Origin of the sequence: Paenibacillus sp. V4I7 (assembly GCF_030817275.1) — a bacterium.
Lineage (GTDB): Bacteria > Bacillota > Bacilli > Paenibacillales > NBRC-103111 > Paenibacillus_E.
The window spans coordinates 57,672-115,342 of the sequence record NZ_JAUSZD010000002.1 but is presented as its reverse complement, the minus strand read 5'-3'; the positions used below and the strand labels follow the sequence as shown (position 1 = coordinate 115,342).

Sequence of the window (57,671 nt, the reverse complement as noted above, 5' to 3'; positions counted from 1 at the left end):
GTGATAGCCGAATAAGTAGCAATATACATTGGACGTTCGCTCTTCGGTGTATCGCCTATCGTAAACGTGAACACCATCTGATTAAACCCACCCAGTCCAACGCCAAGAACGATATGAACGGCATACAGAACAACAACGGCTGGAATGAAAGCAATCGCTCCCCATAATAAACAAGCTAGTGCAATGATCGGTAAGGACCATAGCAGCAAGGTTTGAGCCGAGTATCGCACATTCAGATTGCCCCATACATAGTAACTAGCCATCATGACCACCGTATGTACGACCGTAATTAACGAGACTGTTTCATAATTAATTTTCATCAGCTTGAGCATAACATAAGAGAAGAGCGGCACGGTTACCCCTTGCACGAATAAAAATACAGCCAAAAAGAGAATCGCTTTAAGAAAAGCGCGATCCTTCAACGGCTTCCCAATCATCCCTACCGGATTCGATGCCGTAGATGGCTCGAAGGGTGGATTCGGATATAAACCGAAGGCCAGTATATTTAAGACCACACAAACGCTGCATATGATAAATAAATAGGAAAAGCCTTGCCCGCCTGGATAGCGATCTAATATTTGTCCGCCTATGAAAAGCGCAAGTGAACTTACCCCGCCTAATATCGTGTTGCGAAGTCCAAAATATCGTCCTCGAACCGGACCCGGCACCGCATCACTTATCAGTGAGGTCCAAACGATTCCACCCGCGGCATTTCCCAAATGAGCAGCCGTATAAAGCACAATATACATGATAACCCACAGATCTTCGGGAAATAAAAAAGGAATCAAGCCCACAGAAGTCCAAAGCAATCGGTGTGACGAAGCAAATATAAGCAGCATCCGTTTGCGGTTTCTAAATTTTTGCATGATTACAGCCATCCCAATCTGAATGATATTGACGACAGTTGTAATGGCCAACACTAAACCAATTTCGGTTGAAGTCGCTCCTAAATAAAGCAAATAACCCGTTAGAAACGGACCGCCAAGGAGCTGAAAAATAATAACCGCTGGGAACCCCTCCAACGTTGCGATGAGCAGGCTTCTTCGGTAGGGGGATACTTTTTTTCTGGGTTTTCGTAAATTACCCGCAATCTTCATTACCATGTTCGCCTCCTGATGTGATTCTTATGATGGATGACTGATCTTAAAGTTTACAAACTATAGGGCGCTTATGGTAAAATAGGACTGATTACTTAATCTATCATGTCAGGCGGGATCACCCAAATACTATGAAACCAAACTATTTTGGTCTTATCACAAGCTTATTACTCTTTTTGACTTTCATTGTACTCTCTCTCATGTTTCAGTCAACCATTTATTTGTATATCGCCAGTGTATGTCCGCTTCTCATTGTTCCTTTTCTTCCCGATATTCGATCCAATCAGTTCATTAAGCCGAATCAAGCTAAAGGTACTGTAAGATTGATTACAATGGAGAACAAGGACAAGACTGATTCTGATTTTCTTGTTATCTTGTTTGAACCAGGGTATGTAAGATGGGAGCGCGGGAAGCTCTTTTTCAATATGGAAGATATCATGAAAGATGTCTATATCAAGCCAGATCCCCTCGCCGCCACAATGACGGTGTTAAAATATGATCTATTCCTACATCGACGCAAGAAAAATTGGATCGGCATTTCCTTAACGCAGCTTGAACAGCGCACCGAGCATCTCTCATTTACAACAAATGAAATCAACCGTCTGGTCATTCGGATGTCCGACGTAAATGAGTTGCTTCAAAGGCCTGTCAATCAGCCGGCTGCAGCTGGACAAAGTATTGGCGCCTAGGAAGATTAAAAAATCACCCTGCCTTGAGTTATTACGCCATTCAACCATCGTACTTCATGGTTGAATGGCGATAACTCGATGACGGGTGATTTTTTTGTGTTCATGTTGGATAAACCTAGGTTAAGCTCATGATTGGTGGAGCTTGTGCAAGTGATGCCTCTCAATAGGAGTCTCTAGAGGCTGTTATTTAGAGAAAATCGCGTAAAAACTGCTAAATAAGAGGCTTTTGAGACTTCTATTTCTCGCGGATGATACCAATTTCAGCATTACTTCTGTATATTAGAGCCTTTAGGGACTTCTATTTGCTGCTTTAAGGGTTAGTTTAGTGAAATAGAAGCTCCTAAAGACTGCTATTTCATCAGACGGTTCTTCTAAACTAAGCCATCCTACCTTGATCGAGCACTTTTACCACTTTTCCTGCTTTAATCAAACTATAGTGGAGAAGAAAAACTAGTTAAGTTCTTCGCCACACAGATAGGCCGCTAAAGTACGAACCATGACACCTGTTGCACCTTTAGGCTCGATGCCTTTGGCCGACCATAACCAAGCCGTGCCGCCGGTATCCAGATGGATCCAAGGCGTTTCTTCGGCGAAGTAGCCGATGAATAGACCTGCTGTAATGGCTCCTGCCCAGCGATCAGATGAAGTCGCATTCTTAATATCGGCGACATCACTCTTCAGCATGGCGCGATACTCCGGATAGTTTGGCAGCTGCCATACTTTTTCACCAGCTGCCGAAGCTGCATGGAGCAGCGGTTTCAGGAACTCGTCATCGTTCGTAACCGCGCCTGTCGCAACATCGGCGAAGCAGATTAAAATGGCCCCTGTTAATGTTGCAACATCAATCAGGCGGTTCGCTCCCAGCTGCTTGGCATAGGTCAAGCCCTCAGCCAATATAATGCGGCCTTCCGCGTCTGTATTCAAAACCTCCACGGAATGTCCGCTTAGCATCGTCACGATATCGCCGGGACGATAAGCTGAACCAGACGTCATGTTCTCCGCCGCAGGGATAACCACGACCAGGTTCACCTTCGGCTTCAGTTGACCAACGACGTGCAGGGCACCGAGCAGTGTAGCGGCTCCGCCCATATCGCTGATCATTTCTTCCATGCCGTCGGGCTTCTTCATCGAGATCCCGCCGGTATCGAAGGTCACGCCCTTGCCGACGAGGCCCAGCACGTCGGCGGAATCTGGATCACCCTTATACTGCAGGGTGATCATGCGTGGCGGGTTGACACTGCCCGCGCCAACCGCGGTAAGGCCGCCCATCCCGCGGGCGGCAATCTCGTGCTCGTCCAGCACTTCGCAGGCGAAGCCGTAGTGCTGGGCGAGCCGAACGGCTTCCTCTGCGATGGAAGCCGGAACGAGCTTATTGCCCGGGAGGTTCGTGAGATCCCGGGCGTAGTTCGTGCCCTCCGCAACCGCCTCAGCGGCTGCGATCGCCCCCTCCAGAAGCGCTGCATCCGCAGCCGCTTCTGTGAGCAGCACCGCCTGGGGCAGCTCCGCGCGCGCAGGCTCGTTCTTGCGGTACGCCGCGATGCGGTACGTACCGAGGAGCAGCCCTTCGGTCAGCGCCGAGGCGGCCGACCGGCTGTCGAACCCGCTTGGCAGCTTAAGCGCCAAGCGTTCGAACTGCAGCGCGAGTGCCTTGCGCGCTGCGAACACCGCGGCTGCGCGCAGCGTATCGCGTGACGCTGCGGGGCCGAGCCCCGCAACGAACACGTACGCGTACGGCAGCAGCCCGTGGGTCGGCAGCGCCTCGAGCTCGCCTGAGGCGCCAGTGAATAGGCCCTTTGCGCGCATGCGCTCAAGGGCCTGATCGAGCTGCGGTAGTCCGAGGACAGCGTCCTGGCGCAGCTCAGCTTCACTTAGACAGACGAGGATGGCGTCTGCCCCTGTTTCATTAACCATCAATGACGTAAATACGCCCGTCGTTATATCCGTAATTTTAGCAAACATAGGTAATTCTCCTTACCTTCAAATAGTTTCTGTAGTTTCTATAGTCTCTCCAATTAATAAAAAGAGGCGGCTTTCTGCACGACTGACTGCATCGGCAGCTGGTAAGGACACTTCTCTTCGCAAAGCGGTTTCTCTTTGCATGGATCATGGTCTGCACAGCCTACTATTCTATCCTTTTGTCTTTGGAAAAATCCGTCTCCCTTGGGGAGCAAACCAAACTTCTCTCTAAATCTACTAGCAATCATCACATCAGGGATGGAGATTTCAAGCGGGCAAGAACAATAGTTACAGCGTCTGCAATCGTGTTGACCTAACTCTATCGCTAATTGCTCCAGCTCCTGGCGCTCCTCGGCTCCTACTTCCTGCTCCTGCGCAGCCAAGTTTTCTTGCACTTCCTTGATGCTCACCATCCCGGAAATCGTCACATGCACGTCTTGACTGTATGGATAGCGGATGGCCTGATCAACTGGTTGAATGAACCCGCCGGATAAAGGCTTCATGGCTACTTTCATTAAATCCATCTCTGTCGCTTTTGGGATCAACTCATCAAGTGCAAACGGCTGTGCCAAATTGAGATGAAACAAAATCTGCGAAAATTGCCCCTTGGCGATCCATTTCGCAAGTAAATCTGGACGGTGTCCGGAAATGCCGATAAATCGCACTTTCCCTTCCCGCTGAGCCTCAAGAGCAGCTTCATAAGCGCCCCCAATATCCATCGCTTTCTTAAACTCGCTTACATAGTTCACGTAGTGAATTTGCAGTAAATCTACATGGTCTGTTTTCATCCGAACCAAGCTTCGTTCAATCTCCGCTTTCGCTGTCTCGTAATCACGTGCCCCTGTCTTCGTTGCTAAGAAATATTCCTGTCTGCGATGAGAGATGCACTCGCCGATAATTTCCTCGCTGTTCCGGTATGCAGCTGCAGTATCGATATAATTAATCCCATGATCCAAGGCGTAATTCAATGCTTCTCTTGCCTGTTCTAATGGTACACCTGGAAGATTCATAGCACCAAATCCAAGTGATGAAACGTTGTAGCCGGATTTACCGAAAGTCGAATATCTCAAGCCAAAATCTCCCTTCCAACTAAGAAAATCAATCATAATTGCGCTTACAACTATTGTAATACAACTCGGTCCTAGTTTCCATGATCCATGTTCCTCCAATAAGCTCTGCCGAATAAAACATACATAAACACCCCAGGCATAACTTCACATAATAGTGAAGTAAGCCTAGGGTGTTTATCTAGGGTGCTTATGTACATATTCTATTCTATTAACTCTTACTAATCCCTTTTATCATCGTTGTTTTTTGAATCGTTGTTCCGATCGCTCCAGCTCCAAGGGAAAACGGTGCTTCTATCATTTTCCGATTTCGGTTTCTGCGTTAGCTTAGCAGATGCAGATGGCTTAACCGTCGGTTTGCTTGAGCTTGTTGGCTTACTGGAAGGTTTTACAGTAGGCTTAGGCGTTGATGTCGCTCTAGGCTTTGAGGATGATTCTTTTTTGGAATCATCCTCATTGTCATCATCCGAGCGGTTCGGCTTTGGCGTTGATTTGTTGTCATTATTACGATCATTGCCATTCCTATCGTTCTTGACATTCTTGTCATTCTTATTATCGTCGTTCTTATTATTATTGTCGTTCTTGTCATTCTTCGAAGACGGTGTCGGTGTTGGTTTCACCGTAGCCTTGCCATTATTCCCGTTCTTGCTATTGTTATTTTTATCATTCTTCTCGTTTTTATCGTTGTTCTTGTCTTTGGCCGATTTCTCGTTTTCAATTTGCTGAATTTTCTCGCTTAGCTTTCCGGATTTTTCATCTGCGATTAGCCTTTGCAGAGACGATTTATCGATCGGTTTATCCGGCTTTACCAGTTTATCAATCCCGCCGTTATCCTTTGCGAGTTGATGAATTGACACCGATTTGATGTCGTCGAGAGATACTTTCGCACCATTGTCTACCGCATTTAAATATATCGCGTACTTCCCGGCCGATACACCGCTTGCCTTCGCCTCTTGTCTTACTTCTTGCGGGGCGGCGAACGCAGTCACTTCATAATTTTTAACCTGATCGGGATGGGTTTGCTCTATATGCTTACTCACCTGAGCTTTCAGCTTTGTAGCAATGGCCTGATCATTCACATCCGTTTTTTGTTCTACAATCGTTGAGCTGATAATGATATCTGCTTCACCTCTAGCAAGTGCTCCTTGCTCGGCTTTGTCTAAAATATCGGATGTAACAGCTTCTAACGACTTGCCCTTATAGACTAACGATTGAATTAAGTCATTGCCATCTGAATTTAACCCAATTAAATCCTGAACGACTTCATCATTATCAATTCCTATTTCTACACTAGGATTGATATCAATGGTTACGTAAGCAACCACTTGGCCACCTGGAACCGTTCCAGTCAACGTTGATACTAAAACAAAGCATAGTACAATTGCCGCCGCTAGTCCCGATGCAATTGCCATTTGCGGCACACGCATACGCCGCTTCACAGGTGCGTATAGTATCTCTTCCCCAACTTCACAATTCCGCGTTCCCCTCGGAAGCTTATCGAACCGACCCTCTGGATTCATGACAATAATGGAGCTGTCGCTTATTTCCATTACGATTCCCTTGTTCATGCGCTGTTCTTCCTTTCTTTATGCTTTCCTCATTCTCGAATATGTAAATAATCTCGCAAGTAAGGGTAGGGTCCGTTAAAGATGAGAGCTATCGCAATCAAATACTTACGGTTTCGCTCCAATGTTTTTCTGGAAACCTGAACTTGCTCCAACAGCTCTTTAATCGGCAGCTGCCGTTTCGTCAGAAGAGTACGCATAAGCCCTGCATCCTGTGCTAGCGTGCGGCCGATACCGAACAGCATTTGCCTGGAATCGTCGTGTTTAGGGGATGCTTCTGTCAATTCAGAGAAATCGATATCAAAATCACTTAAACATCGGCTAAAATCAATAATTTCACTTCGCCGTTCTTCAAGTCCCTTTTGCTTTTCATAAGCTTCAATAGCTTGATGAACCTCAATTGGATTGAGTAGGTTATCTTCATCATCTTCTTGATCGAACGAGCTGTAAGGAATCTGACCTTTGAAACGCTGTTCTTTTCGTAAAAAATCAATTAATCTTCTCCGCATGACTGTTTCAGCAAAGCCTAGGAAAGACCTTCCCATTACGGAAGAATATTGATTAATTGCTTCATTAAACGCTGCTAAAGCGATACTGAATTCGTCATCTCGTGCGGGGTCGATATATCGCTTGCAGAACCTACTTGTAACTTTAGCCACATAGGGCTGGTAGTCAGCAATAAATTGATTCCTAAGTCGTAGGTCTCCTGCTTGAATTTGATGTATGGTAACCTCAAGGGAAGAGGCATGCGGTTCACTTTGTCCCTGGGATTCCTTCTTTCCAAGAAACTTTTTGAATAGTACCAGTAGCACCGTTCCACCTCACAGTATAGTAGTTTCGTCCCTATGTATAACAATTCGGGGGGTACAATTATATGTAATCAGAAATAAAAAGTAAATTTATTATACCATAGATGTTCAAATGGGCACCTAATGGCAAATAAAACCTAAAGTACGGTTTCAATTTAACATTGAATCCTTTACAATTAAGGCATGGGAGGTGTTTCATTTGGAACCCGGCAATCACTTTGGCAAGTTTCTCGAGACCTTACGAGGTAAATTGTCCTTGCGTAAAGTTGCAAGTAAAAGCGGCTTGTCTCATGCCTATATTAGGGATTTAGAGCTCGGACGTAATCGTACCACGAATGATGTCATCAAGCCATCCCCTGACACCTTGAGAAAGCTATCGCAAGCCTATCAATATCCTTACACAGATTTACTAATAAAAGCTGGATATTTAGAAAAGGACGCCTCGTCTTCGCCAACTTCCTTTCAAATCCGTTTAGATAACGTCTGGTATGTTGAGTTTGGTATTAAATCGATCCAATATGTTTCGCCTGATGGCATCTTGGAAGAGAACGTAGAATCTCTTGTGGCGTTCACGAGTTTCATAGAAGCATTAACGGATCATCATTTTGTGAAATTGGACATGCATCTTTTCGTTAATCTGAACAAAATAAAAAAGTATGCCCCCTCAGAAGGCAAACTTTATTTTCATGCTTATGAAGAAGGTCCTAGTGTCACCATCGCTGCTATGCCGCAAAAGAAATATCACCAGACTCTTCTCGAGTATGAAGCTCGCAATACAGGGTTTGTTGTGGAAGCTGAATCTAACCCCCGGCACTCATCTTTGAAAGCCAAGTTCCTTACCTAACATGACATAGATGAAGAGAACTGTTGCCATACTTAGCAATTGGATCGGCATCAGCGCGCTTAGCACGCTATCCGGATAGGAATAACGGTATGTGATTCCAATAATAACAACAACAATGAAGAGATAGAAGCCAGCATTTTCCCTAGTCAGCGGTATTCTCGTATAATTCGAGAGAAAAGTAAATCCGAGCCGAAGCTTATGAATGGCAAGAAGAACGCCGCATTTCGTCATAATGGTCAAAAGCAATATCAAATTAGTCGTTAATGAGTCATCCTTGATATCTGTGTAAGCAGCAAGATCGGTTAAATCACAACAAAAGAGGACAGTCGTAGATACGATGACCGATAGAATATACCCGGATAATGCTATGATTAAAGTCGGTACAAGGCTAAATTTCCAAACCATTATAAGCAGCGAACAAATAATACAAACGTATAATAAAGGCCAATTGTCGAAATAAGCGACTATCGTTCCTGCGAGTGCAGCGAGCGTTATTTGTATCCAATATGGTTTCACTCTTTGTCTGAAAAGTAATAATGCGAATAAAATCATTGGTACAAAATCAATACAGGTTAGGATAAATTTCACCCATGTAAACAAATACACGTTCCCTCATTTCTAAGCCACTCTTAAGCAGTCTACCTAATTTGAATCCACAACTAGAACTATACAAGATAACCGTTCTTTTGCCTTCAAAGTGGACTAAGTTGGCTGTTTCTGAGTATAAGTTGACAGGATGCATGCGGTCCATGGGTGAGAGGATGGGAGTGCGATGAACGTATGGGACACCGTTTCACAGTGGCCATCGTAGAAGATAACTATTGGGCAGGCAAACTACTTGAAAGTTATAGCCAACAATGCGGGCTAAGAGTCATATCAATCGTTTCTGAAGGCGAACAATTCATACAATTATACGATCAGCTTCAGCCTGACATATTGCTAGTGGACATTGGATTGGAAGGAAATTTAGATGGCATCACGATGGTTCAATCCTTGCGAAGCGCTGGATATCAGCAGAAAGTCATTATGGTTAGCGGAACGACGAACATTGACCATGTTTTGACGAGCTTTCATGATCTAGGATCCCTCTACTTTCTGTCCAAGCCAGTGATGCTGCCAAAGTTTCAAGCGGCTATTCGGAAGGCCATTACGGAGATTCAACTAGAACGCAGTCAACAGCTACAAGCACCGAAGCCTAGAACTACAACATGGATTACTGTCAAAAATCAAAAATCAGAGCTCCCTATATCTGAAGATTCCATCCTCTTCATTGAGAAAGAAGATAAGCGTTTGTCCAGAATCCATCTCATGAATGGAGCACATATGGAGTCCAGCACGAATTTAACGGATATACTGGCTCAGAGCTCCCCTCATATGTTCAGTCCGTTCAAAGGTTTTCTGGTCAATTTGCGCCATGTGGTATCGTATGTGAAAGAAAGTGGCTTCCCCACATCGAGAAGATTTCTTATTCATTTAAATCATACGCCTGTTAAGGTTCCCCTGAGCAGGAATCTTCAGAAGGATTTTGCGAAGCTTTTGCAAGAACTTCAATAAATGAGAAAAATAAAAAATAGCCACCCCTTTCCGCTAGGAAAAGAGAGTGGCTTTATCAAGGAAACCTCTAGGTGTGCTTGGAGGTTTTTTTGTTTTTCAGTTTATCTCGGCGTACACTCAGCATTTTCAATCGTTTCTTAAGCTGATCTTCCCATTCACTATCGCCAATAGATTTCGCGACCCCAAGCAGATCAAGGGCCATATCAATTTGACAGCGTACTATATCTAAAGGCTCTTCGCCTTCATGGTTGACACAATTATCATGCAATAGATGATCCTTACCATCTACATATTCCGTAAAATCCACCTCAGGAGCACCATCACCGTGAGCATACTCCGCTAGTATCTCGTATTCGTTCTCCACCAGATAGTGAACTTCAATGCGATGACATACCGGGCAAAAAAGAATGGGCACATTGTGAATTTGTGTACGAATGTGCTTCAAGGTACCTTTCGTTCCAATCATACTGGCTCCACAACAAAAACTCATGAAAAACCCTCCCTTAGAGCTTTCCGTTAGGAAAGCTTGCATCGTAAGCATAAACTTCTTAACCCGGATTAGTCCAATATATTCGCCAGAAAAGTTTGAAATTCCTTTTTTTTAGGACAGCTAGATTTTAGCAATCTACGCATATTTTTCTTTGGAAAAGCGAATGCTTTTACAGTGAAAAGGTAGTAATTAGCATTAGAAAAGAGGAATTCACCTTGAAGGCATTACCTACCGCAGGGTTCGAGGTTCCCGATCGGTATAACAAGGACATACTCCATCTTATGATCGTGGATGCACATTCGCTCTATGTTTATTGGGAAATTAGCGATAGGCTGAGATGGCTTGTTTCTCAGCATTTTGAATGCGACTATGCGTTAATGCCCAAAGTGATACGTTTGTACGATGTGACTAGCCTATATTTCAATGGCAGTAATGCACATGGATACTGGGATGTAACAACGACGTCTGAAGCTAATAATTGGTATCTTCACCATCTAAGTGCAGGACGTACCTACCTTGTGGATATTGGCACTTACACTTGGGAGCACGAGTTCATTCCTCTTCTTCGTTCCAATTGCGTCGTCACACCTAACGATACCGAAACCAAATGGGGAGAACCGATGCAAACGGTTATACCAGAAGCCCATGCCGAACGTGTCTACAATCGAATCAAGCCATATTTTTTTGAAAATATACAAGCCTACTCTCCTTATGTGAGGTGACGTTATCTCTTGATCAATCGCATCAAACCGAAGCCAGAGCTCAAGGGATATTTGGTTCTCATGCTGCATGCTCACCTTCCCTATATTCGTCATCAGGATCAGAGCGATATTTTGGAAGAACAGTGGTTCTACGATGCCATGACGGAAACGTATTTACCCCTAATTGAAGTCATGAATCGTCTAACAAGTGATAAGATAGATTTCCGCTTGACCTTCTCCATAACTCCGACTATCTTGTCCTTGTTCAGCAATCCAAACTTGCAGGACAACTATCACGCTTACCTTAGTAAGCTTATTGGGCTCGCAGAAAAGGAACAGGTTCGGTTACAAAAAAAACCTTCTCTTCTTCCTCTGGCCAGACGTTATGCAGAACGATTCCGTGAGCTTCTTACGCTATATGAAAGCTGCAAAGGAAATGTCATTGCCACATTCAAACACTATCAAGATATAGGTCGTATTGAAATTGTTACCTCGGCCGCTACGCATGGATTTCTTCCTCTAATGAAAACAGAAGAGGCAATACATGCACAGATTATGACGGCAGTTCGGGATTATGAACGTTATTTCGATCAAAAGCCTCGCGGCATCTGGTTACCTGAATGTGGCTATACGCCTGGTATTGACCGCATTTTGAAGCAGGCTGGGATCCAATATTTCTTCACCGATTCCACAGCTATCGCTTTCGCTTCACCGCAGCCGACTCGAGAATTAGCTGCCCCGCTCATGACCCCCTATGGGGTAACTGCCTTTCCTCTGGATCCGGAATCCACCAGTCAAGTCAGGAGTTCCGAAAACGGCTACCCAGGGGACTTCAACTATCGTGAATACTATAATGACATCGACCCGGCAACAAGGTTTAAATATTACCGCAACACAAGCAAAGGCAGCCACAAGGAACCTTATCAACCAGAGCGAGCCCTAGAGAAAGCGTCTGAACATGCCGGCCATTTCCTGGCAAATCGCCAGAAGCAGGCCGCTCATTGGGAACGCTGGCTGGATCGCAAACCCCTCATCGTATCCCCCTATGATGCGGAGCTATTTGGGCATTGGTGGTATGAAGGACCTCACTTTCTTGAGCTGTTCTGCCGCAAAATGTTTCTCGATCAGCAAACGATTAAGATGATTACACCTAGTGAATATCTAGAGGAATATCCAATAGCTGCTGTCGGAAATTTGAACGAATCTAGTTGGGGCCGTAACCACTCCGCCGAAATATGGCTGCAGGGACATAACGACTGGATTTATCGTCATCTGCATCAAGCCGAAGAGCGGATGATCGAGCTCACAACGAAACATGAGCATCTCTCTCGCCATGGTAAATTAAGCGCCAGCGTTCTGGAACGGACTTTGAATCAAGCTGCAAGAGAATTCATGCTAGCTCAAAGCAGCGATTGGGCGTTCATGATGGACGCACAGAGTGACGTCGACCATGCCATTCGCCGAACGAAGGAACATCTAGGATGCTTCCACCATCTCTGCGATCAGGTAGATCGGGAACAGGTTGACGAGGTACTTCTTACCGTTTTGGAGGAGAAAGACAACTGCTTTCCAAATATCCAATTTCGAGATTACGTAAGCATACAGCAGCTTTCCCCTATCCCTATTATTCCAAACTTGAAGGAATGGGAAACATTACTGGAGGAAACTAAACACCGTCCGAACGTATTCATGCTTGCTTGGGAATACCCGCCCAAACATGTCGGTGGCTTATCAAGAGCAGTCCATGAGCTATCGGAAGCTCTTGTCGCTCGCGAAGAAATCGTACATATCATCACAACCTCCTATGATGGTGCGCCTAGTTTTGAGAAGATGAATGGCGTTTACGTACATAGGCTCCCTATTAACCATTCCGGTGATACTCACTTTTACCACTGGACGTTCGAAATGAATCTTGCCATGACCGACCATCTTGTCAGATGGAAAGAAAACGGCGGGCGAATCGACCTTTTGCATGCGCATGATTGGATGGTTGCTCATACGGCAAGAGAAATAAAGACCAGCTATGGCATCCCTTTAGTAGCCACGATTCACGCAACAGAATGGGGACGAAATCAAGGAAATCTATACTCCGACCTGCAGCGCAAGATTCATCATTTGGAGTGGCAGCTGACTTATGAGGCTAATCGTGTTTTTGTATGCAGCTCCTATATGAAAGAGGAAGTAGGACGTATATTTAATCTTCCTTCCGATAAAGTGAGCGTACATCCGAATGGAATTCGAACTCAAAAACCAAACGTAGAGACAATGAACCGACCTCATATAGTAGCAAAGCAAGACAAAGTCATTTTCTTCATCGGAAGGCTTGTTTATGAAAAAGGCATTCAAAACCTGCTGGAAGCTCTGCCGAAAATCATTTCACAAGTCCCGCAAGCTAAGCTCATTATCGCTGGCTCTGGACCTATGGAAGGTGAGCTGCGCTCCCAGGCTGCCTTTTTAGGAGATCGCGTCTTATTTACCGGTTTTGTTGATGATGCTTATCGCACACAGCTTTATCAATCTACGGATGTTTGTGTGATTCCGAGTTTGTACGAACCTTTCGGTATCGTAGCGCTGGAAGCCATGGCCCACCGGAAACCTCTGGTACTCTCCGACACAGGCGGTTTAGCTGAAATTATTCGGCATGGTGTGGACGGCTATAAGGCTCTCCCAGGTCATGTCGATTCATTAGCTTGGCACATTACGGATATGCTGATGCAGCCAAAGCAAGCCGCCAAGATGGCTGATAGCGCCTACCAACTGCTGCAACAGCACTACCAATGGAGCCATATCGCTCAAAATATCCAGAATGAGTACCAGAAGCTTACCCACTACCAACCTGTCATTCAGGTCAAAGCAACAATTTAGCCTTAGCCACTCATTAAAGGGTGGGAACTAGAGGACGCTATTTCTTTCAAAAGTGCAAAGTGCAGCATTGGGGGTAAATCATAGAAATAGCTGATTGACGTTCCCTTTGCCTACAACAATTACGGGAAAACCGCTCTTACGATGCAAGTTTTGCTAAAGAAAAATTCTAAGGAGGTACCACAAATGAAGGCTGTTATTATGGCCGGAGGCAAAGGAACGCGACTTCGTCCCCTTACCTGTCATCTCCCCAAGCCCATGGTGCCTCTTCTCGGTAGGCCCTGCATGGCCTATATCATTGAACTGCTCCAAAATCACGGCATTCAGGATATAGCAGTCACCATGCAATACAAACCTGAAGTAATACGCGACTATTTTGGCAGCGGACAAGCTTTTGGCGTCAATCTTCATTATTTCGAAGAAACAAGTCCTCTAGGTACAGCTGGGAGTGTGAAGCATGCGCACGAGTTTCTCGACGATACCTTTATTGTAATAAGCGGGGATGCATTAACTGATTTCGATTTGAAACAAGCACTCGCTTTTCATAAAGAAAAGCAAGCCAAAGCTACGTTAATCCTGACTCGTGTCAGCCATCCTTTGGAATATGGTGTTGTTATCACAAATAAAGAGGGGCAAATTACTCGTTTTCTGGAAAAACCAAGCTGGGGGGAAGTGTTCAGTGACACAGTAAATACAGGTATTTATATTTTGGAGCCTGAGATGCTGGAACGCATACCGCTGGGGCAAGAATTTGATTTCAGCCAGCAGTTTTTCCCTGCCTTGCTTGAAGAAAACAATGGGCTCTATGGATATATCAGCTCTGGATATTGGACGGATATCGGCAACCTGCAGCAATATCGTCAAACTCAGTTTGACATGCTAGACGGGAAAGTGAAGCTCGACATACACGGAACACAGATCCGCCCTGGCGTCTACATCGCAGATGATGTAGAAACAAGTGCTACCGCTCGTGTGATAGGTCCTGCTTTCATTGGGAAAGGGAGTAGGCTGGAAGACGAAGTAGAAATCGGTGAGTACTGCATCATCGGGCAAAATAATCAACTCTCCAAAGGGAGCAAATTAACGCGAAGTGTGCTGTGGGATCATAACCATATTGCTGAGCACAACGAATTGGCCGGTTCCACACTGACTAGTCGGATTATTTGTAAAGAGGCCTCCTATTTGGGGGACGGCTCGGTTGTCGGCAACCATGTGGTCATCGGTGCGAAAAGCCGCATTGAACCCAACGTAAAAATTTGGCCCCATAAACAAATTCGTGATAAGACCCGTCTTCATACCTCCTATATCTGGGGAGATAACGCAACCAAAACATTATTCAAGACAAGCGGCGTAAGTGGTATTCCAAATCTAGATTTAACACCGGAATTAGTCGCTAAATTCGCCACAGCCTATGGAGCAACCTTAGCTCCCGGCAAAACGCTCATGGTAAGCTGTGCTCCCCATACGTTCACTCGTTTATTAAAGCGTACACTGACAGCGAGCCTACAATCTGTAGGGACGCATGTTATTGATTTAGGGGATTGCTTTGCACCTGCATCTACCTTTGCTATTCGTCACTTGGGTGCTGCTGGAGGAATTCATCTCGAGTGGTCTGGCAAAGAGAACGATGCCTGCAGTCTTCTCTGTATGGACGCTGAAGGACTGCCTATTCCGAAATCAGCAGAGCGTAAAGTGGAGAACAGCTTTTGGCAAGAAGATTATGGACGGGCCACTATGAAGCAGATTGGCAGCTACAAAGAAGAAGTGCACTGGTTACAAACTTATATAGATGCTTTGGCCCAAGAAATCTCATATGAACGTGCTCATCAGTCTTCTCTTCGCATCGTCATTGAATCGAGTTCTTGGCTGCAGCCTTTCATTGTTCCATTTTTCGAAAAGCTGGGGCTTGAAGCTATCCATGTGACATCTACAAGTAGGCAGGAACCGCTTCACGTCTTTATCCCACTATCTGCTGCGAGTTTCGGTTTACGTGTTCACGATGATGGACAAACCATGCAGTTAATAACGGAAAAAGGCGAGCTCGTAGACAGCGATTTACAAACCGTCTTCCTCTATCTTTGTTACCTGCACAGCCGTCCAGGAGCAACCATTGGTGCTCCCGGCAGTGCACCCCAGCTTCTAGAAAGCATGGCCGAGGGGCTTGGCGGGAAGATCGTTCGTACGAAGGAATGGTCTCGAGCCATTATGGAAGCTACACAAGAAGCGAGGATACATCCCTTGTTCGATTCTCTCTTTGCCATTGGATTGGTGATTCTCCATTTGGAAAGAACCGGCGTTCCGCTCTCGGATCTGCTCTCCTTGTTTCCTAGCTTTCATCTTCTTCGTGAACGTGTTGATTGTCCTTGGGATTCCAAAGGAGAGGTCATGCGGAGCATGATGGAACGGACGAAAGATGTACCCGTTGATCTAATCGATGGCATTAAGTTTTATCATGAGAATGGGTGGGTCCTGCTGCTGCCTGATGCCGATGATCCTGTCTTTCAGCTTGTAGCTCAATCGACGGATCCTGAACTTGCTCAGCAGCTTGTCCATTCCTATCGTGGACACATTCTAAACGCACTTGGGTAAGCATAATTATAGTATAGATGTATCCGATACGTGGTTTCCGAAGTCTACGATGAAGGGGAGAGCGGCGTGAATATGATTCCAAGCGTTTCTAGACAGATCGCTTTTGTACAGTATGACGATCAATCCTCCAGCATGACCGTGCAATATCATACCGGTTTCAAAGCATCTTATACCAATGTCAAACAGGATGAATACCTTTTGATATTTTCTTCGGTGAATCGGTACGATTCCTTAATGAGACTTACGGAAAACCGGTACATGGAAGGGCAAAATCCAACCAAGTAAGGGATATACAAGTGATCTCCCCCTTTTAGATAAGGTGGAGATTTTTCGTTTGTATGGCGCATATGCTACAATGTTGCTCAAGATCCTTGCAGCTTATTTTCCATAACTACCCTGAGAAAAGGTGAGACCGATACCTATCCAAGCTCTCTCTGTTGATCCTATGGATCGGGATACACTTCATTTGCTTATCCAGTCCCCGACCGTTCTGTTTACTTACTGGCAGCTCTCTAGCAGAAAAAAGAACATGGTACAGGAACATTTCGATACAGACTGGCAGTCACTTCAACCTACATTGCGATTTTATCATGTAACCGATCTACCTATAGATAGCCACCAAGCTGACAGTGTCTCAGAACTTCTACTTCCCCAAGGAGAATCATGCTTTGTGAGCGGGTTTCACCCAGGCCAAAGTTACTTCGCGGATCTTGGTATTCTGAATGAACAGGGGCAGTTTCTCCCGCTTCTGCGTTCCAATACGATTCAGACTCCCCCAATAGATACGAATCAAGATTATCCTTCTCACCAAATAACGAATGATCAACTAGTTACATACCGGCCTATTGCCGTTTCCTTTCAGCTAATGACGCCTGAACCTAATGAGCATTTCTCTGCCTATTCGGTGTATTCACCGAAGACCGCATACTCAGCAGATACAGAATCTGGAGGCGATACTGATTGAGCACAAACACAAACGCCAACGTGAGCACCAGCACTAATGTACAAGGCTTCGTTGCCTTGCTTTTACATGCCCATATCCCCTATGTTCGACATGAGGAAGAGAACATCACCCTAGAAGAACGATGGTTCTTCGAAGCCGTTGTCGATAGCTATCTTCCTTTGATCGAAATGATGGAGCGGCTTCTTGAAGATGAAGTGCCCTTCCATCTCACCTTGTCATTGTCCCCGACGCTTCTTGCCATGCTCGAGGATTCACGTTTAAAGATTAGGCTTCGCAGGCATCTAACCTCGCTGTGTGAACTGGCTCAGAGAGAAGTTATTCGTCTGTGGGGTCATGCCGACTTCGGGCCCACGGCAAAGCTCTATGCCGACCAGTACCATCGGCTTATGGCTTTGTACGATCGCCTTCGGGGCGATCTGATTGGTAAGTTCCGCAGCCTAAAAAGCACTGGCTGCTTAGAATTAATAACGTGCGCCGCGACGCATGCGTTCTTGCCGCTAGTCAAGAACGACTCCGCGCTGCGCACGCAGCTCGAGGCCGCCGTAACGGAATTCCGGCGGCATTTCGGGTCCGCTCCGGCTGGCATCTGGCTGCCGGAGTGCGGCTATACGCCTGCGTTGGAGCCCCACCTGCAGGCACTTGGCCTTCGCTACTTCGTAGTGGACGCCCATGCGCACGCGCAGGCTGTGATAACGCCGCAGGTGGACGCGGCGAACGCGAATGGCACCGCGAATGTAAAGAGCGCGGCGGGGACGCCGCTGCGCACGCAGAGCGGCGCCTGCGCCTTTGCTCGGGACCTCGAAGCCGGCGCCCAGGTATGGAGCGCCGAAGTCGGGTACCCGAGCGATCCCAATTATCGCGAATATTATCGCGATATCGGCTACGACCTCGGCCAAGACGGCGGGGCCGAGTGGGAGTACTTGAAGCCCTATGTGCTGCCTGACGGCGCACGCATACATACGGGCTTCAAGTACTACAGCGTCACCGGCGCAGCGGCAGGTGACGCCAAAGCGCCCTACCACCCGGCGCGGGCCGCTCAGAAAGCTCAGCAGGATGCTGAGCATTTCGTCGCTAGCCGGGTGGCGCAGCTTCGCCGCCTCGCTGAGGAGCGCGAGGCGTTAGCTCTGGCCGCCGGCGACCGCGAAGCGCGGCCGGCGGAACCGCCGGTCATCGTATGTCCATACGATGCCGAGCTGTTCGGGCACTGGTGGTACGAAGGCCACCAGTGGCTTGAGGCCGTGCTGCGCGGGCTCGCTGCCGCGCGCAGCCATGAAGGCGTAGTCGTGGACACGACTACGTTAGGCGGCTATGCCGCCGCCCATGCGCCGACCACGGAAGCTAAGCTTCCCGTGTCGAGCTGGGGCCGCGGCGGCTACGCCGAGGTCTGGCTGCAGCCGCGCAGCCAGTGGGTACATCCGCTGCTGCACGCGGCGGAGGATCTTATGGTGCTTGCTGCACAAAAGCACCCGAACCCCGAGCTGCTCACAAAGATGCAGCAGCGCGCAATGAATCAAGCCGCGAGAGAGCTTATGCTCGCGCAAAGCAGCGACTGGACATTCATCCTAGATGCGGAAACGGTAACCACCTATGCGGCTAACCGCATAGAAACGCATTTATCCCATTTTCATCAATTACTTAACGGACTAGAAACAGCAGCTTCAGACAAAGAGCTATCCGAAATCGTGATTTCCTTAGAACGGAGATCCCCCTTTCTACCGGAGCTCCACTACCGTCTTTTCCAAACTAGCCCTTCCATAAGTTTGAATAGCTCTTTGGATAGTACTTTATTAAAATTCTCATCCAATACCAAGTCCACACCTCTGCGTATTCTTATGCTCGCATGGGAATATCCGCCGCGTGTAATCGGTGGTCTCGCCAGAGCTGTTTGCGACTTATCTAAGCATCTTGCTGCCTTTGGCCATGAAGTTCATGTCATTACGTGTCTTGCTCCCGATTGTCATCCCTATGAGCGTTCTGATGGGGTTCATATTCATCGTGTAGAGGTTCTCCAGTCCACTGGAGCCATTCACTTCCTGGATTGGGTCTTTCAAATGAATATGGCTTTCACCGATGCTATCTATCGCTTAACTTTACAAGGCATGCATTTCGATCTCATTCATGCTCATGATTGGCTTGTCTTTTATGCAGCCAAAGAATCTAAAAAAACACTACATCTCCCGCTCCTTGCAACGATCCATGCCACCGAGTATGGCCGAAATCAAGGGAAGCTGGATACCCCAGTGCAACAACGGATACATGCAATAGAAAATAAGTTAGCCGACGAAGCTGATCAGCTCGTTGTCTGCAGCCTTTATATGCAGCAAGAAGTCATTCGCCTATTTCATGTACCTATCCATAAAACGACTCATATACCTAATGGTGTTATTCCTTTTCGCGCAGCTGCTGCTTCCCTTGTGACTGTTAGTCCGCTTCTTTCTAATGCTCTTTTTAGCGGTGATGAACAGAATCGAATTATTGCTTTCCTTGGGAGGCTTGTTTATGAAAAGGGCGTGCATATCCTCATAGCCGCCATGCGGCTTGTGCTCAAACGTTACCCTGAAGCTAAGCTGATTATCGCGGGTACAGGGCCTGAGCTTGAAGCATTAGAGAGACTAGCCGCTCCGTTAAGTGACCGGGTCAGCTTTACAGGATTTCTAGATGAGACCGACAAAAATCAGCTTTTGCTTTCCGCGGAGCTTTGTGTCATTCCAAGCCTCTATGAGCCATTTGGTCTTGTAGCTTTGGAAGCAATGGCTAGCGGGACACCACTCATCGTATCTGATACAGGAGGTCTTGCTGAAATTGTGGATCATGGTATTAACGGTTGCAAAGTGCCCCCGGGGGATGCTAACGCACTAGCTTTTCAGATTGCCCAATTTTTAGAAAAGCCTGACGACGCAACCGAACTCGCCGCGGCCGCTTTGAGCAAAATCAGCGAGACCTATCATTGGGACCAGATCAGCACTTTGACAACCGAAACTTACGATAAATTGATTCTCCTTCACCCACAGCGGTCAGGTATATTCCCCAACCAGAAGGAAATAATGAAATAATATGGATAACTATGCCAGCTTGTAAGCGTGACCAGTGGGAATTTTCAGAATTTTTTCAAACAATCATTGATTCCTTGGTAATAATTAGGTAACCTATTGGCAAGCCCTGTGCTAACTATGTCCTAGTCACTAGCGAATCGAGGACGCGATATCCCAAGCTGGATACCTCAAGGACGGGTTCTGAATCGCGCGATCAAACAAACGAGTGGGGAAGTGATTTTATTGCCTAGACATCTGGTCATCGGAAACGGAAAATTTCTTATTAACCTCGATCAGCATTCCTACATGCGAGATCTGTATTATCCTTTCGTAGGCCAGCTTAACCATATTGGCGGTTATCAATGCCGTGTTGGTATATGGGTGGATGGTTCCTTCGCCTGGCTGAATGCCCCTGAATGGCAATTTAAACTTGCCTATGTGGAGGATTCGCTCGTCACCGAAGTGACAGCTACGCATCCCGGTCTTGGTGTCACTCTACTCATGAATGACGGGGTTCATCAGCGCGAGGATATTTACCTCAAACGTATCCAAATTACGAATCACAATAGTACCGTTCGCGAAATACGGATGTTCTTCAATCAAGACTTGCTCATTAATGAGACAGAAGTTGGGGATACAGCCGCTTACTATCCAGCGAATAATACGGTATTCCATTATAAGAAAGACAGATATTTTATGTTTAACGGCAGTACAGGAACCGAAGGCATTTATCAATACTCAACAGGTGTCAAAAGGTTTTATAATGCCGAGGGAACTTGGCGCGACGCGGAAGATGGGCATTTGATGGGCAATGCCATTGCTCAAGGCTCAGTCGATAGTACAATTTCTTTTCGACTCTTCGTACCACCGGGCGGCAACCAAACACTTTATTATTGGATGGGTGCAGGCACATCGCTGGAGGAAGTCAAGAAGCTCGATGCTTATGTCAAAGATAGCCACCCTGGTAAACTCCTTGACCGCGTAACCGTGTACTGGCAAAGATGGGCAAACAAAATTGAACGCGATTACGGCGATCTGCCGCTCGAAGTCCAACGGCTTTTCAAACAAAGTCTACTGCTTGTCAGGACCCAAACGGATGTAAACGGTGCGATCATCGCTGCGAACGATTCCGATATCATGCAAAGCAATCGCGATCATTACAGTTATATGTGGCCTCGGGACGGCGCTTTAATTGCTTATGCCATGTCCATGGCCGGCTACCAAGGTATGATTATTCCTTTCTTTAACTTCTGTGCGAACGTGCTGTCACCTGAAGGTTACTTGCATCATAAATACAATCCGGACGGCACCGTAGGCTCAAGTTGGCATCCATACATTCATTCCGGACGGGTACAGCTTCCTATTCAAGAAGATGAGACTGCCCTTGTGCTATATGCCCTTTGGCAGGATTTCCAGAAAAATGGAAGCCTCGAATTCGCCCAATCCCTCTATCGCAATCTCATTCGCAGAGCGGCCAGATTCATGTCCACTTACATTGATCAGGAATTGAACTTGCCGAAGCCAAGTTATGATCTGTGGGAAGAGCGTTACGGTATATTTACGTTTACCGCTTCAGCGGTTTATGGCGGACTTATTGCCGCTTCCAACTTCAGCAACCTGTTCGGGGATGAAGAGCGAAGCAATCGTTACAAGCATACAGCGGAGAAAATCAAATCCGGTATCCTCAAGCATCTGTGGGACGAAGGAGAACAAAGATTCGTTCGCGGCTTGTACATGGAAGATGGCGAATGGGTGAAGGATATGACGCTCGAAAGCTCCGTTTACGGCATCTTTGAATTCGGCGTTCTGCCTGCTGATGATGATCGTGTAGTGAGTACGATGAAAGCCAACAAAGCTGGACTCATGATCAAAACCGAAGTCGGAGGTTCCGCTCGTTATCATCACGACTATTATTTCCAACGCTCCACGGATATTGAGAACGTGCCAGGTAACCCTTGGATTATTTGTACACTGTGGATTGCCGAATGGGAAATCGAGTGCGCCAAGTCACTGGCGGATCTCGAAGCACCGCGTCAAACCCTTGAATGGGTCGTCAAACACGCCATGGAAAGCAGCGTTCTGTCGGAACAATTAGACCCTTTCACAGGTGAACCCGTATCCGTTGCTCCACTCACTTGGTCGCATGCCACTTATGTGCTGACCGTCGTGAAGTACTTGAACAAATATAAACAGCTTACCAAGTGAAAAAAGCTTTAACATATTTTAACCTCCCATGGATTTGAACATTTGTTCATTTCGGGAGGTTTTTTTATTTCATTTTGAGAACAAAGTTGACATCTCTTTTTCCAATATGTTACACTTCTTTTGTACTGACCAGTCAGTTTTACCATGATTGATGAAAGGCGGATCTCCTTGAGTAAAGAGAAAATTATCCAGACAGCGGTTGAAGTGTTTTCAGAAAACGGTTACCATCGAGCAAGTATGGATGAAATTGCCATGAGAGCAAATGTCGCCAAAGGTACGCTTTACTATCACTTTCCAGGTAAAGCCCAATTGTTTAAGACGCTTGTTAAAGATGGTTTTCAGGAGATTATTGATAAAGTTCAGACCGATCTTAAAGCCAATCTTACTTTGGAAGAACAAATCAAAAGGATCATTAGGCACAACCTCGATCTGTTTTTGGAATCAAGCAGTTTAGCGCATATCGTTTTCAATGAACTATCCAACGGCATCGATCAGGAAGTGCTTGAAGAACTGAAGAAACTAAGGATTGATTACATTCATTTTCTTGCCAACGTCTTGGAAGAAGGAAAGCAAGAAGGCGTACTTCGCGATGTTAACTGCAATTTAGCCGCGGCGGGGATCGTTGGGATGCTCGACAGCGCAAGTAATTATTTTTTGAACAACAACAATGAATTGTCTCGTGATCATATTGAACAATTCTTTTATACGATCATTACATCAGGTTTGTTTATGACTAGCGGTGAGTAACCGCCCTTTTTTTGGGGAATTATTATACTGACTAGTCAGTTCAAATATAATGAGATGGAAGCGATGGTGAATCTTATGAATTGGAGAACGGCTAATGAATTGATACCTTTGTCTTATTTTAACGAAATGCGTGCCTCTTCCCCCGTATCGTTTAAAAAGGAGACCGATTCCTGGGACGTTTTCAAATACGAAGACGTCAAAACGATATTTTCCGATCATGAGCATTTTTCTTCGCAAGGTGTAGGAACGATGAAAGATCCGATTGAAGCGAGTGTTCTAAGACAGGATCCGCCTAAACATCGGCAGTTGCGAATGCTCGTTTCTCAAGCTTTTGTTCCTCGGATCATCGAAGGACTGACGCCAAAGATTGAGGCGATAGCGAGTACGTTGTGTGACCAAATGGAAGCAAGCGGTAAGATGGATGGGCTCCATGATTTTGCAAGTCCGCTGCCGATTATCGTCATTGCCGAAATGCTAGGTATTCCTCAGGAAGATCGAGAGCGTTTCAAAGAATGGTCGGATGCGTTGGTCGGAAACAACTCCGAGCGATATTATCAATGCCAAGAAGAGATGAGCGTCTATTTTACCGCTATAGCGGATCAGAGACGGCTTGAGCCGCAGGATGATCTGATTAGCCGTCTCGTCCGCGCGAAGGCAGATGGGGAACAATTAAGCGATCTGGAAGTGATCGGCTTCTGCATCCTGCTGCTTGTAGCGGGAAATGAAACCACAACCAACCTAATTTCCTCAGCACTTCTCCTTATCGATAGCCATGCAGATGTAAAAGAGCAGCTTTTGGCGGATCGATCCTTGGTCCCACAGGCTCTTGAGGAAGTTCTTCGTTATTGTTCACCTGTTCAAACAATGATTCGAACGGTAAAAAAGACCACAGTTCTACGTGGGCAAACACTTACTCCCGGACAAATGGTCAACATCTGGATGGGCTCGGCCAACCATGACGAAGACATATTCGAGCGCCCGAACCTCTTCGACATCCACCGGAATCCTAATCCCCATCTTGCTTTTGGTCACGGAATTCACTTCTGCTTAGGAGCGCAATTAGCTCGTTTGGAAAGTAAAATTGCTATTCAAACATTTCTTAACCGATTCCCTGAGTTCCACCTCGATCGCTCTCATGTGTTGGAGAGGATCGACAGTTGGATGATGTTTGGAATCAAACAAATGCCTATTATTTTGCGGTAATCATTTTACTAACATCAGGCCACAAACTAGATACGCTTCCTAAAGTATTGATGGTGACATCTACTGTACATCATGCTGAACTCAAAGTTTAGAATCGTATAACAAAAAGACGAACTGCTATCCTCAGATAACGGCTCGTCTTTATGTCATTTTACCCAATAGCACCGGTAACAACTATATTTTTAATTGATTTACTTTCGATTTGAACGGCTCCATGCACTGCTTCCACCGCTCCAGTTCATTCGTGCAAACCCAAATATGCGGGTATTGGGAGCGTATATCATGCATATCTTGCTCATCGTCAATCGTCCACGCTATCAATTGAATGCCCTGCTCATCGCAGCGTTGAACAAATTCGTCCGTCAAATATATATATTTGACAGAAACGTATCGGGCGTCAATTTGCTTGGCAAGCGGGAAGACAGCAGGCGTTGCTCCGTAAAGAACTAGCCCAAGCTCGATCTCGCGTGATAATTCGCGCATCCGGACGATCGAATAATGATCGAAGGATGTCACGAATACTTGATCAAGTGCATCACAAGAACATACCACATCAAGTACTTTCTGTTCCAGTCCCGGGTACAGGTTGCCGCTCTGCTTCAGTTCAATGTCTACTTTGGCTTTTCCATTGGCCAGCTGCAGCACTTCTTCGAGCGTCGGGATCTGTTGACCGCCTCCGGCGTCCAATTTCCGCAGCTCGTCGAACGTGAAATCCACCACTCGGCCCTTGCCGTTTGTCGTTCTGTTGATCGTCGTATCATGAATAACGACAGGTACGCCGTCTTTGGTTAACTGTACATCCAACTCCAAATGACTATACGATAAGTCTAAAGCTGCTTGAAAAGATGCAAGCGTATTCTCAGGAACCTTCCTCGGGTATCCTCTATGGGCCAGGCCTAGAATCATTGCAGCTCATCCTCCTCAGTTTGATAATGAAGTTGAATTAAATCATCGAACTTCCAATATCATACATGAATTGTTCGCAGCTTGCCACCCAGGTCTTACTCCTGAAGCGGCAGGACTTGAATCCTGTCCAGCGCGTAGCTGGAAGAAGTTTTGTACTTGGTTGCACCCGACTCAAATAGGATATACAGCTGTCCATTCGTTTCAAACAACCCTTCGGACATGGGGGGTGCTTCCATTTTACTTTTCAAGCTTTTGCTGTCCAAGAACCAGACGGGAACATCTTTGCCCCGAACCGACACTGTGGTATGCGGTTTGTCTACAGTCATACTATTGACGAAACGGTACAGTGTACTTGCATTATTGCGACCGGATGATTGACTGAGCCATATGCCGTCCTTTGTAACAAACATGCCTTGAATGCTGCCCGGCAGCGACATAATATAGTCCGGAACAGCAGGTGTCGACCCCTGCTCTTTTGCTACAGGCAGGTCTGTCTCTGCATCCAGCTTATAGCCGACCGACCATGCTCTGTGTTCTTTATCATCGCGATTCGTCATGTAGTGTGACTTATCCGTCGGGTAGTCAGTGCCTTGAGCAAATTCGCCGATCCATAAGACGCCGTCCGCGTAAGTAGTAAATGAGGCACGCGTATCGTTTTTCACTGAACCATTGAAAGTAAGCTTACCGTTATCCGCTTTTAGGATATCTTCCGTATTGAAAAAGTTCACATCTTTTTCCGAAGAAATCCAGATATGCTTCCGACTTGCCGTGATCCCCCCGGCATGCCCCGTGTACGGAGTGCCATCGCTTTTATAAAGCTCAAGCGCCTTAACCATTTTTCCGGTACCGACGTCTATTACTGTTAGCAAGCTCGGCTTGCCATCTTCTCTGTAGTACGACACCAGGATCCATTTAAGGTCTTCCAAGTAGACCATGCCTTGCGGGATGGCATTTTGTTTTAATGCAGGGACGATGGGTCCCTGCGTTGCTTTTTGCAAAAAGTCTTTGATCTCCGGCATGTCGACGCGGATTTTAATACCCGCTTCTTCTTGTGTAATAGCAGCGGAAGTCGCTGCAGTCTGGTTGTTGCCAGACTTATTCGCCCCTCCGCTGGCAGCTCCGGCTTCTGCGGCCGGTTTCGTCGACGCTGCAGGCGTGGTCGAAACCGATGAAGCCCCCTGTTGGCAGCCGGTTACCATTAACGCCGATAATCCTGCAATGAGAACAATCCATGCCGTTCGCTTCATCGCCCTGCCCCCACGCTAGCCGTATGCGATAACAAATTCCTCAGCTTGCCTGGATAATCCGTGATAATTCCCGAGACGCCATAATCAATCAACTTCGCCATATTTTCTTCGTCATTGACCGTGTAAGCAAATACGTGAAGACCATGTGCAACCGCTTCACGCACATCTTCAGCGACGATTCGAGTATGCTTGGGATGCAGTGAGTATACCGGCGTCCCTAAGCCTGCCGCTAACTGGTTATGCTGCCCTGGGGTAAAGTCATACAGAAGACCGATCTTGATTTCCGGCTCAAGAAGCTTCAGAAACAGCAAACACCTTATGGTCGAATGATGAAACAACGACATTGTGAATGCGATTCTTGCGTCTCATGAGTTCCACCAAAGCAGACTCTAATTTACGCCCATAGGAATATTTGACTTCCACATTAATCATGATATTCGCCGGTACGAGATCGAATACTTCTTCCAACAGCGGCACACGCTCACCCGCATACTTCTCATGAAACCATCGACCAGCATCAGCTTGCTTCAGCTCCGCGAGCGTCAATTCGTTCACTTTACCGCTTATGTCCGTCGTCCGGTGCATTGTATCGTCATGAATAACGACGATTTCTCCATCCTTGGACAAATGAATATCCAATTCAATCGCGTCGCAGCCTTGCTCAAGTCCGAGACGGAAAGCCGCCATCGTATTTTCCGGCGCTTCCCCTTTCGCTCCACGATGCGCGATGACTAACAGTGGTTGTTTTGTCATGATGCATGAAGCTCCTCTCTTACTTAAATGTCGAGTTCGCCATGGCGGCAACAATATATTTCTGTGCGAACACAAACATGATAACAATAGGTAAAATGACCAAGATACTCGCAGACATCAACAGATGGAAGTTAAGCGCCTCATCCCCAGCGATTGAATCCCGCATCATGGAAATACCGACAGTCAACACGCGCATTTTATTCGAGTTGGTCATAACGAGCGGCCAGAAGTAGGCATTCCAGCTGTGAATAAAGCTGATGACGGTCAATGTAGCTACCGTCGGCATCGCCATCGGGGTCAGAATGCGATAAAGCACCTGCAAACGACTCGCTCCATCCACTTTAGCTGCCTCAATCACATCGTTATTAATCGATCGGAACATTTGGCGCAAAAGAAAAATGCCATATGCTGAAGCCGCGTGTGGAATGATCAATGCGTAGTACGTATTAATCCAGCCTATTTTCGACAGCATCACGTAAATAGGTACGAACACGACCTGCTCTGGAACAATCAGCGCCGCCAGTACAAGAACGAACAGGGCATCTCTGCCTGGGAACGCACCTTTCGAGAAAGCGTACGCAGCCATTACGCCGATGTTAATTTGCAGGAATACGATACCGACAGTCTGGATAACCGTATTTACGGTAAAACGATAGAAAGGAATCGCCTTGAAAGCGCTTGCGAAGTTTTCCCACATCAGCTTTTCCGGCCAAAAGCTCGGTACAGCCATGCGCAGCTCACTCGATGTTTTCAAAGCAGTGATCAGCATCCAATAAATAGGGAAAAACATAAATAACGTTATAACGATTGCGACAATGAACCGGGTACTGGTAAACAGCGGATTTTTCATATGTCACTGGCACCTACCCTTCGTAATGGACTTTCTTCTTGGACACATACATTTGCACCATGGTCAGCAAGACGATAATGAGGAAGAACATGATAACAAGAGCTGACGCTCGGCCTGTTCGGAACTCGGAAAACGCCATTTCATAAATCCAGTACACCATAGCTTTCGTTGAATCGAGAGGACCGCCGTTCGTGAGAACATCGACCGATTGAAACACTTGCATCGAAGAAATAAAGTGTGTAACAACCAGGAACAATGTTGTCGGAGACAGCAGCGGCAATGTAATTTTCCAAAACTGTGTCCACTTCGTCGCCCCGTCGATGCCGGAAGCCTCATAATATTCAACCGGGATACTTCTAAGTCCGGCGATGAATATAATCATTGTAAAGCCGACGCCTTTCCAAACCCCAATAAGGACAAGCACCCAAAGTGCGGTCTTCGTATTGGTCAGCCATTGGATCGGCTCCAATCCCACCCAGCTCAGTAATTCGTTCACCAATCCATATCGACCGTTGAAGATCCATAGGAAGATCATAGACACGATAACCATCGAGATGTAATGCGGCATAAAGATGATCGCCCGCATAAAGCCGAAAAACTTCGAAACCGAGTTAAACAAAAGTGCAAGTAGCAGCCCGAGTCCGAGTGTAATCGAAACGTCTAATATAGTGTACGTAAATGTAATTTTGAGCACTTTATAAAACATGTCGCTAGTAAGCAAATAGACGTAGTTGTCGAAACCGATGAATTTCTTCACCGGCTTCGTCATATTCCAGTTTGTAAAGCTAAGGTATAACGAATTTAGCAGAGGATAATAGATAAACAGAGTCAATATCACCAATGCGGGCACTGCAAACGAAAAGTCTTTCAAGTATTCTAACCAACGGGTATTAGACCGTTTGGTCACTTGCTGTACACGGACCGGCTGGCTTTCCGTCGCTTTCATGGCGACTCCCCTTTCTTTCTAGCTTTCGTTCAAAATCGCATTGATTTCTTTCACAGCGTCTTTCATAAGCGGTAATGGATCTCCATTTTCAAGAAGCATTTTACCGACCACTTCCATGTACTTCTTGCTGAATTCCGGATAAGTCGGGTGCTGCGGACGGCCTACAACATTGTCGAAATTATCAAACACCGCTTTGTACTGCGGCAGCTTCTCAAAGTACTTCTTGCCTTCTTCTGTCGCCAGAACGGACTTGTGAGTTGGCAAGTAACCTGTGCCTTCCGCCCACTTGATATTGTTCTCAGCCGCAGTCATGAACTTGACGAACTTCCAGCCAGCTTCCTTCTGTTTAGCGGGAGCTCCATCCATCATAACAATGCCTGCTCCACCGATGTGCGATTTGCGTTCTTTGTCGCCAGGCAGGAATGAAACGCCTACTTCAAATTTCGCATTTTGCAGGTAGGTTTTCAAGACAGCTGAAGTATGCTCAACCATCGCTACTTTTTCTTCTAAGAACATTTGGCGCATGGTGTCCGAAGCACCTTTGCCGTACCCCATATGCATAGAGCCTTCTTTAGTCCATCTTTCGAAGTTTTGAATCCACTTCAGACCTTCAGGCTGATCAAGCAGCGTTTTCTTATGATCTGGACTCAGTATCGCGCCACCGCCGTTAGATACCCACGGATCCATATACCATGTGTCCCAACCTGGTACGGAGAATGCGTACCGACTCGTTTTTCCATTTTCCTTAACCGTAACCTTTTTATTGAAATCTTCGATTTCAGCCCATGTTTGCGGCGGTTTCACATTCAGCTTATCGAGCATCGTTTTGTTGTAAATCATCACGCTTGTACTAACGATTAACGGGAAGCCGAATTGCTTATTGTTGTACGAATACGCTTGCAGCATTCCTTTGGAGAAATCGTTCATGTCTACTTTATCGCGTGAAATGTAACCGCTTAAATCTGCAAACACACCACTATCAGCAAAGTTTGGAAGCACCGACACTTCTACATTGGTGACGGCTGGAACATCTTTGGCCGCGACTGCCGCTTGCAGCTTCTTATGCAAATCGACGTAGGCACCTTGAAACACTGGTTCAACCGTGATGTTCGGATACTTTTTCTGGAACTCGCCAATCATGTAATTGACTGCGGGCATTTGCACTTCAGCATGAGAATGCCAATATTGAATCGTAACCGGCGAGTTGTCTTCCACCACCGGTGGTACTTCCGCGGGTTTCTGCTCCCCACCGCTCGAGCAGCCAACTGCTGTTGTCAACATAAGAGAGGATGCAGCAAGTACAGGAAACCATTTTTTTGTTATTTTCATTGTAAAATCCCCTTTCCATTTTTGGTATTACTTTTGGAGATGAAAAAAGGAGAGCATTGAGACACAAGAAACTAAGGAGCCGCGCAATTACCCACGGTCCGTTCGTCTCTTGGGCTGTCTCAATGATCTCCGACCCAATCGTTATGAACGAATTAAAGCGTTTTCTTAACTGTTATTAGTATTTCACATAATTGCGTAATAGTCAATACAACAGCATATTTCACCATTTATTAACACTACATACAAGAAGTTCGTCGATGGTGCAATTTATCCTACCGCATGCCTGCTTGACTTCCGGGAGCCTGATACCATGCTAAAGGTTTTCGATTCCGTAGACAAAATATGCCCTGATGTAGAGATCGTATCCAACGCCTTTATTAGCGTCTCCCCTTGGCTTGCCTTCAAACTGAAACGCAGCTCCACGACCGCCTCCAATACACCTTCCACTTCGGTCATGCCATCAGGCTTCATCTGGACGTTCACGATGTGAATGCCGTTCTCGCCGAACTTGGTAGCAATGTTGCCTAGCACGCCGGGCTTATCGACGATTTTTATCATTACCTCCATCGTTCGCCGATTGCGCATTAAATACTTTTCCCATTTGTTAAGCACAACCAAACTAAGTAATACCATAACCGTTGCAAGCACCGCACAATACAAGAAGCCCGCGCCAACGCACAGACCGATCGCCGCCACCACCCAGACGGAAGCGGCAGTCGTCAGACCGGACACAGTCAAGCCGGTCCGCATGATGGTACCGGCTCCCAGAAACCCGATGCCGCTAATGACCTGCGCCGCCAGTCGTGCCGGGTCTACCCGCACCTGCGGCTCGTTAACGAACTCTGAGAAGCCATATATCGACAGCAGCATAATTGCTGTTGATCCGATACAGACGAGAATGTGCGTGCGTAAACCAGCCGCATGGTTGCTCCATTCCCGTTCCAAGCCTACGAGTCCCCCTAATCCGGCAGCCAGCAGAATTCGTATGGTAAGCTCTAGTTCTGTAATATGCCATACACTGCTCATCTCTTATCACCCCCATCTTTAGATTGCATGGTCATTTACCGGGAGATCGTTAATAGAAGCGAATAGCGCTTCCATCGTGTTGAGCTGTTTTTCCTTCTGAGCCCCGTCGTAAGACAGGTGATTACAAAGTATTTGAAATACAGCGTCAGCATATTTCTCCGCCTTACTCAATTGGAAATAAGTCCAACCCGTATGCAGTCTCAAGAAATCGGACACGTCGACAGTCATTTCTTCTTCCATGCAATACATCAGCTCTGCATGCAGCCAATGCATTTCTAGAGGAATGTTTAGCTGTTTCAAAGCCGGTAGACGGTCCATAATGCGAAGCGCATTCGAACCGAATGTATCAATCCAATCTTGCATGACCGTTTGATTTACACCTTGTGCAGCTCCCAATCTCACCATTTCTTTCTTCCAATCCGCATAGCTCGCACCACTCAGGTGAACTTCTCCACCGCTCACCGTAATCTTATCTGTACAGCATGCCGGGTAGCTTCGCCCAGTGGTGTTATGCAGCTCGCTGGCGACAAGATCGACGACTTTCTCGGACATTTTGCGGAAACCTGTCAGCTTGCCGCCGGCTATGGTAATGAGCTTGCTGTCAGAAACGAAAATCTCATCCTTTCTGGACAGCTCGGACGGCCCTTTGCCTTCCTCGTAAATGAGCGGTCTAAGTCCTGCCCAATGGGAACGGATATCATCCGTTGTAAGCCCAATGCTAGGGAACATAAAATTCACCGCACGAATAATATAGTCGCGATCCTCTATCGTCGTTCTTGGGCTCTCAATGGATTGCGAATAGACGGTATCCGTTGTGCCGATATAGGTCACCTTGCCGCGTGGAATGACGAACACCATGCGGCCATCCGGTGTATCGAAGTAGGCAGCCTGCTTTACCGGAAAGCGCTCGTAATCGACAACGAGATGGACACCCTTGGTCAAGAACAAGCGTTTCCCTTTCAAGGAACCGTCGATATCCCGCACCTTATCGACCCACGGGCCGGTTGCATTGACAATATGTTTGGCGTTAATTTGCGTGTACGTACCGTTGATGCGATCGTGTACACGAACACCCACCGCTTTACCGTCATGGTAAATAAACTCCGTCACCTCGGCATAGTTCACTATGCTGGCGCCTTGCGCGTAAGCAGTCTTCATAATGTCAATCGTTAGCCGGGCATCGTCCGTACGGTACTCAAAATATAGCCCGCCTCCCTTCAAGCCATCCTGCTTCAGCAGCGGCTCGAGCTGGGCTGTTTGCCTGCGGTCAAACATTTTTCTCCGCTCCTTACGGGCGACTCCTGCCAGCCAATCATAGATGTATAGACCAATCGAAGAGGCAAGGTAACCGTATGTCCCTCCTTTATATACAGGAAGAAGCATCGGTGCGGGAATGACAAGATGCGGCGCATTTTTGTACAAAATCGCCCGTTCCCGTCCAACCTCCTGCACAAGCTTGAAATCTCCCTGCTTCAAATACCGCAATCCTCCGTGAATAAGCTTCGTAGAACGACTGCTTGTGCCGGAACCGAAATCGTTCTTCTCCAACAAGCCGACATTCATACCGCGCGCACTTGCATCGAGCGCGATACCGGCTCCTGTGACCCCACCTCCGATAACCAATATATCTAGCTCGCTCTGCGCCATTGTCTCTAAAATAATCGATCTGTTAGCTGCTGAAAATGTAGGTCTCATGTATGGTTCTCCTCCATGTAAAATATAAAAACCCCCTTAGAAAAAATGCGCAAACAAACCGCATCTCTTCCAAAGAGGTTCTCCTTCGTCTCTACCGCTTGGAATTAAGTCGTCTTTTTTATTTATTTTTTTCATACCTCGGATGGATCCAAATTGACGATTTCTTTGATACTTGAAATAATATGCCGGGGGCGATTGGGTGATTGCTCAGCCATCTCTACCCACCATCCAAGATCAAAATGTAAAAACAAAAAGACCTTACCCTGTAAACATACCCCTCCCCTAAGGAAAGGATATGATTACGGATAAGGTCTTCTCCAAGACTCGCGCCTAAACCGTATATTCATATGAATACGTTTACTATAAGACCAGATAGTGGATTTGTCAATACCACAACAAGAAAGCCGGCCATCACATTATTGCTACCGCCGCCCGGACTCTTCTGGGCTAACAATGATTTTCAATTCGTACGTTTTTCCATTGAATACGATCGAAATCTTTTCCATACCTGGTTTAATAGCCCGGACTAGTCCCATGCTGCTCACCCCAAGAGCCCCGGAGCTTCCCTTAACCGCATAAGCGGCCTGTGACGTTACATCACTCTCGTACCCGTCCGCGTAAACAGCTTTGACCTCAAGCTGGAACGATGTACCTTCCGTCATCCGTCCGCTCGAAGGAAGGTCTGCGCGAATGGAGTCCGGAGAGGACACACGTACGGAAGTACTTAGCACACTCTCGCCGGCCGTACCGGTAATCGTTCCTGCTCCCGGTTTTATGCCGCGAATGAGTCCTTCCGCTGTGATCTCAACAATGGACGGGTCGCTGCTCGTCCATGTATAGCTGCCCGTTACATTCTCAGCATTGCGATTGCCACGGTCTGCAAGTACAGTCGCCTGCGCTTCGGCGCCGATTTTCAATTCCTGAGGGACACCTGCTAAAGTCCTAGTGTCGTAGGCACGCAGCTGATCAAGGTTTAGCTTAAGCAACCGATCCATCGAATAGGACGACATGAACCGCATATGGTTCGCACCCGATTCGAAGTTCACATACAGATGGTCGACACCATCCTCATGGCGGATGAACATATTCTCGGCACCGGTTGGAATGTCGATCGAACCGGTTTTATTCACGCTATCCAACAGCCATACCGGAACGGTAACGCCTCCGATCGATGTTTCCGTATATTTCATAGACAAGTCAGAGACGTTTGGCATTGCATAGCGAACAATCGAGTTGTAAGGCCGCCCATGGTTGTAAGTGAGCAGGACTTCTCCCTTGTTAAACGCCGCACCTTGGATTTTATCTCCAATACTTAACACATAGTTAGGCACAAATTTGTCCATGCCATCTTCCCTGAAGCTAGTTGCATCCGATGGGAGTCTGTCGTTTATTAAATCGAGCTCGTAGCCAACGATCCAAGACAAATGCGACGCCCCGTTCCGATTTTGCATCTGGTGCAGTGGACTTGTCGTATATGACGGCGGGTTGCTGTATTCTCCAACCCACAGTATCCCATCCTCATACGATGCGAATGAGGCATTCGTCACAACACCGAAAGAGTCTGCAAATTGTGCGAATCCTTGGTCCGGCGTATCAATCAGCGTCTGAATCGGCATCCGGTACATCCTGCTGCCAGAAGATAGCCATACATGATCCCGGCTAACCGCTACACCGCCCGCGTGCCCGGTGTAAATGGAACCGTCTGGATTTTTCAAGTTAACATACTTCTCCAAAATGCCCGTCTTTGCATCGACGATTGCTAAAGTACTCGGATCTCCCGTGTAATGATACGTAGCCATCAGTATCCATTCACGCTGGTTATCCGCATAATAGGACATACCTTGAGGAACGTGACCTTGTACAAGACCCGGAATGATCGGACCTTTCTCCCCGATATCCCATGCCGCCCTGTAGCGAGATTCAGTAAGTGTATTCGCAGGGCTCGGCTCGCGTTCAACCTGAGTCATCAGCGAGTAGGTTGGCTTAGCCGTAGCCGACACCCGCGCAGACTCGTTGCCGGAGTTATCTATCGCGCTCAACTCGAACGTCACCGCGACTTGACCCGGGAGTGCCGGTATCTTGTACGACGTAACCGATGCCGGCAGTGTCACCTCAAGCTGTCCCCCCATGTACAGCCGATACCCAGCAAAGTCCGATTCCGGATTTGGCTGCCAACTGACTGTCACCTCACCACGGCCTGGCTCCGCCTGAAACCCTGCAGGTGCGGCAGGTACATTTTGGTCTTGCGTCGACTCGCGAGGAATCTGCGTAGAGTTAACTACGCCAGGCGTCCCGGTTTGCTGCACCCCGACGGTTCGCATGACAGTACCGCCGAACATCGGATAAGCATAGGTGATCCCTTTTTTCTCAAGAAATTGACCGGCTTTATACGCTGCCGAAACGAGAACAGTACCGTCCGGCTCGACGATATCGATGATACCGCCGTTGTTGGATAATCCGCCTGCGCCGTCGCCATACACGAAAGCCGAATCTGGCACATATTTTGCTTCTTGGAAGTCGTAATAGGAAAAGTTAAATCCGTCTGACTTCAAATAATTCAGCCCATTCGGACGTACCCAGAATTGGATGGTTTTTTTCGGCCCTATGAGGGTCGGCTGCTCGAATGTCCACGACCAGCTTTTCGCAGCGTCATCCGGCTGCGTGAACCGCACTGTTTTGCCATTCAGGTCATACGGCTGCGAACGTGGATTATACAGCTCGATGAACTCATACGCATCGTAGACATCGCGCGATTCGAGCGGCTCTGTGTTCCATGTGTCGGGAACAATTTCCGTTATCATGACGCCTGGCATTGCATCAGCCGTTGGGGTTGCAACGATTGGAGCCGTCAGATCGGATTCTCTACCGGCTGTATCTATTGTGCTTACCTGCAAGGCAACCGAAGTCCCGTTTTCCAATCCCTCGATAATCGCCTCATTCTTCGGCATGAGCAGCCTATTTCGCACCATGCCATTCACATATACGTTCACATAGGCAGCGTCCGGCTCAAGCATATCGCTCCATGTCACCCTCACTCCGCCGACACCAGCCGTGACCTGTACATCTGTAGGGGAAGCTGGCGGAACGGTATCCATCGGATCGGCTACCTTCTGTACAGGATACAAGATACCCGGATTTGCCTGCATGGATATTCTGTCGGTTGAGACAACCCCATTGCCGCGATCCGGGATGAAGTTGGCACTGATGCTTTCGCCGATATCTGCTACATTGTAAGTCGTGTCAGTAAGCACAATATTGTCGGGATCGAGAAATTGTACACGCCGTGAAGCGGAATTCGACATGCCGCCGTTTACAACGACAAACATCTGATCTTCCGTAATCGAGCTTCCATATGCGAGATTGAACTCGGGCAGTCCAACCTGCTGTACGTTGGTGTTTTTGAACCAAATAAGGAACGTTCCTTGCGGCGCAATCATTTTGTTTTCCGTGATGGGATAATCATAAACGGTTGCACCTGCGATGTATTTTAAAGTAAATCCTTTGACGTTAATGGGCGTAGAGGTAGAATTGTACAGCTCAATAAACTCGAATGCATCTGTCCCACCGGTTTTGTAGTCAATATTTTTCGTGTTTGGTGCCATTTCCGTAACTATAAACGAGGGAGCGGCCTGTGGTTTTTGTGCAACTACTGCGGGCTGCGCAGACATTAACCCTGACTGATTGACGGTATAGACTGCGAAAGTAACGCTTTGGCCATTTGTTAGACCTGTTGCTGCAAAGGAGGAGCCTGTCACCAAATCCGGCAGCTGCACGCCGTTTTTATAAACACGGTAACCAGCAACATCCCCCTCGGTTGAAGCGTCCCAGCTCAAACGAATCGACTTATCGCGAGGAAGCGCTTGTAAGCCAGTCGTAACAGCAGGAATAACCGGAATGCCCGCCTTCCCGCGTACAGGAAGCGAAGCTGGGGACACGCCTCCGTCCGCATAGAGAGACGATAAAGTAAACGTATAATCGGATCCATTCATCAGCCCGGTATAGGTGTAGGTCTCATCTGTAACCGACGTCGTCGAAAGACCGTTTCGAGAATGAATCCGGTATCCGATCACATTCGGATCACTGCTCGGCGTCCACGACAGCGTCAAGCTGCCGTCTTTCCCAGCTGCAATCACGTCGCTCGGCGCGACTCCCGGCACTTCATCGGAGGCGATACGTCCCGGCGTCGCTGTCTTATTTCCGCCGTTATGCACCATAACGATGCCGGAGGAAGGCTGTTTAAACGAAATTCCTTTGTTTTCGAACGTATCATCCACGGCAGCAACGAAATATGTGGCGACAGCGATTTCCGAATTGAGCGGGTCGACTAGGGAAATGCCGATATTTTTCTGTGACGAGCTTCCGTTGACCAAGCCAGTAACGTTTTGCAGAACATGTATACGGTCATTCGGCAGTTCGGACTCAGCGATACTATAATTGCTTCTGAACTGGTCACGCGTCAATTGTGGTGTGTTTCCACTAATCGTGCTATTTTGCGTCCAGATCAGCACCGTTTCACGAGGGGAAATACGCATATTACCACCAAGTGTTCCTTCCCATTTAAAGACACCGTCATATTTCCCCTGAAGCTTATACCCCGTCAAGTCAATAAGATCATCTGAAGCGTTGTACAACTCGACATATTCGTAACCGTCATTCGAATTTACGTTGATCGTATCCGGAACCAGCTCCGTAATGAGTACAGTTGGTACCGATGACGCAGATGCCGATACAGCCGGGATAACGATCCCGGACATAGCTGAAGAGGCGAATAGTGACAGCGCTACCGAACGAACGACGATTTGTTTGAACTTACGATTCATAACTTTCCTCCTCTTTTTTCACCTATAATTTTGACGTCTCATTTCAACTATATTTCATTCTAATGCACTTGCTGTCTCTTCGATGCTCTCCTCTAACAAGAGGTCATGTACGGAGTTAAGAATATAATCCGGTTGGTACTTGGACTTTGGAATATCTTCCTTTTGTGTAATTCCCGTCAAAACCAAGGCCGTATGCAAACCCGCTAGTTTACCCATCAAAATATCCGTTTCAATTCGGTCGCCTGTCATTAGACATTGATCCGCGTTCAGCTGTAAGCTTTCCAGTGCCGCATTGGCCATATAGATAGACGGTTTACCGATAATGAGTTCAATTTTCTTTCCAGTTGCGCCTTCAATAGCTCCGATCATCCCCCCGCAATCCGGAACATCCCCTCCCTCCGTCGGACAAGTTCTATCCGGATTTGTGGCAAGGACCATAGCTCCTTTCTTAATCGCTTGATAGGCAAAATCCAGATGAGAATAGTGAAACTCACGATCCCATGAGGTGATGACGACATCCGTTTCTTCAGGTGATGCTGCGAATGTAAACCCCGCTTGCTTGAATTCTTCTTTGATCAACGGTTCCCCGATCACGTATATTTTACAGTCTTCGTGTTTTTCTTTTAAAAATCTAATGGTAACCAGCGTCGGACTCAAGATTTGGTCAATCCCGACTTTTATACCCAAACCGCTCAGTTTTGCGACGTATTTGTCTCTGGATTCAATCGTTTTATTCGTTAAAAACAAGATTTTTTTATGCCTCAATTGTAGGGATTCGATCACCTCAGCCGCACCCTCAATCAAGTGACCCCCCAGATAAATAGTGCCGTCCAAATCAAATATATATCCTGCAAAATCTTTCATCTGCTCCAACTCCTATATCTGTAAATTCGAAAAAAATCCCAAACCCTAAGACAGACTTCACCTTCCGGCTAAAGTCAGTCTGATAGGTTTGGGATTCTACTCGTCTCTTTCCCTTACACACCATCATAGGTTAATTTTCATGAAATCAAAGCCAATGCTTATTTTATCCTTAATAGCTGATACCTGACTCTCGAGGACGCGATCATAAGGCTCTGTATCGGTTAAATGAACCGCTACCACCTGATCAATACGTTCTAATGGATAGTAATTAATTATTTCCTGTAAGCTCGTATGGTTTACTAGTGGACGTTCAGCTGTTGTCGCTTCATGAATCAATATGTCAATCTGCTGTTGTTCTTTGATCCAGCTATTTGGCTGCGTATCTGCCGAATAAACCAGAACCTTGTCTTTATACTGGATTTTTAATCCAACAGTCGGACCTAGATGCAGACTTGGAAAGCTCGTTATCTCTAACTCCTCTTCTTTTAACAACAGTGATTCCGTTCTCCACGCATACGTATGGATCTGAACTTCAAATAACACGGGCCATTGATGAATATCAATCACCTCTAGCCATTTCTTTAGCTGGACTTCATTCTCAGCCGAACAATAAATAATCAGGGGCTTCGTTCTGCCTGCCAGCCACATTCCCCATAGTAGGGATGGTAATCCGTACACATGATCGATATGAAAATGGGTGAAAATGACTTCCTTCACTTGATGGACGCTAATTCCCAATTTAGCAAGCTTACTCAAGGGACTTCCCCCAACGTCTACCATCGTGCAATCTTCACTGTTTTGGATGAGGAAATAGGTGTTATCTCTTTCCATCCCGCCCACAGCGCAGGCTGTCCCTAGTAAGGTAATTTCCATTTTGTGCTCCTTTATTTAATATTGGCATTTTCCCCCTAAAAAAGATAAAGAACCCGCAACTACACATGAACTCACTTTTCCATTGGAAAGTGAATTACAGTGTAATCAGGGGTTCTCATTAGTCTCTTCCCAAGATACAAAATAATCTAATATTGCTACTATATAATAACAATCTTGAAAGCGCAATCATTTATTTGCTATTGCCATAACTCAGATTTTCCTGTAGACACTGCCAACGCCCCAGCATGTAAAGCCTCGTCTATTTCCCGCTGATTGTCAACCAGTCCCCCTGCTATAATGGGGTAGGGAGTCATCGAAGTTAGCCCCTCGATAATGTGGGGCATAATGCCAGGCATGACCTCAATCGCATCCGGCTGGCTTTGCTCCGCCGCTTTGATCCCTCTCAGCACGGCGCTGTGATCAATAAGGAAAATACGTTGGATGGCCATCAAATTCATGTCTTTCGCAATCCGAATAAGGTTACCTTTTGTTGAAATGATGCCCGTAGGCTTTACATTTTTCGCTAAATAAGATATTCCGGTCCGATCAGCCACTATTCCTTCTATGAATTCTACATGAATAAAGACTTGCTTACCTGCGCCTTTTATCTTATTAACCAATTCCTGAACATTGAAGATGGAGCCCATTAGCAGAAAAATTAATATTGGCCTGACTCTTTATAGCAAGCTCTAGTTCTTCTTCTTTTTGTACGGTGGCAATGGTTTGATGCTCTACAAGATCGATTATTGGATACATATAAACTCCCCTTTCAAACAGATAAATAAAAACCCTGACCTTAATGAACATACCCCACCAGTTGAAGGATATGATCACGGGAAAGGGTTTCTCTCTATATTCGAACCTAACCGTATTCAATGGATATGATTTAGTTTGAATTATAAAATCGGTATCGACTTTTGTCAATCAAAACGTCCCACTCCCGGTTTTATATTTGCTCTATTACTCAACCTATTTATTATAAACTGGACGGTCGGCAGCTTGGCAATGCCGGCTGCTAAATATCGCTTGACTTTCTTGAAACAAACTGTTAGCATGAGCATGTAATCGTCTTGAAAGCGCTTACTATTCATCCATATGAATACTAATGTGACGGTTGGAGTCCATGAGAAAACCCGAACAATTTGATTCGCTCGCCTGCGAGCCTGTCTTATTGTTGGGGTTTTTATGTTGTTGACCGGGCTCATCCGACAAGGAGGAGGTGCCGCTCGCGGCGTACGGCCAAGTAGCATGGAGCATTGGATCAAGATGGAAAGGATTGCACAACAAAGGAGGTATCCGTATGTTTCAAGTTCAAGCATTGAGCCTTATTAAAAGGCAATTCAAACTACTCACATCTGTTCTTCTATCAATTCTTATTTCGGGAATGTCTGTTTTACCCGTATACGCGGCAACTCCTCAGAAAACTGTAAACGCTTCGGCAACACTCGCATACAATCTCAAAGGACTTAATCACAACGTGGCTGTTCAGAAAGCTTACATCGCTTCAACGTATCTGTACGTAACTCAGCGGTCTGGGGGAACATGCTATCTTTCAAGACTCCTCATAAACGGAAGTAATGCAACATACGTTGATGAAATGACCGTTACCAATACCGGTCATTGCCAAACATTGGATATGTACACATACAATGGTATAAATTATTTTTATTTCAGTTCGAAAGCGGATCCTTCAACATCGTATTACTGGTCGCTCCAGGTAGCAAGACTTCAATACTCGCCCGGCGCGACATATAATTATACGGATCTTCATCGCTTTACTTATATGAATTACGCCAATGAGACCGGTACAAGTTTAGGTGAGACATACCGTGTTGATGCCGGCGGCAACAGTACCCATACTATTTTCCGCATACAAACTGCAGAAGGAACTGTAACTTGGTCAATTTATGACACGGTAGCATTGAATCAGCTTCTTGACAGCAATGAACAGGTACGAATGGACAGTGCTGCGGCGGTAAGCGCTTGCGTTGCCAGCTTTACGCAGTCGGGAAGTAGCATAGTCAGACCGAACGGATCTTTCCAGGGTGCTGATATGCTCGGTAATACGGAAATATTTACATCAGGCGGCGCGGAAGGTCAAACTCCGCAGATTGCTATGATGTCAAACACAGGAGCATACAAAACCCTTGTGAATATTACAAATGTGGGAACCCATGAAATCGAGGGAGTACAGACAAAAAACGGTAACGTTTATTTTACTATAGTTACAGACCCAGTAAATAAAAAAGATACGCAGAAAGTTTACTACGTGCCTGATAGCATATTTCAATAAGCGCCAAACTGGTCAGTAGAATTGGTCACCATTAGTGTTTATTTCTTCTTCGTATTAGCGAAAACAGCCCGTTAGCGGAGTGAAAAGGCTGCCTCGTGGCAGCCCTTCGTTTAACTATCGTTTTCCGTCGTGAAAACTACTCTCTTTCCCATACCTGATATCCCCTCGTTTCGACCGTGGCAGCCGAAGGATACTCACTCCACTTTCCTGCCTTCAGGCCGATGCTCCGGCTGCTCCTCCACGACGGTTCCGTCATTCTGACGAATCCACGTATCGAACCGACGCTCCCCCTCCTTCAGTCGAATGACTCTCGCTCCTGTAGGCAGCAGGTCGTGACGCACACCATCCACATAGCTTACATATCTCGTAGAACGTCCGTAGCAAAGGCGAATACCATGAAGCGTTCCCCAAAAATCGTTGCCGTGGTCATGACCGACAAACGTCCCCATTACATCACCCATCTCCACCATTGCCGCAAACATACCTGAATTAATCGCAGGGGAAGAGCAGCAAGAGTCATAACGATGCCCGTAGCATACTTGAAAATCCCATACGTCATTGTACTCCGGTAGGGGAATGTGGAAGAAGGCAAGCGCAGGCAGCGGTTGATCATCGATACGCCTTGTCAGCTCTCGCGACTTGTTGACATACCAATCGATTTGATCTCTGCGAATCCAATCATAACCGCCAACCCGATCTCCGATTGAAGAGTAGTCGCCGCTATCCACGAAATATAGCGCAGCAGCTGTTTCATCGGACTTCCCCGCCACAGTTAAGACAAAGTTCCCAGCCCCGTTAACGCCTTCTGGATCCGGCTCCGCCACACAAAATTCATGCTGCAACTGCAGCTCATGCATCGCTTTCCTCGGCACTTCGCCCTCCGAGTCATGATTGCCGAACACGGCCGCCCATGGAATGCAGCTCTGCTCTGCTACATCAACGGCTTGGCGGAACGATTGAATGGGATCTCTCGCCCGGTTACTCGCGATTACATCACCGGCAAATACAATGAGATCGGGCTTTTCGACTTCGATGATTCGTTCCATAAGTGCTCTTGTCTCTGAATCATACATTGGTGTTTCCGGGTCATAATCAAATTCATCGAGAAATTCCACATCGGAAAATTGTACGATGACAAACGTACCATCGTCTCGAAATTTTAGCCGTTTTTTCATCGTCTGCATCACCTATAGTCAGTCTTGTTTAAATTCTCTCATATGGACGACTCTTCGATCTACTCTTGACCTCTCCGCAGCAAAAGCCATCAGGTGACTCTGTACCGAATGTGCTGCTGAAGTTAACCCATTTCCTTGCCCGCCCTGCTGAACCAGCTTAATAAAATCGCGGATCAGGCCGAAGTCACCGCCACCGTGACCGATATGTCCTCCTGGTGTTTCAAGTGAGATTTGCTTTGCCATGCCTGTTTCAAAATCAATGACTTCAATCTCATTTTTCTCCATGGCAGCGCGAATTTCACCTTTCGTTCCCATCAGTTTGAGGGTTCGACTGCAATCATTCGTAAATGCGCTCATCGTAAATGCAGCCGTCACTTCATTTGCAAACTCCATATTGACGACTTGATGGTCAACTACATCATTATCGCAATGGTACACGCATTTGCCGTACGGCCCCTCTTGCAGTGCTTTCGTGCGGGCTTCCAAGCTAAGATCATCGCTAATCGCAGAAGTAGGCCAGGCTACATTATCCGTAAGGTACACTTTAGGTGCATAGTATAGACATTGATCTGAGACAGGGCATCCGTCTAAGCATCTCAACGGAGCTCCCTCAGGAGCATTCTCCTTTTTAAAATGAGACAACGATCCAAATGACGAAACATGGGTGCAATCCGCCCCTGCTAACCAAAGGATAATATCCAGGTCATGACAGGATTTGGCCAAAATCATCGGACTCGATTCGGCGGTTTTACGCCAATTGCCTCTGACAAAGCTGTGCGCCTGATGCCAATAGGCCACATTCTCATTATGCCCAATCGACATGAGCTGGCCAATCGCTCCTTCGTTCAACAACGTTTTGATTGTTCCGAAGAAATCCGTATAACGGAGAACATGACAAATCGAAAATACTCGCCCAAATTGTTCCGATCGCTCACCCATGCGGATGCATTCAAGCGGATCAGGAGACATCGGTTTTTCGAGCAATACGTGATATCCCGCTTCCAACGCTTTCATCGTCGGTTCATAGTGCATGTTGTCCTGCGTACATATAAGCACGGCATCCGCGAGTTTAGGTCTGGCTAATAAATCCTCCCAGCTCTCAAAACACATCTCATCAGGCAATGCGTGCAGCCATTTAAACTTTTGGTTTCTCTGCTGATTCGGTTCTGCAACGGCAACTACCTGCAGCTCTTCCGGATGTTCAAACGCATACCCCGCATAATTGACTCCTCTTTGTCCAGCTCCGATTAATGCGATTGTTATTTTCCCCATTGTCTATCCCGCCTTATTTTTATTCCTTTACACTTCCTACTGTCATACCTTTGATAAAATATCTTTGCACGAATGGGTAAACCATAAGAATCGGCAGCGCACCCATGAAAATCTGCGCAGTTCGTAGCGTTTTTTCGCTGAGATTCTCCAACTGTTTGAGCTGCTCGACGTTAACGGACTGCATTTGTGCATTCATGGCTGTTATTAAGGTGGAAAGATACGTTTGCAGCGGATATTTATCCGGCGAGTTCATATAGAGAATGCCGTCAAACCAAGAATTCCAGTGTCCTATAATGGTAAAAAGCCCAATGGTTGCGATCGCTGGCAACGATACAGGCAAATAAATTTTCCACAGCAGCGTCCAATGACTTGCCCCGTCGATCGTAGCCGCTTCTTCCATTTCTTTCGGAATGCCTCTGAAGAAGTTCAACATCATAATCATATTCCATACATTCAATGCCCCAGGCAAAATAAGCGCCCAGATCGTATTAATCAGCCCGGTCGATTTCACGATCATATACGTCGGAATAAGTCCTCCGCCCAAAAAAATCGTAATCGCAAAAAACCACACATACACAGTTCTGGAACGAAACTTCTCCGTTTCTTTGGCAAGCGGATAGGCCGTAATGAAAACCAAAAACATATTGATTGCCGTTCCGAGCACGACCCTTTCCAGCGAAACACGGAGAGATCTCATAAATTCCACCTTATGTCCGAGATAAACGTAAGCATCGAGTGTAAATCCAATCGGCAGCAGCTTAACTTCGCCGGCCATCGCCGCCGTATTGGAACTTAAGGATACAGCCAAAAGGTGAATGAAAGGAACAATACCTATAACAGTAATGAATGTCAGTACCAAGGCATTCATCACGACAAATAGCTTTCTGCTAAATGATGGTTTATAAACCATATGAAATCCTCCAGCCGTCTAAAATATTCGGTAATTGCTGAATTTGTACGCAAGGTAGTACGATAACGACACCAATCCGACGGATATGCCCGATTTAAATAACCCCACTGCCGCTGCAGGCGCAAACTGTTGGCTGAATAAACCGAGCCGGTAAGTGAACGTGTCGATAATATCAGCACCTTCATAAACGGTTGGATTATACATGATCAAGATTTGATCAAACCCTGCGTTCAATATATTGCCCAGACTTAATGTGCTCATTAAAATGATGATGGGCGTCATTCCCGGCAACGTGATATGGATCATTTGTTTCCATTTACCAGCACCATCTACTTCTGCAGCCTCATAGAGACTTGCGTTGATGCCTGTGATGGCAGCCAGAAAAATGATCATATTGTAGCCCATACCTTTCCAAACATCAGAGCCGACCATGATGGCTCGAAACCAATTATTGCTGCCCATGAACATAATCGGTTCCAGACCAAAGCTTGAAATGATGTCGTTAACCGGCCCCCTCAATGAAAACAACTCAAGAATAACCCCGCCTAGTACGGTCCACGCGAGAAAAAAAGGTAAAAAAATGCTCGTTTGGATCATTCGCTGAAACCATTTTTTTGTAATCTCATTCAGTAGAAGCGCCAATATGAGCGGAACCAGTAGTGAAAAAGCAATTTTTAAAGATGAAATGAGTATCGTATTCCACATGACCTGATGAAAGTCCGGCAGATTGAATACATATTTAAAGTTTTTGAACCCGACCCATTTCGATTTAAAAAAACCAAGCACCGGTTCAAATTTTTGAAAAGCCATCACGACTCCCAGTATAGGGCCGTATGCATATACAAGGGTAACCAACACGCCAGGCAGCAGCATCAGATGCAGCGGCATTTCTGTTTTTATTCTCAACGGTGAAGCCTCCAATCGCACACAAATTCAAATGTCCCATTTTAATGAAATGGGGGAGAGATTGTAAGAAACTCCTCTCCCCCCGTTCTATGGTTCACTTTATTTTACGGCATTCTTCGTGTACCACTCGTTTACTTCCTTCGTAATATCGTCTCCGCCAAGCTTCTTCCAGCTCTCTACGTATTTGTCAAATTCGCTTATCGATGCGCCCATAATGATTTTTGTATAGGTTTCATCGAGAAGTTTATCAAGCTGAGCTCCCTTTTCAACCTGTGTTTCCGTCGGAACACCGTAGAACTCATTGAAGAATACTTGCTTGTTGTCACGAATTTGGCGCGTTATGCCCCAACCGCCATTTTTGGCTGCACGGCTGTAATATTGACCCCAGTTTGAACCTTTGGTTGCATTCGTCGTATCGCCTGCAAGGAACTCCTTAGTTGCCTTAAACACGTCCGCAACATTTTTGTAATTATCATCATCGAGCGTAATCGCCTCTTGTTTGGCATCCAAAGCCTTATTAACCTCTGTGTAAATGGTTTCAATTTGAGCAGGATTGTAGATTCTAGGCACGAACCAGTTGTAAACATATCCGTTTTCCGCTTTGTTTTTCTCCAGATACTGTTTTTTGCCCATTTCGAGGTAGAAATTAATCATCTTGAGCGCAGCTTCCGGATTTTTCGCTTTTTTGTTTACAGCAATAATGTGGCTCATCCGCACCTTGCCCACCATCGATTTCCCTGGCTGACCATCCAGCGATGGAATTGGATAAGCTTCCCACGGGTCCTTGTCCTTGTTAATATTGAGCGGCCAGTTCGGGTACCACCATTCACCGTACGAAATGCCGACCCTGCCGGCAACAATATCTTCCACAACTTTGTTCTCGTCTTTAAGTGCAAACTCCTTATCAATAATCCCCTTCTGATACCAGGACTGCAGCTTAGCCAGGGCATTTTTCGTTTCAGGCTGGATTTCACCCGCTGCAAGCTTGCCATCTTTCCCTTTCAGCCAAGCTTTTGGAGCTGTACCGTAGCCGTTAAAAACACCTCTCGCGTCAAACCCCCAACCAATGAGGGTTTTCTGCATCGCAATGCCATACCGATCATTTTTGCCGGTTTTGCCAGGGTCATTTTTGACAAAGGCATCGGCTATTTTCTCCAGATCGTCAATGGTTTTCGGAGGCTGCAGGTTGAGATTATTCAGCCAATCCTTCCGAATCCACAATAGCTGTGTCGATAAGTAAGGGTCCTCGAAACCAGGAATACCCAAAAGTTTGCCATCGGTAGTCGTGGTTTTCATAGCAAACCCGCCGTCCACCTGCATATAGGACTTCAAAGCGGGAGATGCATATTTATTATAAACATCCGTCAGATCTGCAAGCATACCCTGACTTTTCAATTTCTCAAATTGCAGGGCATCCAAATCCAAGATGTCAGGCAAATCTGCGGAAGCAAGAGCAAGAGAAAACTTTTGCTCGTATTGTTCTGTCGGTACGCTCCACAAGTATTTCAGATCAATATTCAGCATTTCTTTCAAATCTTTCAGATAGGCATTCTGATCGGGTGTAATTCCCTTTGGCGTTTTCGGGTCTTCCGGAGGACGGAAACCTATCACTTCGGTAACAGTGACTGGTTGAGCGTATTTCCCCAACGGATCTACGGTTTCGGTTGTTTGGGTAGTGGTAGTTTGCTGCGTCGCACTTGTAGGGCTTGAAGCGTTTTCATCATTGCCGCTGCAAGCCGCTAACGATGTAACCATCACTGTAGTCATGAGAACAGAACTGACAAGCTTTCTTTTCATGTTTTACCCCCCATATTTTCGCGAATTGAGAACTAGCGTTGTTAACGATCTATGGTAAAGGCTCGAGCTTTACATTATTTATTGTAATGCTAGGGAGAGAATAACCGCTATGATAAACTATTTACATCGTTCTGTTTTGTTTACTTTCTCGTTTTATGAATGATCGTATCCCTAAATTCCTGTGGTGACACTTCTTTCATTTTCCGAAAAAATGCCGTGAAGTAGGAAGGAGATTCAAATCCCAGCTTCAAAGCAATTTCATTGATTTTCACCTGCATGTCCTCAAGCATGCTCACCGCTGCTTCTGCTTTGGCTGTATTGATGTAGTCGGAAAGATTCCGCCCTGTAAGCTGCTTATAAAAACGTGAAAGATACGAAGGATTAAAATAAACCACTTCAGCGATTCTCGCAAGAGAAAGATCTCCACCCAAATTTTCGTTTATAAACCTGTGAATTCGCTCAACTAACAAGTTTTCGCCCTTGTCAACTTGCTCTTTTTTCTCCATGCATATCTGTTTGCCAAGCTCAATATAAAAGGCTTCCGTTGTTAGCCAATCACCGGGAATGTCCATCATGGCAAAATTTTCAAAATGCCTATGATCCTTAATTCTTTCAGTAATGTTTTGACCATTGATATAGGCTAAGAAGACAAGTACAAACATATAGTACCTTTCTAGACCGACAAGGTAATTTTGAGCCATATCAACTTTCAAACTGCTGATCAGATCCCTGCAGACGAGTTCTGCTTGCCGCTCGTCCCCTTCATCCAGCCTTTTTTCAAGCAATCGCAGTTTTTTGTTGAATTCATCCGAGTAGGTAGAAACCTTCGCAGGTTCCACTTTGAAAAACCCGTTCGTCATGCCAAGGTCCATGATCGTCATTTTAAGCCCAGCTGCGGATCTTTTCCTAATCATTGCTTTCATAAGTTCAAATTCCTTATGAATGCTGTCCCATTCGACTGCTCCCCTTGAAATGATGAAAGAAACGTCCATTTGTAGCAGATCGCGGCACGCATTTTGAACCGATTCCAGTACTCCTTTTAAATAGGTGACTAGGCCTCCCCAATCGATCGCATCGTCTTCACTTCGAAACCTGTCCGTATCCGAATGAAGCTGAATGAACCAAACAATCGTCGAATTTTCATACACAATATCTTCGTTTATCATCGAGGTAGGCAGATATTGCTCAACTAAGTTCCTAACGGAATAAAGCGCGTTTCGTTTATTAGCATACGACATGCCTTCCGGCCAACAGTCCATTTTGCCAACAAGGATCAATACAGGGGAATCCCCGTTCAGCTTTAATTCTTGTCCCGCAAATAGGTCTTCGGATAAAAGATCGGCTGCATTTTCTCCTAAAAGTAAAGCCTCGAACAGTTCCTTATTCAATAGCGGTGCCATGACCAGCATTTGCTTCCGGGCCTTATCAACAAGATCATTGTTCCCCAACTCATCCTCTATTTTCTTTAATGCATTTGTAACCGCACCGATGACAACTCCATCTTCTTCCGTTTTCAGAATATAGCTTTCCACATTTTTTTGAATAGCTGTGTACACATAATCAAACTCGTTGTGCCCCGTCAAAAAAATAATTTTGCAGGAAGGCCAATAAAATAATATCTCATCCATCAACTGCAATCCGTTTTTCTCCGGCATGCGAATATCGCTGAGAACGACATCAATCTTCGTTTTTTTGATAATTTCAATCGCCTCAAACGCTGAGTAAGCCTTACATATGTCGAGATCGAGCTCCTCTCTTTCTTGAAATATCTGTACAAGCCCTTCGACAATTGCCGGCTCGTCGTCAACAATTAAAAGTCTATGCATCGCTGCCGCCCCCATAATTGAATTGAATGATGATTTCTGCTTTCAGTCCTCCATATTCACTTCGGGATACAAATAACCCGCTGTGCTCGCCATACTTCAGTCGGATTCGATTACAAACATTGATGATGCCTGTCTTTTCAAGCACACTGAAGGAATTGGCGAGTCTCTCATCGAGGGAATGAATGAACTCATCCGTGATTTTATTTCCATCATCTTCCACGCATATGCACAATCTATCATTCTCACACGTAACTGTCATATGGATACTGCCGCCTTTGCGTTCGTTCTCAAAAGCATGATCAAATGTGTTTTCGATGATGGGCTGCAGGATCAGACGCGGCACCACGTGATGCTTGCACGCGTCGGGAATTTCATCCGCTATGACTTGAATCCGATTGGAGAACCTAATACATTGGATTTCCACATAATCCATAGCATGTCGATATTCCTTGGCGAACGGTACTTCATCCTCCCCGCTTCTTGTAACAAACTGATAATAACTGCCCAGCTTCTGAGCAAATGTGGCAACCGTATCGTAATCTTTAGCTTTACACATCATGTAAATATTGAAAAATCCATTGTATAAAAAGTGAGGATTGATCTGCGATTGCAGCTGCTTTAATTCGGAATGCTGCAGCGCTATTTTTTGTTCATAATTTTGTTGAATCGATTGCTTAAGCTTGTCTATCATCTTGTCAAAGCTTCTATACAGGTAACCGAACTCAATGTCATTTTTCGGCCTTATCGAAATGTTCAGGTTATCCGTTTCCAACGTTTTGAACGCCGCAATCAACTCTTTCAGCGGATTGTGAATCATCAGTTTGACTGAAAATGAAAAAACAAGAATGATCGCCATCGAGACCAAAGACATAATGATTAACCATACATTGAATTTCTTGAGAGACCCTGTGAGTTCATTTTGGTTGACATAAGAGAAAAGTGTTAGTCCGAGCGTACTTATTCGGTTGTAGGTGACCCAGTAACTTTGATCTCCCACTTTAAGGACATGACTGTCCAAAGTTTGGATATTTTGCTCTTTTGAAACGCTATTGTATATACTTTCTACAATGGCATCTTCATGCCTAGGTGATATATCAAAACTAAACGTTTGATTTGTGAGAACAGCACCGGCATCGCCATAATTTCCGACTAGTTGGTTCAGTGTCTTCTCCAATTTTTTAACGGATAGCTCCAAATAGACGATGACACTTGAATTATTTGCAAACTCAATAAAAAACAATCTGCCATCGCTGTAGTATAAGGATGGTTTAGGCGAATAATTAAAAAACTTTTCAATCACCTCATACTCCTGATTCGGCAGTTTAGTGATTCCGCCTTGCGTAGAGATCGTTCTTCCAAAGGATTTCAAATAAACCCCGGTATTGACCAAATACTCACTGGAGTTCTGTATGGTGGACAATCGTTCCTTTACTCTGTTAACGAGTTGGATTTCCTCATAGTCGGCAAGTGTGCCTGATAAAAAGTTTAGCTTCTGGAGATCGGAATCGTTGATAACCTGCAACTGCTGGTTTCGGATGAATGAGATTTGATCATCTAACTGGTTCGAATAAAATTGTACTTTGGACTGGATTGAATTCGAAAATTCCTGTTTGATAAAGGATTGCCCCATCATATTCATCAACAGATTTACCAGGTAGACAGGAATAATCAATGCGGTAAAAACGATAATGACTTTCTGAAAAACGTATAATTTGGGCAGCTTTGTTGGTTTTTTCACATTTCCTCCCTGTTGGATCGTTCATAATTCTATCATCTCTCATCATACCAAAATTTTTTATGGAAGCATCTACCTTTTCAGCGATTGAAAAAAGGACGTAAGAACTCACTACAGTGAGGCTTACGTCCTTCTTTTTCAGTCTTCCAGCGAAAAATCCCTTACATATGTTTCCTCTTCCCATAGCTGCTCCAGCTCAGATCCTTGACTCCACTGCATCGTGAATAGCCAGCCCTTGTCATAGGGGGATTCGTGAATCAGCATCACCGCTCTTTCCAGCAGCCGATTGACTGATGTTATTTTGCCGGATAAAGGGGCTAGCAGATCGTGTTCGTCATCCGCCGCAGTCTCAACAGAGCCAATGAATTCCCCTTTTCTCACATGAGTATCCTGATCTGGGAGCTCGATATAAACAAGCATACCCAGTTCGCTGATCCCGTACTCCGTTAACCCGACAACAGCTTTATCCCCATCGAGCCGAATCCAGTAGTGATCTCTTGTATATTTCAAATTCGTCGGAACCGTCATGTCCGCTCTCCTTCATGAAGAAAAGCTCCCCTGCTCGCATTCGCATGCCAACCAGAGGAGCTTCTCTATGTAATCAAAAGCTTATTTTACAACCAGGTTTTTGTCGCCTGGTTTCCAGTTCATTGGGCACAATCCGCCGGATTGAAGCGCTTGAAGCACACGAAGTGTTTCTTCTACGCTGCGGCCTACGTCGTTGTGGTTTACAACCTCGTATTTCAATTCGCCTTCTGGATCGATGATGAACAGACCGCGAAGCGCGATACCTTCTTCTTCGATCAGAACGCCGTAGTCACGAGCTACGGATTTCGTGATGTCAGCAGCAAGTGGGAATTCCAATTTGCCAAGACCATTGTCGTTGATTGGCGTATTGATCCAAGCTTTGTGCGTGTGGATACTGTCGATAGAAACACCAAGAATCTCAGTGTCCAATTCTTTGAATTGAGCAGCAGCATGACTAAGTGCTGTGATTTCTGTTGGACAAACGAATGTGAAATCCAATGGGTAGAAGAACAATACTAACCATTTTCCTTTGTAATCAGACAAAGAAACTTTACCAAATTCTTTACCGTCACCTGTAGCGGTCTCCATTGTAAAATCAGGAGCTTGTTTACCAACTAAACGCTCTGCCATGGGTATAATTCCTCCTCAAATCTATCTTATTCGTATAAAATGGTACCATCCGACTAGATGAAAGTCAATAATTAGATCGGATACTACCTAATAATTATTATAATATATGAAGACCTGATGAACATGAACGAAAATCGATTTACGAGCAGTAGGGGCTATCCCAAATGTCATAGATAGATGCGCCTCCGTTAGCGCCGAGCAGAGCGACGATTTCACCTTGTTTCACGGTAAGGGATACGCCCTTAACCGCCTGAATTTTGCCATAGAACGTCTTCAGGCCGTTCACTTCAAGCAGATTCATCCTCCTTTCCGAGTTGTATTTTGTACAACTTTTAGGCAGGCTAGTCCGCGTTGTCCACGCGATTGTTGCAGAAAATACAACAATTCCTGCCTAAAGTAGCACTAGGACTATAGCCTATAAAAAGACTAAATTGTTGTAGATCATGCAACATCTTTAGCTTGCCAAGAAGAAATCAAGGAAATTGTTGTACTCCGTACAACTTGCCTTGCTAATCCTCCATTTCTTCAAAAAACCAACAAGAAAATCCTAGGAAAGCATAGTTACTGATCGAATAATTATGCACATCCTCCATACTCTATCTCACTTAGCTTATCAAAAGTCCGTAGTTAACTATCCTATCTAAGATAAGCTTCGTCGTCCCCCCCATAACCCCCAAAAATATTAAATCATGAATAGAGGTTGTCCCAATAGGTAGTTAAACCTACTAGAGGATAACCTTTTAAGCTCTTTTGACCTTATGGAGCATCCTAATCGGTATTCAACACGAAATGATACTTCTATTGGAATTAAATTCCAAGATTTTAATTCGCTACTTTCATTGGAAAAATCCAATGAAAGTAGCTTCAGGCTTTGAAATTCAAAAAGTTTGGGCCTTTGATGAATGAAAATAGATCTTTCGCATTCCCTATATGTTGTAACTCGAAGGTGTGGGATGATAATGTCTTGTTCAGCTGCAGCAGTCGTTTGGAGGTACGAAGCTCGATCCTTTTGCAATTAGGATGAGAACTCTTCTATCGACGAAACCGCAGAGAGTGTGAATGAAAATAATGGTTCAACGAAAACTGTTCATTTATTTTCTCCAAATCAACTTACTTTTAAACAAAAACTGTTCAAAATTTAAATAATGGTGTATATTTCTTTTATACAATTAAACAACATTGTTCAATTTTTTCGGGGGAATCATACATGGAAATGATGCTGAGAAACGTGTTTCAATCATTGGGCAAAAGTCGCTCTGCGAATCGATTAGCCAAAAAGTACGGCCTTCGTTTTGGAGCCGCCCGTTTCGTAGCCGGTGAAACCATCAAACAATCCATTGATGCTGTAAGCGGGCTCAATAAGGATGGCCGAATCGCGACTTTAGACCATCTAGGAGAATTCGTCTTTAGTGAAGAAGAAGCTACATTGTCCGCTGATATGTGCGTACAAACATTAGATGCCATTGCTAGCTCAGGTGTACAGTCCAATCTTTCATTGAAAATGACATCACTCGGCTTAGATATCAGCAGAGAGCTTTGCGTAAATAATATGAAACGAATTCTGAATCGAGCGCGCCAATATGGTAATTTTGTTCGGATTGATATGGAGGATTACGCGCACTGCCAAGTTTCGCTTGATATCTACCGTGAGCTTCGAGAAGAGTTCGATAATGTCGGGATCGTGATTCAAGCTTATCTCTTCCGTACGGAGCAAGATATCCAGGATTTGAGTGCGCTGAGTGCCAACTTGCGTCTCGTTAAAGGGGCCTATAAGGAATCCCCTCAAGTTGCTTTTCCAGAAAAGAAAGACGTCGATGACAACTATAAAAAAATCATTCAAATGCATTTGAAAAATGATCATTATACGGCTGTTGCCAGCCATGATGAAGCGATCATCAACTTCACAAAACAATTCGTAACTGAGAATGGAATCTCCAGAGATCAATTTGAATTTCAGATGCTTTATGGCATTTGTGAAGAGATGCAGAAGCAATTGGTTAAGGAAGGGTATCGGGTCCGCGTCTACGTTCCCTATGGTGTCGATTGGTTTGGATACTTTATGAGACGGTTAGCCGAGCGGCCAGCGAATGCCTGGTTTGTTCTTAAAAATATGTTTAAATAGACCCGCAAAGGGAGAGGAGAACGAATATGAGCACACTGACAAAAGTAACCCCTTATGCAAACGAACCTTTCACCAATTTTTCTTTGGATGAAAATAAGCAAGCCATGGAAGCCGCTATTGCGAAAGTGAAATCGGAGTTAGGCCAAGAGTACCCGCTTTATATCGGATCTGAGAAAGTCGTTACAGAAGCGAAAATCAAATCCATTAACCCAGGTAATGTAGATGAAGTGATTGGTTATGTGAGCAAAGCGAATCAGGCTTTAGCGGAACAAGCAATGGGAGCAGCTTTGGAAACTTTCGAATCTTGGAAGCGCGTTCATGTTAGAGAGCGTGCGGAATATTTGTTTAAAGCGGCAGCGCTTATGCGTGAACGTAAACATGAATTTTCTGCGCTTATGATTTTGGAATCAGGTAAGAACTATGTAGAGGCTGACGTAGATACCGCTGAAGCTATTGATTTCATCGAGTTCTACGCTCGGGAAATCATTCGTTTGAGCGAAACCAATGAGACTCAACCGTTAACCAAAATTGCTGGTGAAGACAATAAGATTTCCTATATCCCTCTTGGCGTTGGCGTCATTATTCCGCCTTGGAACTTCCCGCTCGCTATTTGCGTGGGCATGACGACTGCTGCTGTTGTATCAGGTAATACGGTTCTTCTTAAGCCTGCTTCCACAACTCCAATCATTGCGCACAAGTTTGTCGCTTTGATGCGAGAAGTAGGGCTTCCAGACGGTGTTATCAATTTCATTCCGGGGAGCGGCGCTGAAGTTGGCGATTATTTGACGACACATCCAAAGACTCGCTTCATTAGCTTTACAGGTTCCAAAGAGGTTGGTCTGCGCATTAACAAGTTAGCCGCGGACACGGTACCAGGTCAGATTTGGATCAAACGCGTCGTTGCTGAAATGGGTGGAAAAGATGGCGTTATCGTCGATGAAACCGCTGATCTGGATGCAGCAGCATCTGCAATTGTCGCATCAGCGTTCGGATTCCAAGGTCAGAAATGTTCGGCTGGCTCCAGAGCGGTTATTGTGGAATCGGTGTATGACCAAGTCGTAGAAAAAGTAGCCACTTTGACGAAGCAACTGCAAATCGGGCTGCCAGAAAACAATTTCTCTGCAGGTCCTGTTATCGATAAAACTTCGTATGAAAGAATTTTAGAATATATCGAAATCGGGAAACAAGAAGGCACTCTGCTTGCTGGTGGTGAGAAAGCTGAAGGAAACGGCTATTACATCCAACCTACCGTATTCGGTAATGTGAGCGGCAAAGCGCGGATTATGCAAGAAGAGATCTTCGGACCCGTTCTCGCTATTGCGAAAGCGAAAGATTGGCAAGAAGCAATCGCGATTTACAATGACACTGAATTCGGTTTGACAGGTGCTTACTTCTCCACTGACGAAGAACGTATCGCTGAAGCTTTGGAGACCGTTCATTGCGGTAACTTGTACATCAATCGTAAATGTACAGGCGCTCTAGTCGGCGTACACCCATTTGGCGGATTCAATATGTCGGGTACAGATTCCAAAGCAGGCGGTTATGACTACCTTTTGCTCTTTACACAAGCTAAATTAACGTCCCGCAAAATGTAAGGCTGTGTGGAGCCCTCTATACTTAAATGGAGGGCTCTTTTTTTTGAGCAAGTCGTGATTCAAGTTCGCAAAGCTGTGATTGAAGCGGCCATTTTAACGAATGTTGCTCGGTGAACCCCGCCTGAGTTTAGGTAATGGAAAATTACACCCGGAATTAAAGTCACTCGTTGTCCTATTTTCACGAAAATCGCATAAGCTCCTCCCAAGAAGATTATACATAGGGTATCAGATTACTTCTTAAGGAGAGTGTCGGAATTGTCAAATGAATTTGTTTGTCGTTCGTTGGATGAGATACGATTCTGGTCACGTATTATGAAAGAGCATTCTTTATTTCTGAAGCTGGGTTTTCGGTGTGAGGATACGCAGTTAATCCAAGAAGCAGATCATTTTTATCATACTTTTGAACAAATAGAAGGCAAATCCCATGCATTCACGGAGTTAACTGATCCTGAGCAAATCAAACGCTTCAACGTGGAAGTTCACTTAGCCGCAACCCATATTTGGGCTTTTAAAAGAAGGGTTCTAGGTCTCATCATCCAATGTAAACTTCCAGGTGGTAACAATTTCCCTTTATTAGTTGATCATACCAGCAGAGAGGCCAATTATTTTAGAAATCGATTAGAGGAATTGAATGCCGGTCGATTAGAACCGCTGCCTGATGCCATCATTGACGAAAATGTTTTCTTTTTGAGAATAATGGCTGACCATGCGAAGTTCATCGGACATCTCCTTGATCCGTCCGAACGACAACTCGTTGAGCAAGCTCGAAACTTTAGTCAAGATTTTGACCAACTGCTCTTTCAAGCTGTTGATTTAAGCGGAATGCGTCCTCAATCTCAAACGAAGCCACTTCTCGACCAATTCCTTGATCAGAATCGGGTTTCTGTCGTTTCTCTGCGTGATTTCAAAAAAACAGCAAGGGAATTAATCGAAGCGTGTCGCATAAAAAGTATTATTCATCCTTTACTTGCTGATCATGTGTTTCGTGAGGCTGAAAGATTCCTATTCATCATTGATATGTTCGAAGCAAGCTTATCAAGAAAACAAGCTGCCAACTAGACTCTCCATATGTAAGAGACCAATCTAAAAAAAGCTCGCCCTCTGAAGCCTCTACGGCCTCGTCGGGCAAGCTTTTTTATTATTTACGCATAGCGTCTACGATCAGTTGGCCCATTGCAAGGGTACCGATTGCTTTGCTC

At 45.8% G+C, this 57,671-nt stretch carries 48 protein-coding genes (2 of these 48 cut by a window edge); 16 read left to right on the top strand and 32 right to left on the bottom strand.

Going from position 1 to position 57,671, the window contains the following annotated elements:
* Positions 1–1,103, bottom strand: the 5' portion of a protein-coding gene (locus QFZ80_RS01795; protein WP_307556934.1) for an MFS transporter. 178 nt of this gene lie to the left of the window's left edge; 1,103 of the gene's 1,281 nt are visible here — the first part of the coding sequence; the start codon lies at positions 1,101–1,103; its stop codon lies off the left edge, out of view.
* A gap of 125 nt (positions 1,104–1,228) precedes the next feature.
* Here QFZ80_RS01795 and QFZ80_RS01790 point away from each other — a divergent pair, with 125 nt between their 5' ends.
* A complete protein-coding gene (locus tag QFZ80_RS01790; RefSeq protein ID WP_307556932.1) occupies positions 1,229–1,786 on the top strand; it encodes a hypothetical protein in 558 nt (185 codons plus the stop codon).
* Between the two features lie 450 nt (positions 1,787–2,236).
* Here the strand turns inward: QFZ80_RS01790 and QFZ80_RS01785 are convergent, their stop codons facing one another.
* The 4 genes from QFZ80_RS01785 to sigI all read right to left on the bottom strand — a co-directional run bounded on the left by QFZ80_RS01785 (position 2,237) and on the right by sigI (position 7,186).
* Positions 2,237–3,745, bottom strand: coding sequence for a leucyl aminopeptidase (locus QFZ80_RS01785; RefSeq protein ID WP_307556929.1), 1,509 nt, complete (start codon positions 3,743–3,745; stop codon positions 2,237–2,239).
* Positions 3,746–3,798: 53 nt separating this feature from the next.
* Positions 3,799–4,812 carry an aldo/keto reductase gene (locus QFZ80_RS01780; protein WP_307556926.1) on the bottom strand — a complete coding sequence of 338 codons (1,014 nt, stop codon included), beginning with the start codon at positions 4,810–4,812 and terminating at the stop codon, positions 3,799–3,801.
* 218 nt (positions 4,813–5,030) lie between these two features.
* Positions 5,031–6,377 (bottom strand): anti-sigma factor domain-containing protein, encoded by a 1,347-nt coding sequence (locus tag QFZ80_RS01775; protein WP_307556924.1) that lies wholly within the window; start codon positions 6,375–6,377, stop codon positions 5,031–5,033.
* A 29-nt stretch (positions 6,378–6,406) separates the two neighbouring features.
* Positions 6,407–7,186, bottom strand: a complete 780-nt coding sequence (gene sigI / locus QFZ80_RS01770) for an RNA polymerase sigma factor SigI (protein ID WP_307549407.1) — start codon at positions 7,184–7,186, stop codon at positions 6,407–6,409.
* 196 nt (positions 7,187–7,382) lie between these two features.
* On the opposite strand from sigI, the gene QFZ80_RS01765 reads away from it, so the two are divergent.
* Complete coding sequence (locus QFZ80_RS01765; RefSeq protein ID WP_307549409.1) at positions 7,383–8,027, top strand: helix-turn-helix domain-containing protein; 645 nt, start codon at positions 7,383–7,385, stop codon at positions 8,025–8,027.
* Here QFZ80_RS01765 and QFZ80_RS01760 read toward each other — a convergent pair.
* Positions 7,998–8,627 (bottom strand): hypothetical protein, encoded by a 630-nt coding sequence (locus tag QFZ80_RS01760; protein WP_307556922.1) that lies wholly within the window; start codon positions 8,625–8,627, stop codon positions 7,998–8,000. The genes QFZ80_RS01765 and QFZ80_RS01760 overlap by 30 nt on opposite strands.
* Before the next feature lie 180 nt (positions 8,628–8,807).
* On the opposite strand from QFZ80_RS01760, the gene QFZ80_RS01755 reads away from it, so the two are divergent.
* Positions 8,808–9,581 carry a LytR/AlgR family response regulator transcription factor gene (locus tag QFZ80_RS01755; protein WP_307549412.1) on the top strand — a complete coding sequence of 258 codons (774 nt, stop codon included), beginning with the start codon at positions 8,808–8,810 and terminating at the stop codon, positions 9,579–9,581.
* 67 nt (positions 9,582–9,648) lie between these two features.
* Here the strand turns inward: QFZ80_RS01755 and QFZ80_RS01750 are convergent, their stop codons facing one another.
* Positions 9,649–10,071 (bottom strand): hypothetical protein, encoded by a 423-nt coding sequence (locus tag QFZ80_RS01750; RefSeq protein ID WP_307549413.1) that lies wholly within the window; start codon positions 10,069–10,071, stop codon positions 9,649–9,651.
* A 215-nt stretch (positions 10,072–10,286) separates the two neighbouring features.
* Here QFZ80_RS01750 and QFZ80_RS01745 point away from each other — a divergent pair, with 215 nt between their 5' ends.
* From QFZ80_RS01745 to QFZ80_RS01705, 9 genes are all read left to right on the top strand, one after another.
* Positions 10,287–10,793, top strand: coding sequence for a DUF4912 domain-containing protein (locus QFZ80_RS01745; protein WP_307556920.1), 507 nt, complete (start codon positions 10,287–10,289; stop codon positions 10,791–10,793).
* A gap of 9 nt (positions 10,794–10,802) precedes the next feature.
* Positions 10,803–13,637: a 1,4-alpha-glucan branching protein domain-containing protein gene (locus QFZ80_RS01740; protein WP_307556918.1), complete on the top strand. Its 2,835-nt coding sequence runs from the start codon at positions 10,803–10,805 to the stop codon at positions 13,635–13,637.
* Positions 13,638–13,820: 183 nt separating this feature from the next.
* A complete protein-coding gene (locus QFZ80_RS01735; protein WP_307556916.1) occupies positions 13,821–16,223 on the top strand; it encodes a sugar phosphate nucleotidyltransferase in 2,403 nt (800 codons plus the stop codon).
* Between the two features lie 72 nt (positions 16,224–16,295).
* On the top strand, positions 16,296–16,508 hold the full coding sequence (locus QFZ80_RS01730; protein WP_052228876.1) for a hypothetical protein: 213 nt from the start codon (positions 16,296–16,298) through the stop codon (positions 16,506–16,508).
* A 160-nt stretch (positions 16,509–16,668) separates the two neighbouring features.
* Complete coding sequence (locus QFZ80_RS01725; protein WP_307555755.1) at positions 16,669–17,187, top strand: DUF4912 domain-containing protein; 519 nt, start codon at positions 16,669–16,671, stop codon at positions 17,185–17,187.
* A complete protein-coding gene (locus QFZ80_RS01720; RefSeq protein WP_307556914.1) occupies positions 17,184–20,240 on the top strand; it encodes a 1,4-alpha-glucan branching protein domain-containing protein in 3,057 nt (1,018 codons plus the stop codon). Before QFZ80_RS01725 ends, QFZ80_RS01720 begins: the two co-directional genes overlap by 4 nt.
* 222 nt (positions 20,241–20,462) lie before the next feature.
* Complete coding sequence (locus tag QFZ80_RS01715) at positions 20,463–22,424, top strand: glycoside hydrolase family 15 protein (protein ID WP_307555757.1); 1,962 nt, start codon at positions 20,463–20,465, stop codon at positions 22,422–22,424.
* 168 nt (positions 22,425–22,592) lie between these two features.
* On the top strand, positions 22,593–23,171 hold the full coding sequence (locus QFZ80_RS01710; protein WP_307549424.1) for a TetR/AcrR family transcriptional regulator: 579 nt from the start codon (positions 22,593–22,595) through the stop codon (positions 23,169–23,171).
* Positions 23,172–23,234: 63 nt separating this feature from the next.
* The gene (locus tag QFZ80_RS01705) at positions 23,235–24,374 is read left to right on the top strand and encodes a cytochrome P450 (RefSeq protein ID WP_307556911.1); all 1,140 of its coding nucleotides are present in this window, start codon (positions 23,235–23,237) and stop codon (positions 24,372–24,374) included.
* A 174-nt stretch (positions 24,375–24,548) separates the two neighbouring features.
* Here QFZ80_RS01705 and QFZ80_RS01700 read toward each other — a convergent pair whose 3' ends face one another.
* The 14 genes from QFZ80_RS01700 to QFZ80_RS01635 form a co-directional block, all read right to left on the bottom strand.
* The gene (locus QFZ80_RS01700) at positions 24,549–25,280 is read right to left on the bottom strand and encodes a glycerophosphodiester phosphodiesterase (protein WP_307556908.1); all 732 of its coding nucleotides are present in this window, start codon (positions 25,278–25,280) and stop codon (positions 24,549–24,551) included.
* Between the two features lie 95 nt (positions 25,281–25,375).
* A complete protein-coding gene (locus QFZ80_RS01695; protein WP_307556906.1) occupies positions 25,376–26,527 on the bottom strand; it encodes a hypothetical protein in 1,152 nt (383 codons plus the stop codon).
* The gene (locus tag QFZ80_RS01690) at positions 26,524–26,838 is read right to left on the bottom strand and encodes a glycerophosphodiester phosphodiesterase (protein ID WP_307556904.1); all 315 of its coding nucleotides are present in this window, start codon (positions 26,836–26,838) and stop codon (positions 26,524–26,526) included. Before QFZ80_RS01690 ends, QFZ80_RS01695 begins: the two co-directional genes overlap by 4 nt.
* Positions 26,816–27,280 carry a glycerophosphodiester phosphodiesterase family protein gene (locus tag QFZ80_RS01685; RefSeq protein WP_307556902.1) on the bottom strand — a complete coding sequence of 155 codons (465 nt, stop codon included), beginning with the start codon at positions 27,278–27,280 and terminating at the stop codon, positions 26,816–26,818. The genes QFZ80_RS01690 and QFZ80_RS01685 overlap by 23 nt, the downstream gene beginning before the upstream one ends.
* Positions 27,281–27,299: 19 nt before the next feature.
* On the bottom strand, positions 27,300–28,130 hold the full coding sequence (locus QFZ80_RS01680) for a carbohydrate ABC transporter permease (protein WP_307556900.1): 831 nt from the start codon (positions 28,128–28,130) through the stop codon (positions 27,300–27,302).
* Between the two features lie 13 nt (positions 28,131–28,143).
* Positions 28,144–29,076 (bottom strand): carbohydrate ABC transporter permease, encoded by a 933-nt coding sequence (locus QFZ80_RS01675; protein WP_307556898.1) that lies wholly within the window; start codon positions 29,074–29,076, stop codon positions 28,144–28,146.
* Between the two features lie 18 nt (positions 29,077–29,094).
* A complete protein-coding gene (locus tag QFZ80_RS01670; protein WP_307549436.1) occupies positions 29,095–30,405 on the bottom strand; it encodes an ABC transporter substrate-binding protein in 1,311 nt (436 codons plus the stop codon).
* 267 nt (positions 30,406–30,672) lie between these two features.
* Entirely contained in the window at positions 30,673–31,431 is a 759-nt protein-coding gene (locus tag QFZ80_RS01665; protein WP_307549438.1) for an MgtC/SapB family protein, read from the bottom strand.
* Positions 31,432–31,449: 18 nt separating this feature from the next.
* On the bottom strand, positions 31,450–33,126 hold the full coding sequence (locus QFZ80_RS01660) for a glycerol-3-phosphate dehydrogenase/oxidase (RefSeq protein ID WP_307556896.1): 1,677 nt from the start codon (positions 33,124–33,126) through the stop codon (positions 31,450–31,452).
* A gap of 422 nt (positions 33,127–33,548) precedes the next feature.
* Complete coding sequence (locus QFZ80_RS01655) at positions 33,549–37,946, bottom strand: lamin tail domain-containing protein (RefSeq protein ID WP_307556894.1); 4,398 nt, start codon at positions 37,944–37,946, stop codon at positions 33,549–33,551.
* Positions 37,947–38,000: 54 nt separating this feature from the next.
* Positions 38,001–38,810 carry an HAD-IIA family hydrolase gene (locus tag QFZ80_RS01650; RefSeq protein ID WP_307556892.1) on the bottom strand — a complete coding sequence of 270 codons (810 nt, stop codon included), beginning with the start codon at positions 38,808–38,810 and terminating at the stop codon, positions 38,001–38,003.
* 123 nt (positions 38,811–38,933) lie between these two features.
* Positions 38,934–39,683 carry an MBL fold metallo-hydrolase gene (locus QFZ80_RS01645; protein WP_307556889.1) on the bottom strand — a complete coding sequence of 250 codons (750 nt, stop codon included), beginning with the start codon at positions 39,681–39,683 and terminating at the stop codon, positions 38,934–38,936.
* 197 nt (positions 39,684–39,880) lie between these two features.
* Entirely contained in the window at positions 39,881–40,330 is a 450-nt protein-coding gene (locus QFZ80_RS01640; RefSeq protein WP_307556887.1) for a glycerol-3-phosphate responsive antiterminator, read from the bottom strand.
* Entirely contained in the window at positions 40,296–40,439 is a 144-nt protein-coding gene (locus QFZ80_RS01635; protein ID WP_307556885.1) for a hypothetical protein, read from the bottom strand. The genes QFZ80_RS01640 and QFZ80_RS01635 overlap by 35 nt, the downstream gene beginning before the upstream one ends.
* Positions 40,440–40,983: 544 nt before the next feature.
* On the opposite strand from QFZ80_RS01635, the gene QFZ80_RS01630 reads away from it, so the two are divergent.
* Positions 40,984–41,976: a helveticin J family class III bacteriocin gene (locus QFZ80_RS01630; protein WP_307549450.1), complete on the top strand. Its 993-nt coding sequence runs from the start codon at positions 40,984–40,986 to the stop codon at positions 41,974–41,976.
* Positions 41,977–42,170: 194 nt separating this feature from the next.
* Here QFZ80_RS01630 and QFZ80_RS01625 read toward each other — a convergent pair whose 3' ends face one another.
* The 10 genes from QFZ80_RS01625 to QFZ80_RS01580 all read right to left on the bottom strand — a co-directional run bounded on the left by QFZ80_RS01625 (position 42,171) and on the right by QFZ80_RS01580 (position 53,056).
* On the bottom strand, positions 42,171–43,151 hold the full coding sequence (locus QFZ80_RS01625; protein ID WP_307549453.1) for a metallophosphoesterase family protein: 981 nt from the start codon (positions 43,149–43,151) through the stop codon (positions 42,171–42,173).
* Between the two features lie 18 nt (positions 43,152–43,169).
* The gene (locus tag QFZ80_RS01620) at positions 43,170–44,423 is read right to left on the bottom strand and encodes a Gfo/Idh/MocA family protein (protein ID WP_307549455.1); all 1,254 of its coding nucleotides are present in this window, start codon (positions 44,421–44,423) and stop codon (positions 43,170–43,172) included.
* Between the two features lie 19 nt (positions 44,424–44,442).
* Positions 44,443–45,333 (bottom strand): carbohydrate ABC transporter permease, encoded by an 891-nt coding sequence (locus QFZ80_RS01615; RefSeq protein ID WP_307556883.1) that lies wholly within the window; start codon positions 45,331–45,333, stop codon positions 44,443–44,445.
* 18 nt (positions 45,334–45,351) lie between these two features.
* Positions 45,352–46,221 (bottom strand): ABC transporter permease, encoded by an 870-nt coding sequence (locus tag QFZ80_RS01610; RefSeq protein ID WP_373460357.1) that lies wholly within the window; start codon positions 46,219–46,221, stop codon positions 45,352–45,354.
* A gap of 117 nt (positions 46,222–46,338) precedes the next feature.
* Positions 46,339–48,036, bottom strand: coding sequence for an extracellular solute-binding protein (locus QFZ80_RS01605; protein ID WP_307556880.1), 1,698 nt, complete (start codon positions 48,034–48,036; stop codon positions 46,339–46,341).
* A 140-nt stretch (positions 48,037–48,176) separates the two neighbouring features.
* The gene (locus QFZ80_RS01600; RefSeq protein ID WP_307556878.1) at positions 48,177–49,862 is read right to left on the bottom strand and encodes a response regulator transcription factor; all 1,686 of its coding nucleotides are present in this window, start codon (positions 49,860–49,862) and stop codon (positions 48,177–48,179) included.
* A complete protein-coding gene (locus QFZ80_RS01595) occupies positions 49,855–51,600 on the bottom strand; it encodes a sensor histidine kinase (RefSeq protein WP_307549466.1) in 1,746 nt (581 codons plus the stop codon). Before QFZ80_RS01595 ends, QFZ80_RS01600 begins: the two co-directional genes overlap by 8 nt.
* Before the next feature lie 135 nt (positions 51,601–51,735).
* Positions 51,736–52,125 carry a glycine cleavage system protein H gene (locus QFZ80_RS01590; protein WP_307549468.1) on the bottom strand — a complete coding sequence of 130 codons (390 nt, stop codon included), beginning with the start codon at positions 52,123–52,125 and terminating at the stop codon, positions 51,736–51,738.
* 81 nt (positions 52,126–52,206) lie between these two features.
* Positions 52,207–52,755, bottom strand: a complete 549-nt coding sequence (locus QFZ80_RS01585; RefSeq protein ID WP_047681044.1) for a peroxiredoxin — start codon at positions 52,753–52,755, stop codon at positions 52,207–52,209.
* A gap of 139 nt (positions 52,756–52,894) precedes the next feature.
* Positions 52,895–53,056: a hypothetical protein gene (locus tag QFZ80_RS01580; RefSeq protein ID WP_483874706.1), complete on the bottom strand. Its 162-nt coding sequence runs from the start codon at positions 53,054–53,056 to the stop codon at positions 52,895–52,897.
* Between the two features lie 906 nt (positions 53,057–53,962).
* Between QFZ80_RS01580 and QFZ80_RS01575 the strand changes: the two genes are divergently transcribed.
* From QFZ80_RS01575 to QFZ80_RS01565, 3 genes are all read left to right on the top strand, one after another.
* A complete protein-coding gene (locus QFZ80_RS01575; protein WP_307549470.1) occupies positions 53,963–54,877 on the top strand; it encodes a proline dehydrogenase in 915 nt (304 codons plus the stop codon).
* Between the two features lie 26 nt (positions 54,878–54,903).
* A complete protein-coding gene (gene pruA / locus QFZ80_RS01570; protein WP_307549471.1) occupies positions 54,904–56,472 on the top strand; it encodes an L-glutamate gamma-semialdehyde dehydrogenase in 1,569 nt (522 codons plus the stop codon).
* 255 nt (positions 56,473–56,727) lie between these two features.
* Entirely contained in the window at positions 56,728–57,531 is an 804-nt protein-coding gene (locus QFZ80_RS01565; protein WP_307549473.1) for a DUF2935 domain-containing protein, read from the top strand.
* 79 nt (positions 57,532–57,610) lie between these two features.
* Here QFZ80_RS01565 and leuB read toward each other — a convergent pair whose 3' ends face one another.
* On the bottom strand, positions 57,611–57,671 hold the final stretch of the coding sequence (gene leuB, locus QFZ80_RS01560) for a 3-isopropylmalate dehydrogenase (RefSeq protein WP_307549475.1). Its footprint extends 1,019 nt past the window's final position; 61 of the gene's 1,080 nt are visible here — the last part of the coding sequence; the start codon falls outside the window, past its right edge — the gene reads right to left on this strand; the stop codon is at positions 57,611–57,613.

What these genes read in the sequence shown, in the direction of transcription:
- QFZ80_RS01790 (WP_307556932.1), top strand. Translation starts at nt 1,229, where the DNA reads ATGAAACCAAACTATTTTGGTCTTATCACAAGCTTATTACTCTTTTTG.
- QFZ80_RS01785 (WP_307556929.1), bottom strand. Translation starts at nt 3,745, where the DNA reads ATGTTTGCTAAAATTACGGATATAACGACGGGCGTATTTACGTCATTG.
- QFZ80_RS01775 (WP_307556924.1), bottom strand. Translation starts at nt 6,377, where the DNA reads ATGAACAAGGGAATCGTAATGGAAATAAGCGACAGCTCCATTATTGTC.
- QFZ80_RS01755 (WP_307549412.1), top strand. Translation starts at nt 8,808, where the DNA reads ATGGGACACCGTTTCACAGTGGCCATCGTAGAAGATAACTATTGGGCA.
- QFZ80_RS01750 (WP_307549413.1), bottom strand. Translation starts at nt 10,071, where the DNA reads ATGAGTTTTTGTTGTGGAGCCAGTATGATTGGAACGAAAGGTACCTTG.
- QFZ80_RS01735 (WP_307556916.1), top strand. Translation starts at nt 13,821, where the DNA reads ATGAAGGCTGTTATTATGGCCGGAGGCAAAGGAACGCGACTTCGTCCC.
- QFZ80_RS01730 (WP_052228876.1), top strand. Translation starts at nt 16,296, where the DNA reads ATGATTCCAAGCGTTTCTAGACAGATCGCTTTTGTACAGTATGACGAT.
- QFZ80_RS01725 (WP_307555755.1), top strand. Translation starts at nt 16,669, where the DNA reads ATGGATCGGGATACACTTCATTTGCTTATCCAGTCCCCGACCGTTCTG.
- QFZ80_RS01705 (WP_307556911.1), top strand. Translation starts at nt 23,235, where the DNA reads ATGGTGAATCTTATGAATTGGAGAACGGCTAATGAATTGATACCTTTG.
- QFZ80_RS01700 (WP_307556908.1), bottom strand. Translation starts at nt 25,280, where the DNA reads ATGATTCTAGGCCTGGCCCATAGAGGATACCCGAGGAAGGTTCCTGAG.
- QFZ80_RS01695 (WP_307556906.1), bottom strand. Translation starts at nt 26,527, where the DNA reads ATGAAGCGAACGGCATGGATTGTTCTCATTGCAGGATTATCGGCGTTA.
- QFZ80_RS01685 (WP_307556902.1), bottom strand. Translation starts at nt 27,280, where the DNA reads ATGACAAAACAACCACTGTTAGTCATCGCGCATCGTGGAGCGAAAGGG.
- QFZ80_RS01680 (WP_307556900.1), bottom strand. Translation starts at nt 28,130, where the DNA reads ATGAAAAATCCGCTGTTTACCAGTACCCGGTTCATTGTCGCAATCGTT.
- QFZ80_RS01675 (WP_307556898.1), bottom strand. Translation starts at nt 29,076, where the DNA reads ATGAAAGCGACGGAAAGCCAGCCGGTCCGTGTACAGCAAGTGACCAAA.
- QFZ80_RS01670 (WP_307549436.1), bottom strand. Translation starts at nt 30,405, where the DNA reads ATGAAAATAACAAAAAAATGGTTTCCTGTACTTGCTGCATCCTCTCTT.
- QFZ80_RS01665 (WP_307549438.1), bottom strand. Translation starts at nt 31,431, where the DNA reads ATGAGCAGTGTATGGCATATTACAGAACTAGAGCTTACCATACGAATT.
- QFZ80_RS01660 (WP_307556896.1), bottom strand. Translation starts at nt 33,126, where the DNA reads ATGAGACCTACATTTTCAGCAGCTAACAGATCGATTATTTTAGAGACA.
- QFZ80_RS01655 (WP_307556894.1), bottom strand. Translation starts at nt 37,946, where the DNA reads ATGAATCGTAAGTTCAAACAAATCGTCGTTCGTTCGGTAGCGCTGTCA.
- QFZ80_RS01650 (WP_307556892.1), bottom strand. Translation starts at nt 38,810, where the DNA reads ATGAAAGATTTTGCAGGATATATATTTGATTTGGACGGCACTATTTAT.
- QFZ80_RS01645 (WP_307556889.1), bottom strand. Translation starts at nt 39,683, where the DNA reads ATGGAAATTACCTTACTAGGGACAGCCTGCGCTGTGGGCGGGATGGAA.
- QFZ80_RS01640 (WP_307556887.1), bottom strand. Translation starts at nt 40,330, where the DNA reads ATGGGCTCCATCTTCAATGTTCAGGAATTGGTTAATAAGATAAAAGGC.
- QFZ80_RS01635 (WP_307556885.1), bottom strand. Translation starts at nt 40,439, where the DNA reads ATGTATCCAATAATCGATCTTGTAGAGCATCAAACCATTGCCACCGTA.
- QFZ80_RS01630 (WP_307549450.1), top strand. Translation starts at nt 40,984, where the DNA reads ATGTTTCAAGTTCAAGCATTGAGCCTTATTAAAAGGCAATTCAAACTA.
- QFZ80_RS01625 (WP_307549453.1), bottom strand. Translation starts at nt 43,151, where the DNA reads ATGAAAAAACGGCTAAAATTTCGAGACGATGGTACGTTTGTCATCGTA.
- QFZ80_RS01620 (WP_307549455.1), bottom strand. Translation starts at nt 44,423, where the DNA reads ATGGGGAAAATAACAATCGCATTAATCGGAGCTGGACAAAGAGGAGTC.
- QFZ80_RS01615 (WP_307556883.1), bottom strand. Translation starts at nt 45,333, where the DNA reads ATGGTTTATAAACCATCATTTAGCAGAAAGCTATTTGTCGTGATGAAT.
- QFZ80_RS01610 (WP_373460357.1), bottom strand. Translation starts at nt 46,221, where the DNA reads ATGCCGCTGCATCTGATGCTGCTGCCTGGCGTGTTGGTTACCCTTGTA.
- QFZ80_RS01605 (WP_307556880.1), bottom strand. Translation starts at nt 48,036, where the DNA reads ATGAAAAGAAAGCTTGTCAGTTCTGTTCTCATGACTACAGTGATGGTT.
- QFZ80_RS01600 (WP_307556878.1), bottom strand. Translation starts at nt 49,862, where the DNA reads ATGCATAGACTTTTAATTGTTGACGACGAGCCGGCAATTGTCGAAGGG.
- QFZ80_RS01590 (WP_307549468.1), bottom strand. Translation starts at nt 52,125, where the DNA reads ATGACGGTTCCGACGAATTTGAAATATACAAGAGATCACTACTGGATT.
- QFZ80_RS01585 (WP_047681044.1), bottom strand. Translation starts at nt 52,755, where the DNA reads ATGGCAGAGCGTTTAGTTGGTAAACAAGCTCCTGATTTTACAATGGAG.
- QFZ80_RS01580 (WP_483874706.1), bottom strand. Translation starts at nt 53,056, where the DNA reads ATGAATCTGCTTGAAGTGAACGGCCTGAAGACGTTCTATGGCAAAATT.
- QFZ80_RS01575 (WP_307549470.1), top strand. Translation starts at nt 53,963, where the DNA reads ATGGAAATGATGCTGAGAAACGTGTTTCAATCATTGGGCAAAAGTCGC.
- pruA (WP_307549471.1), top strand. Translation starts at nt 54,904, where the DNA reads ATGAGCACACTGACAAAAGTAACCCCTTATGCAAACGAACCTTTCACC.